Source organism: Leclercia sp. UBA5076 (genome assembly GCF_002416465.1).
Lineage (GTDB): Bacteria > Pseudomonadota > Gammaproteobacteria > Enterobacterales > Enterobacteriaceae > Enterobacter.
In genome coordinates this window covers 55579-113249 of the sequence record NZ_DIAO01000015.1, presented here as the reverse complement: position 1 = coordinate 113249, position 57671 = coordinate 55579, and the positions used below count along the sequence as shown (strand labels likewise).

Genomic DNA, 57671 nt, shown 5'->3' with positions numbered 1-57671 from the left:
TAAGCCATCACCAGCCCGGAGACCACGCCCATGCCGAAGTTAACGGCGAAGATTTTTAACCAGAAATGATAGAGCGAGCGCCAGACATCATTTTTCGTTCTCAGCCACATCCCCTCCAGTACCACCAGATAGCTGGCAAGGCCGATGGTTAACGCCGGGAAGATAATATGAAATGAGACAGTGAAGGCAAACTGAAGCCTGGCGAGATAAAACGCATCGAGTTCGAACATCGTACTCTTCCCCTGTCAGCGAAAAGCCCCGTATAAAACGGGGCATCGTGGTACGGCTGTTGTTGCGGGCGGGGTTACGGTTTATTTTTACCGGCACCCAGCTCAGCGCCAGTGAGCGGATCGGCTGTTGGATCCGACTCGGTGCGGCTCGCCATCGCTTTGAGTAGTGCGGCCTGCTCTTTCGTGAGCGTAACCTCAGCGCTGCCATCGCCGCCATCAACGGCGGGTTGCGGATCGGCAACGTACTCAAAGTTTTCATCGCTGTTCCAGCTGCCGCGAAGATCATCACCTGCAGACATATTGTAGTAGGTGGTTGCGTATTGTTCGATTGGCGGTAGTTTCCCTGGTGGGAAATTATTGCGAATCGACTGCAACGCCTTCTCAAACGAGAGCTGGTGTGCGGCTTCACGGGTCATCAGGAACGCAAGGGCATCTTTTACCCCGACATCGTCAGTGACGTTGATCAGGCGTTCATAGATGATTTTGGCGCGTGCTTCCGCCGCGATGTTGGAGCGCAAATCGGCGGTGGCTTCCCCGATAGTATCGATATACGCCGCAGTCCATGGCACGCCTGCGGAGTTGGTCAGCGGTGGCCCACCGCCATACAGCAGGGAGGTGATATGGCTGTCGTTACCGTTTTGCGTCAGTGAGCGGTAGAGTTCCGCTTCACTTTCGGTGCCTTCCGCCAGTTCGCCTTTGGCGCCTTTGTTCAGCATGCCGACCAGCGTACCGATGATCTCAAGGTGGCTGAGCTCTTCGGTCGCGATATCCATCAGCATCTCTCTGCGGCCTGGATCGTCATCGCCCAGCCCCTGGGTGAAGTAACGGCAGGCGGCCGCCAGCTCGCCCTGTGGGCCGCCAAACTGTTCAAGCAGCAGGTTTGCCAGGCCGGGGTTCGGCTCGGCAACGCGGACGGTATACTGCAATTGTTTTACGTGTCGAAACATACGCTCACTCCCTGGTTATTTTTTCGCTTCGACACCGTCAGCATCTGAGCGCAGCAGGAACTGCTCAGTCGTGTCAGGAATATGCTGGATCAGCCAGTCGGCCATGCGCTGCTCTTCGGCGAGGATCGATTCGATCGCTGGAATCGATGCCACGTCTCCGGCTTTTCGCGCCGCGGCCAGCAGGGAGGTATAGCAGGCAATTTCGAACTGCTCGAAAACGTAGCCGCTAATAGAGCCTTTTACGATTTCATCCGAGGTCATAATGCCGCCGACAGACTGGCCGAACGCCATCATTTTGCTCATGGAGTCTTTCAACATTGAGCGGGAAATATCGTTACGGTCGAGGATCTCTTCCAGTACATTTATTTGCTGTTTGGTTTCAGTAAGATGTTGCTCAATACGGGCGCGGACATCAGGATAATTATCGATACGGCTCGCCATTGATTCGAGCATAGATTCCGCTTGCTTTTCCATGGCGTGAGCATCGCGTAGCCAGTCATGGTAGTGTTCTACGTGATTCATATTTTCGTCCTCGGGTTCGGTTAATTCAGGCTTACTTTTCTGCTTTCTGATTAATATTACCGACTGCCAAATCGGTCAGTTTAAGATCGGTGGATTTCTCTTCTTCCAGCGTCTCGGCTAATAATTTGACCGCCTGGGTGTATCCTAATTGCTCCGCCAGGGTAGCGAGCGTGCCGTAGCTGGCAATTTCATAGTGTTCGACTTTTTGCGCCGCAGCGATTAATGCTGCATCACGCACTTCATTTTTTTCTGTGCTTTCAAGGACTTCATTGGCTTCTTCAATTAACCCTTCCATCGCCACGCATTTCATTCTTTTCAATTTAATATTTGGCGTTTTCTCGATGAGCTGATCGATACGCTCAATCTGACCATGGGTTTCTTCCAGGTGCGCTTTAAACGCAGCGCTCAGATCGGGGCTGGCGGCTTCGCGGGATAATTTAGCCAGCGCACGAGTAAGCTGTTTTTCTGCACTATAGGTATCGGATAACAAATGAATAAATACATCCTCTATACTTTTCATATTCATACTTTTTCTCCAGTGCTATAAAAATCTGCGAGCCCGCGGACCCGCAGAGGTTACCCATTAAAGTGAAGAACAGGCTTTAATAATGAGATGAATTAAGAGTTGTCAGACTTACGTCCGCCACCATGGCTATGCTGACCGCCCTTTTTACCTGCTTCGGAAGCGCGCTGCGGATCGTTTTTGAAATTACCACCGCTCTGCTGACCGCCTTTTTTCCCTGCTTCAGAGGCCTTTTCACGATCCTGTGCGAAATTACCTGAACCACCACGTTGCTCTGCCATATTATGTTTCCTCATTTACATCGTTTATGTCAGTAAGATACGTTTTTATTCGTATCCGTTGTCGTTCAGGATTAAATTTAGCCCCTATTTCAGAAGAGTCAAATGCGGTTTTGAAAATAAATTATCTTATGTTTTAAGATTTAACTGAATATATCGCTCCGCTTGTTTCGCAAATAAGTTTCGCCAAGGTAATGTAAACAAACGACCTTCCGGTTGTTCTGCTTTATCGCTTGTTTTGTGTTTCGCTGAAACGTTCGAGTCCAGGCGTGGCGGGGCTCTTTACGTAAGTTTACGTTCAGGGTGGCCCGCTTATAGCCCATATAAAAATATTGTACGTGGGATTAATCTTAATTGGTTTTTATATTATTTATGGACGTTGTTTTCGGCTGTTAAATAATATAACAAATTGTTTACGTATATTATGTATGGATTACAGTTACTCACGGAAATTACTACTTCAAAAAGGGTAAGCGAAGGACAAATAAAAGAACCTGATAAAGTATGATGGTAGATCGGGTACCCCAGGCAATACTCAACCGGAGCGGTGACGCGGTGTCACCCCGGAGGCGAAGGTGAACCCTATGCTTGATTTCATCTCTGGTGTCCTGATTCATACCCCCGTCTGGGTCTATCTGGTTCTGCTGTTCCTGATAAGCAGAGGCATCCGGGCGCGTAAGCCCGCCACCGTTGCGCTGGAAAAGCTCGCTATCGTTCCGGCCCTGTTTCTGATCTGGGATATCTACGACCTGCTGGTCTTTCGCACACTCACCTTCGGCACCGGCTCCCTGTGGCTGGCAGGTCTACTCAGCGGCGCGGCGATGGGCTATATCCTGAGCAAAGGGGTGACGGTGAGCCGGGCTGCCGCCCCGCGCAGCATTTACCGTTCGGCGGACTACTCGGCACTGCCCATTATGATGCTGGCCTTCGCGGTGAAATATGTGCTGGGAGCGATCAGCGCCATTGCGCCCGAGACGCTGCAGCGCCCCGGCGCAAGCGCCTTCGCCATCATTACCGGCGGGCTGTTCGCCGGGGTCTTTGTCGGCAAATTTGTACGCTACGTGCGGGTCTATTTGTCGGCACAGGTGCAGCAGTCGGGGTGAGAGGGCTCATCGTTCTGGATTAACCGGATAGCCACATTCCGCTGCAAACTCACCCAGACCGCCCGGCGGCGCGATGCAACATCAGGCGTGCCGCCGTTATGTCGGAACGCACTGAGAGGAAAATGGCAAACGCAACGGCAGGTAGACTGAGACGGCATGATAAACCAGCAGCCCACAGGAGCCCGGATGTTCACCCATATGCGTATTGCCAGACCTGTCATAAACCTCGACAACGCTTTCCTGATGTACAGCCAGGGATTAGGACTGAAAAAGATTGCGGACTTTAGCGATCATCAGGGCTTCAGCGGGATCATGTTAGGGCGGGAAGATTTACCCTGGCATATCGAATTTACCGTGTGCCACCACCATCCCGTTCAGCCTCTGCAAACGAACGAGGATCTGATCGTTCTCTATTATCCCGATAAAGCCGAATGGGAAGCGACCTGCGGGCGAATGCGCAGCGCGGGCTTTACGCAGGTAAATGCGTTTAACCCCTACTGGGAGGTCAATGGGCACACATTCGTGGATGACAACGGGTACCGGGTGGTGATTCAGAACCAGGCGTGGGGCTGAACTGACAGAGAGCCGCGTGGCAAAATGGCACTATCAAAACGGGCTGGCATGGCGGATATGGACAGGCTCCCCGTTGACCGGATGCACGAACCGCAGCTCGCTGGCGTGCAGCATCAGGCGCGGCGTGCGTTCGGTGCCGGGTATCTGCACTCCGCCATACAGGTCGCAGCCTAAAATCGGGTGGCCCAGCTGCTGGCAGTGAATGCGCAGCTGGTGGGTGCGCCCCGTCTCCGGCGTCAGTTCCACCCGCGTGACCGGCACATCACCCTGATAATGCCCGCGCTCCACCACCCGATAGCGGGAACGGGCGGGCTTGCCGTTGATAGCGCAAATCGACATCCGCGGGAACAGCGCCGGATCTTTGGCTATGGGGGCGTCTATCACCCCTTCATCATCGGCCAGATGCCCGCAGAGCAGGGCGGTGTAAGTCTTGGTTACGCTGCGCTGGCTGAACTGCTGGCAGAGAGCGGCATTGATCGCCTTGTTGCGGGCAATCACCATCAGCCCGGAGGTGCCAAAATCGAGGCGATGCACCAGCGTGCAGCCGGGAAAGGTCTGCACCAGCCGGTAGTGCACCGAATCGAGGTTTTGCGGATTTTTCCCCGACAGGCTGAGCAGCCCGCTGGGTTTATTGATCAGCACCAGATGGTCGTCCTGCCAGAGCGTCTCTATCGCCGCATGGCAGGGCGGGGCAATAAAATTATCGATAATCACTGACATCAGTCTGACCGCAGAAAGAGGAGGGAGACGGATGATAACCCATTATGTATGCGATTTAAGCTGTGACGTGTTATCGAGTCGTCTTATCGCCGGCACCAGGCTGGCGGCTACCGTGGCGAGAACCACGGCACAGGCCGCCACCAGCAGCACGTTGCTGGTGCCGTACTGGTTGGCCAGCGGCCCGGCGATAAGCTCGCCGCAGGGGATCGCCACAAACGATCCCACCGCATCGTAGGCATAGACGCGTGCCAGCTTATCCTGCGGAATATGCGTTTGCAGGGACTGGGCCCAGGCCACCCCAAAGAGGCCAAAGGTCACCCCGGCAATAAAGAACGCGGCAATCAGCCAGGGCGTGGAGGGGAGCAGGCTCAGCATAAAGATGGGCAGGGCGCAGCATGACACCAGCATCACGCCGATAAAGAGATCCCGGCGCGGTCGCCAGCGCAGGGCAAGGGAGGAGCCCACAATGAGGCCAATACTCTGGCATGCCAAAATAATCCCCCACTGCGCCCGGCCAAAAGAGGTATCTGCAATCACCGGCCCGAGCACCATCATTACCCCGCTAAAAGCGGCGTTAATAATGGTGAACTGCACGACGATCGACCACACCCAGGCCCGGCTGGCGAACTCCTGCCACCCCGCTTTTAAATCCTGCAGCATGTTGCTTTGAGAAGGCCCGGCTTCAAGGGCGGTCACGCGAATCATCAGGTAGAGGGGGGCGGCGGCGGCGAACCCCAGGGCATCAATGGCAAGCCCCCAGCCCGGTCCGACGGCGCCTGTCAGAACGCCGCCCAGCGACGCGCCGATAACCGTCCCGCTGTACACCCCGAGCTGAATGAAGGCGTTGGCTTCGCGCAGGCTTTTACCGGGGACCGTCTGGGGAACGAGGGCAGAAGAGGCGGGAAGGGTGATGCCCGCGGCGGCACCGTTTACCGCGCCAAGCAGGGTCAGGCTGAGCACCGTGGCGGACCCGTCCAGCACCGACCACGCCACGACAGCCTGTGAGATGGCGGCCACCACCGACGAGGAGACGAGCACCCGGCTGCGGGAGTAGCGGTCCGCTAATACTCCGCCCAGCAGCAGAAACAGCACGTTAAAAATCGAGCGGGAGGCCACGACGATACCTAAATCAGAGGCCGAGCCGCCAATATCCAGCACCGCAAATGCCAGCGCAATGGGGGCGATACCGTTGCCCAGAACGGTGAGAAAACGTGCGGCAAAAAGATGGCGAAAGGGGGAAAAATGATAAGCACGAACGCGTTTATTATCGGTTTTCATGGTGTTAATGGCTACGGGATGAGGGGAAGTACTATAAATGACCTGAAAAGCAAAAACACCTGCCTGCGCCTCCCCTCACCGAAGCTGGCTTAACTTCGCGTTTCTGCAGGCGCCTTCTCCTCTGACTTCTGCGTGCTGCTGGCGTAGATGAACCAGAGTGCAATCCCGAGGCAGAGGACAGCGCCCAGGCGCGTCATCGAGAAGGGAATGGCGTCGTTCCCCAGCCAGCCAAAATTGTCGATCAGCATGCTCATGGTCAGCTGACCAAAAATCACCGCCACCGTGGCCACCGCCGTACCGATACGCTGCACGGCCAGCACCATGATGACGATGTACGGCACGCCAAACATCGCCCCCAGCAGCTGCCATTTGGGCACATCCAGCAGGCTGACGGCATGGCGCGGTTCAAAGAAGAAGATCAGCAGGGCGGTGATCAGCGCCCCGACGGAAAAGGTCAGGAACGCGCTTTTGAATACGCCCACCTTGCTGCCCAGCTGGCCGTTGATGGCGGCCTGAATGCTCAGCGTCGCACCGCCAATCACCGCCAGAATAATCATAATTAATGTCATCGTCTTACCCCTGTGCAACCAGAACCAGCGCGGCAATGATAAAAATCAGCGCGATGATGCGTTTAGTGTCAATTTTGCGGTGCGGCGTGCCCAGCAGGCCGTAGTGATCGATGATCAGGCTTTTAAAGACCTGGCCGGCAAGGATGCCAATCATCGTCATGGCGATACCGATGGCGGGCGTCACCACGGTGAGAATAATGACGTAGACCGGGCCGAGAACGCCGCCCAGTAGCTGCCATGAAGGCTGTGAAAAAAACGACGGGCTGTTGCGTGGGCTGAAAAAGAGCATCAGCAAAAAGGTCAGGGCGGCACCGACGCCGAACACGCTGAACGTGGCCCATAAATCACCTACCTCACCGCCGAGCGGCCCCAGTAGCCCTGCCTCGACGGACAACCCCATCCCCCCGGCAATAACCAGTAAAATCAATATCAGCTGCATAGTTACTCTTCTCCGTTTTCAAGGCGGGGAAGCGTACCCCTGAACATCCGTGAGAAAAATGCCATAATGAAAGAAACACCTGTGCAGGAAATGCATTAATGCGCGACCCCGCCACGATCAGCCTCCGCTGGCTGCAAACCTTTAAAGAGGTCTATGAATCCCAGAATTTTTCGGTGGTAGCACGCCGGGAGGGGATCTCCGCTTCGCAGGTTTCGCGGGTCATCCATCAGCTTGAGGATGCGCTCGGCCAGCAGCTTTTTTACCGCAACACGCGGGCAATTATTCCCACGGAAAGTGGGCACCTTTTTATCCGCTATGCCCGCCTGATGCTCGGCAATCTTGAGGAGGCGCGCCGGGAGCTGGACGCGCGCAAGCAGGAGCCCTCCGGTCTGCTGCGCATCAACGCCCCGGTCTTTTTCGGTCAGCGGCATATCGCGCCGGGGCTTCCCGGCCTGACGGAACGCTACCCCCGGCTCAGCATCGAGCTGACGCTGACGGATGACTATATCGATCCCCATCGGGATGCTGCCGACCTGATCTTTCGCATCGGTATGCTGACCGACTCCTCTTTTCACACCCGGGTTTTCGGGCCGCAGTTTTATCACCTCGCCGCCTCTCCGGCTTATCTGCGTAAATATGGTGCGCCCGAGGTGCCCGACGACATAACCCGGCATAAATGCCTTGTCTACCGCGGTTCGTCCGGCCCCAACCGCTGGCTGCTGCGTGCGCCTGGCGGGGCGTGGGTCCACTATCCCGTGTCGCCGCTGTTATCGTCCAATAACGCGGAAACCCTGCTGACCTCGGCGCTGGGCGGGATGGGGATGGTGCTCTTCCCGGACTGGCTTATCGGCGACCGGTTGCGCAGCGGGGAGCTGGTAAAACTGCTGCCGGACCATGAGGCCGCTATCAACACGGAACCGCAGAACATTTCGGCGATCTACCCCAATGCGCGTCATCCACCGCTGAACGTCAGGGCGGTGATTGACTACTACGTGGCGTTTTTCGGCACGCCCCTTTACTGGCAATCCGCAATGAAGGAGTAAAGAGGCGCGGGCGTTTCTAATGATTTCCTATTATTGCTCTAAGTCAGCCTGCTAATAAGAATGTAACTACGCTACTTATCTTGCAGGGTGACTCACATGTTTGTGTCATGGTGGTTAATTGTTCCTGTCATCGCCGGGGTCGCCATCCTCTTTATGATGGTTTCCCGGCTGACCAATGAGGTTGATAAACTTGAAACGGCGCTGGAGGAGAGCCGGGGGCAGCTGAAGTCTGCCAGTCAGCACGCTGAGGCGTGCAAGCTGACGAATCTGCGCATGACGGAAAATTTGCTTCAGGTGAAAGGCTACACGCAGCAGTTGGCCGGCAGCAGCGGGCCTGAACAGGAAAGGCTGCTGTATGAGATGCACTGCGCCCTTAATCTGGCGACAAACAATGTTATTCATCACCCTGATTTTATCGAACACCCTTCAGCATCAGGCGCAACCCGACCGCAGCAGCCTGGCGAAACCTTGCCGTTAATGTTTCGTTGAGAGTATGGCCTGGTGGGTTTGCACCGGTGCGACCTGTTTGCCGGGCGGCGCTTCGCTTGCCCGGCCTACAAGGGCGTGCCGGTTTGGTAGGCCGGGTAAGGCGCCGCCGCTACCCGGCGCTCTTGCTACCGCTCCCTTAGTGCCTCTTTCGCCCGGTTAAACGGCTTGATCATATAATCCATCACCGATTTCTCGCCGGTTTTGATATCCACCGTGGCAATCATCCCCGGCACAATCGAGAAGTGCCTGCCCGCTTTGTTCACCAGGTAATCCTGGCTGGTGCGGATAAACACCCGGTAGTAAAACACTTCCGGTTTGGCTTCATCCTGAATGGTGTCCGGGGAGATGGTCTCCACCACGCCATCCAGCCCGCCGTAGATGGCGTAATCGTAGGCGGTGATCTTCACCAGCGCCTTCTGGCCGGGGTGGATAAAGGCGATATCCCGCGGCGACAGGCGGGTTTCAATCAGCAGGTGATCGTCCACCGGCACAATCTCCATCACCTCGCCGTTCGGGGGAATAACGCCGCCGATGGTGGTCACCTTGATGTTCTTCACAATGCCGCGCACCGGCGAGGTCATCGTCAGGCGGGTCACCGAGTCTTCACGTCCTTTCAGGACCGCCGAGAGCATATCCACTTCGGCGTTCGATTTAGAGAGCGCCTCCCGGGCCTGAACATAGTACTGCGAGCGCAGGTCGGTGAGCTTCAGCTCAAGATCGCTCTTCTGGCGTTGCAGGCGCAGCGCCTCGACGTGGCTGGCGGCGCCGGTTTTTACCAGCCGCTGGGTGATCGCAAGCTCTTTATTCACCAGATCCAACGCCTGGCGCAGCTCGCGCCGGGAGTCTTCCAGCTGCTCGCGGCGGGAGTTGTAGAGCCGGGTTTCGGCGGCGATCAGGTCGGTCCATTTCGCCAGCTCCGGCGGAAAGATGAGGGGCAGATCGTTCACCTCCGCACGCAGACGGGCGCTGGAGGCCAGCGACGCGCGGTAGCGGGCGGCGCTTTCGCCGACGTTGGATTCAGAGCGGGTCGGGTCGAGACGCGCCAGCACCTGGCCGGCCTGCACCTGATCCCCTTCGTGAACCTTTAGTTCGGCGAGGATCCCGCCGTCGAGAGACTGCAACACCTGCTCCCGGGAGCTGGGGATCACCTTCCCGGTGCCGGTGGAAACCTCATCGAGAATGCTGAACCACGCCCACACCCCGGCAGCGACAAACAGCAGCAGGCTGAATAACACAATGCTTCTCGCCCCGGTATAGCCGCTCTCGGAGCCGAGGGCGTTATCCAGGTCATCCATCGCCGCAACGTCACGCTGATTGATTTTCATTTTTCCACTCCCGGCCATTTGCCTGCTGCGGTTGCTGCATCCGGCTGTTGCTCAGCGCCTGCGCTTTCGGTGCGTCCATCACCAGCATGCCCTCTTTCAGCACCACCACGCGCTCCACCAGCTCCAGCATCGGTACGCGGTGGGTGGCGACAATCAGCGTGCGGTGACCGAGCCACTGGCCCAGACGCTGGATAAATTCACGCTCGGTGTGCTCATCCAGCGAGGCGGTGGGTTCATCCAGCAGCACGACGTTGGGATCGCGCAGGAACATCCGCGCCAGCAAAATCGACTGGCGCTGGCCGCCGGAGAGCCCGACGCCGTTCTCCATAATCGGGTGATCCAGCCCCTTCGCCAGCTTCTGCACAAAGCTGGCCGCGCCGCACATCTCCAGCACGGCAAATATCTCCTCGTCGGTGGCCCGCGGCATCCCGAGGGTGATGTTCTCCCGCAGGGTGCCGTAAAACAGCCGCGCGTTCTGGCTCATCAGGCCGACGTTGCGGCGCACATCCGCCATGTCGAGATGGGGCAGGCTGAGGTTGTCGAGCCGCAGCTCGCCGCCCACCAGATCCATGCTGCCCACCATCGCCTGCAGCAGGGTCGATTTGCCCGCGCCGTTACGTCCCAGCACCGCCACATGTTCGCCGGGTTTGATCTCCAGCCGGTTGATGCGCAGCGCCGGGTTCTGCGCGTCGCCGCCGTAGGCGAACTGCGCCTGCTCGAAGAGGTAGTGTCCACGCAGCACGTCCTGGCGGATCGGCGTCTCTTCACGCTGGTTCTCGGTGGGCAGCTGCATAATGTTGTCCAGCCCCTCTTTGGCGGCTTTCACCTGCTGCCAGCGGGCCAGCACGCCGCACAGGGTCGCCATCGGGGCGATCATCCGCGAGGCCAGCATTGAGGCAGCCACCACCGCACCGGTGGTCATTTCGCCTTCGATCACCATCGGGGCACCCACCACAATCACCGCGGTGTAGACCAGGCTCTGAATGGTCATCCCCCAGCTGATCAGGCCCTGAGTCAGCTCCCGGGTCTTAAGGCCCGACTCGGCAGTGATCTGAATGTAGCTGTTCCACTGTTGCAGGAAGCGGTTCTCCGCCTGCATCAGCTTGATGTCCTCCAGCCCCTGCACGCTCTCCACCAGCACGGCGTTGCGCAGGGTCGCCTCGTGGGCCGACTGCTTCGCCAGCGCCGCCAGCTTTTTCTGTAGCAGCAGGCCCGGCAGCACCATCACCACTGCCGCAACCGGGGCGATCCAGGCGAGTGACGGGGCGATGATCGCCAGCACCACCACAAACAGGAAGAAGAAGGGCAGGTCGACGATGGTAGAGATGGTGGAGGAGGTGACCATCTCGCGGATCTGCTCCAGCTCACGCAGCTGGGAGATAAAGCTGCCGGTGGAGCGGGGCACCGCGCTGTTGCGCAGGCGCAGGGCGTGGCCAAACACCCGGTCCGAGACGCGCATGTCGGCGCGTTTGCCCAGCAGATCCATAATGTGAGACCGGGCGAGACGCAGGATAAAGCCGAACAGGGTGGCAATCAGCACCCCGATGGTCAGCACATAGAGGGTGGGGTAGGACTGGGCGGGGATCACCCGGTCATAGACCTGCATTGAAAAGAGAATGCCCGCCAGCGACAGCAGGTTGATGAACAGCGCCGCCAGCATGACGTAGGTATAGGGGCGCAGGTCGCGCATCACCAGCCGGTAGAGCCAGTCGGGGCGGTATCTGGAGATATAGGCATCCACCCGGCTGTCTTTCAGCGCCGCCAGCGGGCGCAGGGCCACCACCTGGCGAATGGCCGGGAGCATCTTCGCCAGCGAGATGCGGTTGGCCTGCGCCTTGCCGTCAAAGAAGCAGACATCCAGCAGATCCTCGCCGTCGAAGTGCTCAATCACCCCAATCTTGCCGTCATTAAGCTCCACCACCACCGGCAGGCGCCAGCTGTTGATGGACTCCTGGCCGTTGGTGAGCAGCTGAAAGGAGAGGCCCGCCTCGCGGGCAAGCCCGGTCAGCGCCGGGATTTTGCTTTTGCCCTGCAGCCAGGGCGCGCCCGCCACCAGCGCGCCGGGGGAGCAGGCCACCCGGTAGCGGGTGGCGACGTAGCCAAACGCCTGCGCCCAGTGCTCCAGCGCCTCTTGCGTCAGTGTCTCCTCATAAAGGATATCGTCTCGGATCATGGCTGGATCTCCACTGACTGAATGGTGTGGTTTTCAAGGCCGAAGGCATTGCGCATTCGCCCGGTGTTATAGAGGCAGTTGATCTGCAGCTGGCGAAGCTGTCCGGCGGTTTGCCACTGGGTAAAGCGGGCCTGGTAGACCTCCTGCTCGGCGTTCAGCACGTCCAGCAGGGGGCGGGAGCCCAGATCGAGATACTGCTGCTGATAGAGTTCGCGGGTACGCTGGCTGAGCGTCTCCTGGCGGGACTGGATCTGCAGGGTGCTCATCAGGCTCATCACCTGACTTTTGGACTCCAGCAGCTTTTGCCGCACGTCCAGCCGGGTGCGCTGAATATTGGACTGCGCCGCTTCCACCGCGTGGCTGGCTGCGTTGCGCCGGGCGCTTAGCCCGCCGCCCTGGTAGAGGGGCATCTCGACGTTCACCGAGACGTTGTACTGGGTCTTGTCCAGCGTATCGTGGCCGGGGTAGCGGTTGTTCATGTAGTGACGCACCTGCGGCTCCAGCGAGACGGTAGGGGTCATCTGCGCATTGGCATAATCAAGGTTCGCCTGCGCCACGTTAGCCTGCGCCCAGGAAGCCAGCACCGCGGGCACCAGCCGGTCATCCGGCTCGTTGATGTCGCAGCTGCGGGCCAGTTTTTCCGGGAAGGCGTTGCTGACCGCGTTCAGATTGCTCCAGCCGAGGTTGCTCATCAGCGTGGCGCGGGCGCTGTCGAGGTTGGCCTGATACTGCATCAGCTGCGAACGCGCCCCTTCGATACGGGCGTCGGTCTGCACCACGTCCGAGAGCGAGGTGGCCCCTTCGTCGTTACGCTGGCGCGTCAGCTTGCCGATGGCGCCGAGCGCCTCAAGCTGCTCTTCGGCGGTCTCGACCATCTGCTGCCACATCTGCACCTGCACCAGGGCGATGGCGGTATCCCGGGCGATAGTGTCGATGCTCAACAGCACGTTGGCCTGCTGTTGCACCACGCCCGCGTCTTCAGCGCGCACCTGGCTTGCCACCTTGCCAAAGTCATAGAGCATCTGGGAGAGGGAGACCACCACCGAGGGGGTAAAGCCGGTATCGCTGGAGTTATTGCTGTAGCCGTTGTCTATCCCGGCGCTGATTTGCGGATAGTATTTCGATTTAGCGACATCGACCTGCTGGATCTGTTCGTAAAGTTTGCCCACCGCTTCGCGAATGGTGGGATGCCAGTTGACGGCGCGGGTCACCGCATCGCCAAGGGTTAAGGTACCGAGGGCGGCCTGACGGGTGGGCAGGGCGACCCGTCCATCCAGAGCGGGCAGCGCCTGATTTTCATTTAATTGTCCAAAACTGATTACCGCAGGCGAATCGGCGGCAAGGACCTGTGCAGACAACAGGCAGCACCCAAGCCACCAGCAAGGTACTTTGTTCATGGCATTATCCCTAAAAAAACTGAACAACTTTATAATGTTAAGCCCGGGCGACGAGCGCCCGGGTCTTGTTATTAGCGCTAACCGGTGATGATGTGATTCTGGTTAACCAGCTCCTCATAAGTTGTCTGAACGTTATCCAGTGTTACCAGTGTAGTATTCGTGTAAATATTTGCCGCTCCGTCCCGGTCGACGGAGATCACGGTATTGCCATTACTATTTGTGACGTGCAAATAGTTACCGAGCGTCGCGCTACTTCCGTTCCAGCCCACCAGCAGATCGCTGATATCGATCTTGTCTCCCTGCGCCAGTGAGAAGTTGGTCCAGTGGTCGTTACCGCCGTTGCCTGCCGTCCCGTTCCCCGCCGTGTTGTTCAGCACTTCGTAAATCAGCGTGTCGCCATAGGCGCTACCGGTAAAGGTATCGTTATGCTCCGTGCTGACGAACTTCGGTGCCATGTTGATGGTGAGGGTGGCGGTGTCGGTCGTGCCGTTATCGCCGGTCAGTTTGTAGGTAAAGGTCTCCTTCGTGGTCATTGAGGCCAGCGAGACGCCGCTGTTCAGGGTGTAGGTGTAGTGACCATCCACTCCGATGTTCAGCACGCCGTAATGCCCCTGAATGTTGGCGGTGGCGTTGGCCGTGGTGTACGGATCGAGGGTAGTGGTGGTGACGTTATAGCCGGTGATGCTCAGACGGCTGTCTACCGAGTGCAGCTGATCCAGCACGCCGCCGGAATCCGTCCCGTCGAAGATATTGCCGGTGACGGTGTGGCCCGCGGTGGTGAGCTCATTGTTCAGGTAGACGGTGGTACCGGTGACATAAGGCGTGATGGAGATCTGGCCTACTCCCAGCGGCCCCATGGAGCCGGTATAGCTCAGGGTGTAGGTCCCGGCGTCCAGATCCAGACCGGTGACGTTAATGGTCGCCACGCCACCCAGCAGCAGGCCGCCATTGAATGAACCGCTTCTGGTAACCCCTCCCCCGGTAATGGTCCAGTTTACGTTCAGCCCGCCCAGCGACAGCAGGGAGGCGACGTTAAAGTGGAGCACAACGTCATGCAGGGCGGTGTTGGCGTCCACCACAAACGTGCCGCTGCCCCGGCCGGTGGTGGATGCCAGCAGAGCGGCATTCCACGTCGCGTTACCCACCGTGTCATCGCGGTAGGCGGCAACCTGCGGGGTAGTATCCACCACCAGCTCGCGGCTGACGTCGTTCACCGCATCCAGCGCCACCGGTGTCGGGGTGATGTTCAGGGAGGCGGTGTCCTTATCGCCATTCGGTGCCGTCACGGTGTAAATGAAGCTGTCCGGGGTGCTGATTTGGTCGGCGCCCACCCCGGCGCGCAGGGTATAGGTATATTTGCCCTGGGCGTCGATCAGCAGCGTGCCGTACTCTCCCTCGATGCGGGTGGTGCCGGTGGCGTTCACGTTAACGCCGTTCACCTGGGTGACAAGCGTGCCCGCAGGCGCGATGTCACTTTGCAGCACGTCGCCGGTGGTGCTGGCGGTGGTGCTGGTGACGGCATAAACGTGGTCCTCAAGCACGTTCAGACGGTAGCCGGTCAGGGCGGTGACCCCCGAGACGGTGTTCATCAGGAAGATGTAATCCCCTGCCGGCAGGGTCAGGGTCAGCGGTGCCGAGGTGCCACCCAGCAGCGGCGCGCGCAGCCAGCCTGCCTCGGTGCGTACCCGCTCGTAGCTCTGGGTTGCCGGGTTGAACTTGTAGATATAGAGGTCAAACACCGAAGCCAGGGCCACCCCGCCGACGCTACTCTGGATGGTCATGGTGCGGGTGGTACCCTCCGCCACGCTGTACTTCATGGTCTCGCTACGATCGTCCAGCAGGTTGAGGTTCAGCACGTTGCCGAGGTTAACCCCCACCACGGTAAAGCCGCCCTGGCTTGACGGGCCGTAGTCGATGGACTGTACCTGCGTGCCGAAGGTCAGGGAGGCGGTGTCGTCCACCGCCGTCACGCTGTTGCGCACCGTGTTCTCACCCAGGGTAATCACCAGGCGGGCGTCGTCCGTGGCCCCTTTGCCGGCGATGTTATAGATGAAGGTGTCGGTCCGGCCCAGCACCGAGGCGCTGGTGTTGGTCAGGGTGTAGGTGTAGCTCCCGTCGGTGTGCAGGGTCAGGGTGCCGTACAGCCCGTTGATGGTGGTGCCCGCCGCCCCTGCCGCCACGTTGACGGTGACGCCGTTGGCGTTGGTCACGCTGGTCACCACCGTGCCGTTTGGCGCGCTGTCGCTGCCGCTCACCGGATCGATATCGGTGATGACGTTACCGTTTTGCACCAGCGTGCCGGACAGGGTACCAGCCGTGGTCTGGGTGACGTCCACGTCCAGGCTGGTGTATGACCCGGTTGCCAGCAGGTTGGTGTTGTAGCTCAGCACACGATACTGCCCGCCCGGCAGACCGGCCAGGTTCAGGGTCACGCCGCTGGCACCCAGGGTCAGCAGGTTGGCGAACTGCGGCAGGCCAGTATCCACTTCGGTGGTCCAGGAGCTGCCGTTCCAGCGCTGCACAATGATCTCCAGGGTGTTAAGCAGGGAGAGCACGATACCCGTGGCGCTGGCGTTGATCTCCATATCTGCGCTACCGCCGGTCGGTACGGTGAAGGTCACCTGGGCGGAATTCTCCCCCAGCAGCGACAGCACGTTGCCGACGCCGCCCACCAGCTGCACGCCGTAGTCGCTGTACTGGGCGGTGCTGGTGGTGGCGTTGGTGGTCAGGGCCAGCCCTACCACGTTGTCACTCGCGGACAGCGGCAGGTTTGGCGCAATCACCGTACCGGTGGCGGAGGTGTTGCCCGCCGCATCGGTGGCGGAAAGGGTGATTCGCTCCCCTTCGGACTGTCTGTCGAGGAAGGTGTAGCTCCAGTTGCCCTGGGCGTTAGCGGTGGTGGTCACCACGCTGTTATCGCTCAGCAGCAGGGTGATGGTGCTCCCCGCTTCGGCGGTCCCGCTCAGAACGCTGCCGTCGGCGTTAAAGGTTCCCTGCGGCGTGCCCGGGGCGACGGTATCCACGACAATCGAGCTCAGCGGCGTCACCGGGCTGGTGCCAACCGCATTGCCTGCGGTGGCGGTAAAGGCGTGAGGGCCATTACCCAGCGGCACGGTTGGGGTGTATGTCCAGACCCCGGCGCTGTTGGTGGTCACCGTGGCTAACAACACATTGTTGTCATACAGGGTGATGGTGGAGAGCGGCTGCGCGGTCCCGGTCAGCGTTGGGGTGGTATCGTCGGTGCGCTGCCCGTTGAGCAGATTGCCAATGATGCTGCCCACGTTGTCGTTGACGCTGGTGATGACTGGCGGATTCGGGATCACCGAGTACGGCACCCGCAGATCCACCGTCTGCCCCACGTTACCGGCCCGGTCGGTGGCGAAGAGGTGCAGCAGTTCGGCGTTCACCTGCGGCGTGGAGAGCGCGATGCTGAAGCGCCCGGACGCGTCGGCTACGCCGGTGCCCAACACGGTCACGTTGTCGGTGCCGAGAATGGTGACGGTGCTGCCCGCCTCGGCGGTGCCGTTAATCCGGCCCCCGCTCTCCAGTACAGTCAAGCCGCCCGGTGCCCCTGGGGCGATAGTGTCGACGGTGATGGCGGTGACCGGCGATGCTGCGCTGAGGTTGCCCGCCGCATCGGTGGCGGTGGCAGTAAAGTTATGTACTCCGTTGGTGAGGGCGGTGGTGGTCTGCGCCAGCGTCCACTGGCCCTGGGCGTTGGCCGTCACCTCGCCTACCAGCGTGGTGCCGTCGTAGATGCGCACTATTGCGCCCGCTTCGGCGGTGCCGTTGAGGGTTGGACGGGTGTCATTGGTCGGATTGCCGTTGATCACCGGGCCCTGGATCGAGCCGACGTCATCCACTACCGAGGTAATGACAGGCGCAGCCGGGGCGGTGGCATCGACATTCACGGTAAAGCCCGCGGTCGGCAGGCTGACGTTGCCCACCGCGTCGGTGGCGGTCACCGTCAGGGTGTGCAGGCCATCCGCCAGCGGGGTAGTTGGAGTAAAGCTCCAGGCGCTGTTGGCATCGGCCACCACGCTGCCGAGCAGCAGGGTGCCGTCGTAGATGCTCACCGTCGCGCCCGCTTCCGCGGTGCCGCTGAGGGTCGGTCTCGCATCGTTGGTCAGCTGGCCGCTGGTGAGGGTTGTCACCGCACCGACATCATCCACCACTGAGACCAGCACCGGCACCGCTGGCGGCTGGGTATCTACCGTCAGGCTGAAGGTATTGGACGGATCGCTGACGTTGCCCGCCGCATCCGTCGCCAACGCTGTAAAGTTGTGCGTGGCGTTGGTGAGCGGGGTGGTCAGGGCAATCGACCAGTTGCCGCTGGCATCCGCGGTGGCGGTGCCCAGCAGGATATCGCCTTCAAACACCTGCACCCGGGCGTTCGCTTCGCTGGTCCCGGTGAGCACCGGCAGGGTGTCATCGGTGCGCTGCCCGCTGGGGAGTGCCCCGGTTATGCTGCCGACATCATCCTGGGCCAGGGCGATCACCGGTGCGAGCGGTTTGACGGTATCGACAATCACCGTGAACCCCGCCGAGGCTTCGCTGAGGTTGCCTGCCGCGTCGGTGGCGCTGGCGGTGAAGGTGTGGCTGCCGTTACCGAGCGCCGTGGCCGGGGTAAAGCTCCACTCCCCGGCGGCGCTGGCCTGTACGGTGCCAAGGGCCACGCCGTTGTCATAGATCGTCACCGTGGCGCTGGCGGCCGCCTGGCCGGACAGGGTTGGGGTCGGATCGTCGGTCACCTGGCCCGAAACGGTGAGCGGCGTCTGGATGCTGCCCACGTTATCGGCGGCGGCCAGGATGGTCGGTGCCGCCGGGGCGGTGGTGTCTACCGTCAGGGTAAAGGCTGCGCTTGCAGGACCGGTGTTCCCCGCCGGATCGGTGGCGGTGAAGGTGACGCTACGCAGCCCCTCGGCGAGGGCGGTGTCAGGGGTAAAGGTCCAGTTGCCCGCGGCGTTAACCACCGCGGTGCCGACCGCTTCTCCATCCACAAGGATAGTGACAATCGAGCCCGCTTCGCCGGTGCCGTTAAAGGTTGGGCGGGTATCGTTGGTGATGCCGCCGTTGTTCACCGTGCCGGTAAGGGTCCCGACGTCATCCACCACGTTTGCCAGCACCGGTGCCAGCGGCGCGACGGTATCGACATTCAGGGAGAAGGCTGGAGAGGTGCCCGAGACGTTGCCTGCGGCATCGGTGGCGCTGACGCGCAGCTCGTGCGGCCCCTGGGCCAGGTCGGTGTCCGGGGTAAAGCGCCAGTTGCCGCTGCCGTCCACCAGCGCGGTGCCGATCTGCTGGCCGTTATCCAGAATGCGCACGGTGCTGCCCGCCACGCCGGTCCCGGTCAGTTCCGGACGCGCGTCATTGGTGATCTGGCCGCTGACCAGTACGCCGGTGTTGCCCGCCACGTCGTCATTAACGCTGACCAGGACTGGCGTCGCCGGTGGCGTGATGTCCACGGTCAGGGTATAGGCCCCGGACGCTACGCTGACGTTGCCCGCCAGGTCGGTGGCGATGGCGGTAAAGCTGTGTTGGCCCTCCGGCAGCACCACCGTCGGAGTGAAGCTCCAGATCCCGCTGGCATTGGCGACCACGGTGCCGAGCAGGCGAGTGCCTTCATAGAGGGAGACGCTGCTGCCCGCTTCCGCGGTGCCCGTCAGGGTCGGGGTGTTGTCGTTGGTGCTGCCGCCGCTGACCACGTTGCCGGTCACCGGCCCGACGTCATCATTCGCCCCGGTAATAACCGGTGGTGTCACCACCGTATCTACCACCAGTGAGAACGGTGCCGACGGCTGGCTCTGGTTGCCCGCCGGATCGGTGGCGGTGAGGAGCAGGGTATAGGTGCCATCCGCCAGCGGCTCGGCGGGGGTGAAGCTCCAGGCTCCGGTTGCGCTCACCGGTACGGTGCCGAGCACGGTATCACCGGCATAAATGGTGATCACATCCCCCGGTGTCGCCGTGCCGTTCAGGGTTGGCTGGTTGTCGTTGGTCGGGGTACCGCTAACCACTGAACCGGTGACGGTGCCGACGTTATCCACCAGCGTGCCCAGAGCAGGTGCCGCAGGCGGGGTGAGATCGATGTTCACCGTCGCCTCTGGCGACTGGCCGCTGGTCTGGCCGTCGACGGTGGCGGTGACGCTGAAGCTATGGCTGCCTTCACTCAAGGCGGTGGCAACCGGCAACGACCAGGCCCCGGTGGTGGCGTCAGCGGTGACGGTGCCCAGCGGCGTGGTACTGCCGTCGAGATAAACGGTCACCACGCTGCCCGGGATCGCCGTGCCGGTAAGGGTTGGCGTAGCGTCGTTGGAGCTGAGGCCCTTGACGTTGATGCTGCCGCCGGTGCCGTTGTCATCCACGATGGCGTCGATAACCGGCACGTCCGGCAGCGCTGGCGTGGCTGGAACGTCATACGATCCCGGCAGGCTGGTGTTGCCCGCCACGTCGCTGGCGGTCAGGCTCAGGGTGACCGCGTCGCTTTGCGGCGGGGTCAGGGCGACGGAGAACTGACCCTGGGCGTTGGTGACCCCGGTGCCCAGCACCACGTTGCCCGGGCCGGTCACCGTAATGATGGAACCCGCTTCGGCGGTACCGGTCAGCGGCGTACCGCCGGAGACAATCCCGGTCACCACCGGCGCACCCGGCGCCTGGGTATCAACGATCAGGTTAACCGGCGTGCTTTCGCTGGTGTTGCCCGCCGCGTCCCGCGCCACCACGGTAAAGGTGTGCGGGGCATCGGAGAGCGGGGTGCCGTCAGGGATCGGCAGCGTCCACTGGCCCTGGGCGTCGGTCTGCACCTCGCCCAGCGGTTGTCCGTCAACAGAGACGGTGATGGTGCTGAGCGGCTCCCCGGTCCCGCTCAGGGTCGGGGTGCTGCTGTTGGCGTAGAGCTGGCCGCCCGCCAGGGTGCTGTCGGAGATCGCCAGCAGCTGCGGGATGGCAGGAGGGAGGGTGTCAATGGTGAAGGCGAAGTCGCTCCCCGCCGCGCTGACGTTCCCGGCAACATCCACCGCCGCCACGGTCAGGGTGGTGGGGCCATCTCGCAGTTCCGACGTGGTGATGCTCCAGATGCCGTCAGTGACCTGGCCGCGTCCCACCTCAATGCCGTTGCTGTAGAGAATCACCGTGGTGCCGTTCTCTCCGGTACCGGTGACGGTTGGGGTATTGTCGTTGCTGCTGCCCCCCGCCGTAATGTTGCCGGTGACCGGACCGACGTTGTCGTCCACGATGCCGATAGTTGGGATCGCTGGCACGACGCTGTCAACGGTGACGGTCATGCTGCCCGATACCGGCGATGCGTTGCCCGCCGGGTCGGTGGCGGTCAGGGTGAAGCTGTGGCTGCCCTCCGTCAGCGGCAGGTCCGGACGCCACGTCCAGTTGCCGTTGATGTCGACCACCACTTCGCCCACCGGATTGTTTCCGTTGAGGGTCTCGTCATAGATGGTGATGATGTCGTCCGGCGTGCCTGTGCCGCTCAGCACCGGACGGGTATCGTTGGTGGCGCCGTTGTTGGCTACCGGGCCGGTGATATCGCTGACGTTATCCGTCACCACCGGCAGCGCTGGCGTCTCTGGCGCTTCGGTATCGATGGTGATGCTTACCGGCTGGGATGGCGCACTCTCGTTGCCCGCGCCGTCGCTGTTGGTCACGGTCAGGCTCAGATCGTAGGTGCCGTTAGGCAGATCCGCAGGCGGCGTCCAGGTCCAGGTCCCGTCCGGCTGCACGGTGGTTTCACCGATAGGGGTGGTACCATTATAGATGGTGACGAGATCCCCCTCATTCCCGGTCCCGCTCAGGGTTGGGGTGGTATCACGGGTGCTGCCCCCACCGGTAAGCGGGGTCTCGCCGCTGCCGTCCGGGTTGACGGTGATAGCCGGAATCTCCGGCGTGGCAGGCGGCACGTTATCCACCACCAGGTTAAAGGTGCCGGAGGTGGCGATGTTGCCCGCCGCATCGCTCACCGTGGCGGTCAGGGCGTGGGTGCCGTTCCCCAGCGGCGTAGTGAGCTGTACGCTCCATGCCCCCGTCGCGCTGGTGGTGGCGGTGCCCAGCAGGGTGGTGCCGTCATAGAGGTTAATCTGCGCGTTCGCCGGACCCGTTCCGCGGATCAGCGGCAGATTCTCATCGGTCGGCTGGTCGCTGAGCACGTCGCCGGTGACGCTGCCGGTGTTGTCCACGGCCAGGGTGATGACCGGGGCGGCTGGCGGTACGGTATCGATAGTGATGTTAAAGGCGGCGGACGGTTCACCGGTGTTCCCGGCGGCATCGGTCGCCACCACGGTGATGACGCGCAGTCCTTCGCCCAGCGCCTCCGGCGGCGTGAAGGTCCATTCGCCCCCCGCGCCCACCTGGACAGTGCCCACTTCCTCGCCGTCCACCCGAATGCTGAGGGTGGTGCCCGCCTCCCCGGTCCCGCTCAGGGTTGGCTGGTTGTCGTTGGTGGCGCCGTTATTGCTGATGGCAACCGGGCTGCCGGAGAGATCGTTGATCGCCTGGGTAATGACCGGGGCGTCCGGGGCGGTGGCATCCACTACGATGCTCCAGCTGTTGGACGGCGCGCTGTTGTTGCCCGCGGCGTCCGCCGACTGCGCGGTCAGAACGTGACCGCCATCAGGCAGCGGTGCCGTCAGCTGGATCTCCCAGGTTCCCTCTGCGCTGACCTGGGTGGTGCCAACCAGATCCGTGCCGCTGTAGAGCAGGATAGTGGCGTTGGCAACGCCGGTGCCGCGCACCAGTGGCGTGTTGTCATTGGTGGTCTGCCCGTCGTTGATGGTGCCGGTATACGCACTCACGTTGTCCACCACGTCGGTGATCGCCGGAACGGCAGGCGGCGTGGTGTCCGGAGCGACGATCTGGCCTTCCGCGCCGGTGTTCCCGGCCCGGTCGGTTGCCGTTACCGTCAGCAGTTCCCCATTCTGTTTTGGCGTGGTGAGGGTAAGGGAGAAGTTGCCGGTCTCGTCAACGACCCCGGTGCCAATCACCGTGTCTCCATCGCGCACGGTGATGGTGCTGCCCGCTTCGCCCTGGCCGGTGAGGGTATTGCCGTTGTTGAGCACGGTGAAGCTGCCCGGCGCGCCCGGGGCGATAGTGTCAACGGTGATCGACGTAACCGGTGACCTCGCGCTGAGGTTGCCCGCAGTGTCGGTGGCGGTGGCGGTGAAGTTATGCACCCCGTCGATGAGAGCGGTGGTGGTCTGCGCCAGGGTCCACTGGCCCTCGGCGTTAGCGATCGTCTCGCCCACCAGGGTGTCGCCGTCGTAAATACGCACGATGGCCCCCGCTTCGGCGGTGCCGTTGAGGGTCGGACGGGTATCGTTGGTCGGGTTGCCGTTGAGAACAGGCCCCTGTACCGAACCGATGTCATCCACAACCGAGACGATGGCAGGCGCTGGCGGCGCGATGGTATCCACGTTGATCACAAATCCGCTGGTCGGCGGGCTGACGTTGCCCGCCGCGTCGGTGGCGGTCACCGTCAGGGTGTGCAGACCGTCGCCCAGTGGGCTCTGCGGGGTAAAGATCCAGGCGTTGTCGGCCCCGACGAGCGCCGTGCCCAGCAGGGTGGCGCCGTCGTAAATGTTCACCGTGGTGCCCGCCTCTGCCGTGCCGCGCAGCGTCGGGTTCGCATCGTTGGTCAGCTGGGCGTTGTCGAGGATGCCTCCGGCGCCGACATCATCAGTGACCGAAACCAGTACCGGCGCCGCTGGCGGCTGGGTATCGACGGTCAGGGTGAAGGCGGCGGATGGATCGCTGGCGTTGCCCGCGGCATCAATGGCTACCGCCCTGAAGCTGTGCTGAGCATCGCTGAGCGGCTCGGTGAGCGTGGCCGTCCAGTTTCCTTGCGCATCCGCCACGCCAACGCCCACCAGGGTTTCGCCTTCAAAGATCTGTATCCGGGCATTCGGCTCGCTGGTGCCGGTGAGCACCGGCAGGGTGTCGTTGGTGCTGCTTCCGCTGGCGAGCGCGCCGGTGCCCGGGGCGACGTCATCCTGGGCCAGGGCGATCACCGGGGCTACCGGTTTAAGGGTATCGACAATCAGGGTGAAGCCCGGCGAGAGCTCGCTGACGTTGCCCGCCGCGTCGGTGGCGCGGGTGGTAAAGGTATGGCTGCCGTTGTTGAGCGCCTGGTCTGGGGTGTATGTCCAGTCACCCGCTTCGTTGGCCTGCACGGTATCGATCAGGGCGCCGTTGTCATAAATATCCACCGTGGCATTGGCTTCAGCCCTGCCGCTCAGGGTCGGGGTGGTGTCGTCGGTGGTCTGGCCGGAGGTGGTGATCGGGTTCTGGATCGTCCCGACGTTATCGCTGATGGCGGTGAGGGTCGGCGCCGTTGGCGCCTGGGTATCCACCGTCAGAACAAACGGCTCGCTGGCATCCCCGGTATTTCCGGCGACGTCAGTGGCGGTAAAGCGAATGCTGCGGGTGCCCTCTTCCAGGGGCTGATCGGGCGTGAAAGTCCAGCTGCCCGCGGCGTTAACCACCGCGGTGCCGATCTCCCGATCGTCAACAAGGATACGGATCGTGGCACCCACTTCGCCGCTGCCGGTAAAGGTTGGACGGGTGTCGTTGGTGGTATCGCCGCTTGCCAGCGTGCTGGTGGCCGCGCCGACATCATCCACTACGGTGATCACCACTGGCGCCAGCGGGGCGGCGGTATCCACGTTCAGCGTGAAGGCTGGTGAGGTGCCCGAGAGGTTGCCTGCGGCATCGGTGGCGCTGACGCGCAGATCGTGCGAGCCCGGTGTCAGATCGGTCCCAGGGATAAAGCTCCAGTTGCCGCTTTCGCTGACTAAGGCGGTGCCGATCTCCACGCCGTTATCGAGAATATGCACGGTGCTGCCCGCCACGCCGGTCCCGGTCAGTTCCGGGCGGGTGTCGTTGGTGACCTGGCCGTTGGTCAGCGGCCCGGTGCTGCCCTCCACATCATCGTTGACGCTGACAATGACCGGGGTGGCCGGTGGGGTCATGTCCACGAACAGCGTGTAAGCACCGGATTCCGGGCTGACGTTACCCGCGCTGTCGGTAGCCACTGCGGTAAAGCTGTGCTGACCTTCCGCCAGCACGCGGGTGGGGGTGAAGCTCCAGGCGCCCGTGGCGCTGGCGGTGACGGTACCCAGCAGCGTAATGCCATCGTAGATCGCCACGCTGCTGCCCGCCTCCGCGGTGCCCGAGAGGGTAGGGGTGTTGTCGTTGGTGCTGCCGCCGTTAGCCACGTTGCCGCTGGCCGGATCGACGTTGTCGTTAGCGCCGGTGATAAGCACTTCGCCCGCGCTGGTATCCACCACCAGCGTGAACGGTGCCGAGCGCGGACTTTCGTTGCCCGCCGGATCGGTGGCGGTCAGGGTCAGGCTGTAGGTGTCATCATCCAGCGGCTGGGCGAGGGTAATGCTCCAGGCCCCGGTGTTGCCCACCGTTGCCGTACCGAGCACGGTGTCGCCTGCATAGAGGGTAATGACGTCGCCCGGCGTCGCTGTGCCGTTAAAGGTCGGCAGATCATCGTTAGTCGGTCTGCCGCTGACGATGGCGCCCGAAACCGGGCCCACGTCGTCCACCACGCTACCGAACGCCGGGGCGGATGGCGGGGTGATATCGATATTGACCGTCGCCTCCGGCGACAGGCCGCTGGTCTGGCCGTCAACGGTGGCGGTGACGCTGAAGCTATGGCTGCCCTCATCCAGGGCAGTTTCAATCGGGAACGACCAGGCGCCGGTGGTGGCGTCGGCGGTGACGGTGCCCAGCGGCGTGGTGCTGCCGTCGAGATAGAGTGTCACCTCGCTGCCCGGGATGGCGGTGCCGGTGAGGGTCGGGGTGGTGTCGTTGGAGCTGCCGCCTTTAACGTTGCCGCCGGTACCGTTGTCATCAACAATCTCGTTGATGACCGGCACCTCCGGCAGCGCTGGCGTAGCCGGAACGTCATACGATCCCGGCAGGCTGGTGTTGCCCGCCACGTCGCTGGCGGTCAGGTTCAGGGTGACCGCGTCGCTTTGCGGCGGGGTCAGGGCGACGGAGAACTGCCCCTGGGCGTTGGTGACCCCGGTGCCCAGCACCACGTTGCCCGGGCCGGTCACCGTAATAATGGAACCCGCTTCGGCAGTGCCAGTCAGCGGCGTACCGCCGGAGACAATTCCGGTCACCACCGGCACGCCCGGTGCCTGGGTATCAACGATCAGGTTAACCGGCGTGCTTTCGCTGGTGTTACCCGCCGCGTCGCGCGCCACCACGGTGATGGTATGGCTGGCATCGCTCAGCGTGGTGCCCTCGGGCAGCGGCAACGTCCATTGGCCATCGGCATTGGTCTGCACTTCGCCTACGGCGTTGCCGTCGATAACGACGGTGATGGTGCTGAGTGGTTCACCGCTGCCGCTCAGGGTCGGAGTGGCGTTGTTCACATAAAGCTGGCCACCGGCCAGGGTGCTTTCAGAGATCGCAAGCAGCTGTGGGTTACCTGGCGGTTGGGTGTCGATGGTGAAGGCAAAATCGTTGCCCGCGCCGCTGACGTTCCCGGCAGCATCCACCGCCGCCACGGTCAGGGTAGTCGGGCCATCTCGCAGTTCCGGAGTGGTGATGCTCCAGCTGCCGTCAGTGACCAGGCTGCGTCCGACCTCCACGCCGTTGCTGTAAAGGATCACGGTGGTGCCGTTTTCGCCGGTACCGGTGACGGTCGGGGTATTGTCGTTGCTGCTGCCGCCCGCCGGGAGGTTGTCATCCACGCTGCTGATAACCGGGATCGCCGGTACCTCGCTGTCGACAGTCACGGTGATGGTGTTTGAGATCGCCGAGACGTTACCCGCCTCGTCGGTGGCGGTCACGGTAAAGCTGTGCTGCCCCTGGGCCAGCTCGTCATCAGGTCGCCAGCTCCAGTTGCCGTTGATGTCGACCACCGCTTCGCCCACCTTGACGTTGCCCGTGGCGGTCTGGTCGTAGATGCTGATGGTGTCATCTGGCGTGCCCGTGCCGCTCAGTACCGGACGGGTATCGTTAGTGGCGCCGTTGTTGCCAACCGGGCCGGTAATTTCACTGACGTTATCGGTAATTACCGGGGCGGCAGGCTGATCCGGCGCGTCGGTATCGATGGTAATGCTCACCGGCTGCGACGGGGCGCTCTCGTTGCCCGCGCCATCTTTGTTGGTCACGGTCAGGCTGAGATCGTAGGTGCCGTTAGGCAGTCCTTCTGGCGGGGTCCAGCTCCAGCTCCCGTCTGGCTGGACGGTGGTTTCGCCGATTTTGGTAGTGCCGTCGTAGATGGTGACGATGTCGCCTTCCGTACCGGTACCGCTCAGGGTTGGGGTGGTGTCGCGGGTGCTGCCGCCGGAGGTGAGGATCGCTTCCTCGCCGCCGTCAGGATTGACGGTGATCTCCGGTAGCGCCGGAGTGTCTGGCGCGAGGGTATCCACCACCAGGTTAAAGCTCTCCGAGGTGGCGGTGTTGCCCAGCGCATCGCTGACGGTGGCGGTAATGGTGTGAGTGCCATTCCCCAGCGGGACGGTCACTTGCAGGCTCCATTCGCCCTGCGCATTGGTGGTGGTGGTGCCCAGCAGAGTGGTGCCTTCATAGAGGGCGATCTGCGCGTTCGCCGGGCCGGTGCCGTAGAACACCGGACGGGTTTCGTCGGTGGGCACGTTGTTGCCCACATCACCCTGCACGCTGCCGGTGTTATCTGCCACCCGGGTAATGACCGGGGCGGCGGGGGCGGTGGTATCAACGGTCAGCGTAAAGGCGTCGGAGGCGGCGCTGTTATTCCCGGCGGTATCTTTCGCCACCACCGTGATGGCGTGCTCCCCATCCTCAAGCGCCGTCGCCGGGGTGAAGTTCCACTCGCCGCCGCTGCCCACCTGCGCGGTGCCCACCTCCACGCCATCCACCAGAATAGTGATGGTCGACCCGGCTTCACCGGTGCCGTAGAGGGTAGGGCGGTTGTCGTTGGTGGCGCTGTTGTTATTAATCACGCCAGCGGAGTCAGGCAGATCGTTGATCACCTGGACGATGGCAGGCGTACCCGGCGCGGTGGCATCGAGAATAATGCTCCAGGTGTTGGACGGGCCGCTGCGGTTGCCTTCACTGTCCACCGCTTCCGCCCGCAGGACGTAGCCGCCGTCCGCACCCAGCTCTGTTTGCGCTGACCAGTTGCCGTCCGCATTCACTACGGCAGAACCGACCACAACGTCGCCGCTTAAGATGTAAATGGTGCTCCCTGGTTCCCCGGTGCCGGTGATAACCGGACGGGTGTCGTTGGTGATCTGACCCTCGAGAACCAGGCCAGTGACATCATCCACGTCATCAACCACGCTGTTGATAATCGGCGCCTCGGGCGGGGTAACGTCCGGGGCGGCAACGGTGCCCTGCGGCCCGGTATTGCCCGCGGCATCGGTGGCGGTAACCGCCAGTGCCTCACCGTTGAGCCTTGGGGTGCTGAGAAGAATATTGAAGTTGCCGTCAGCGTCCGCCACCCCTCTGCCGATCACGTCGTCGCCATCGCGGATGGTGACGGTGCTGCCCGCCTCCGCCTTACCGGTAACGGTGGCGCCATTCAGGGAGATTTGCAGATCGGTTGGCGCGTCAGGCGGGGTGACATCCCCCACCACCGCAGTGGCGGGCTGGCTCTGGTTCCCGGCGGCATCGGAGGCCACCACGTTGAGGGTATCGCCTTCGTTTTGCGCCTCGTCGAGGGGGATCGTGAAGTCGCCGTTGGCATCGGCAGTGCCGCGGCCAATTTCGTCCCCGGCACCGTTGGTGATGATGATGTTACTGCCCGGCTCGGCGGTACCGACGACCTCGGTGCCGCCCGGGATCAGGCTAATGGTTGGCTGGTCCGGTGGCGTACGGTCGATGGTAAAAGCAAACGGCTCGGAGGGGGCGCTGGTGTTGCCCGTGAGATCCGTTTCCGTCAGGGTGAGGGAGTGTGGCCCGTCGGCAAGGGGCGTCTCCGGAGTAAAGCTCCAGGTGCCGTCTGCGCCGACAACGGTCTCGCCTACGAGCTGGCCGTTATCATAAATCCGGATGGTGCTGCCCGCCTCACCGCTGCCGTTCAGGGAAGGGCGGTTGGCGTCAGTGGTCTGCCCGGCGGCAATGACTCCCTGTATCGTGCCGGTGGTGTCATTCACCGTCACGCCGGATGGCGCATTCGGCGCGACGGTATCCACGGTAAAGCTGAAGGCCGGGGAGGCCGGTCCGGTGTTACCCGCGCCGTCGGTGGCCCGGGTGGTGATCTGATGCGCCCCTTCGCCCAGCGCGCTGGCCGGGGTAAAGGTCCAGCTACCCTCGCTGTTGACCTGCGTGGTGCCGATGGCGTTGCCGTTGTCGTAAATCGTGATAGTGGCACCGGGTTCGCCGCTGCCGCTAAAGGTAGGGCGGGCGTCATCGGTGGTCTGGCCGCTGGTGAGCGACCCGGTTACGTTGCCCACGTCATCGACCACGCTGGCGACAACTGGCGCTGCGGGTGGGGTGGTATCTGCGGCGGTCACCGGGGTGCCCGGGCCGACGTTGCCTGCGCCGTCGGTTGGCGTGACGGTCAGGGTTTCCCCGTTGGTATAAGGCTTGCCGAGATCGACGGTGAATTCGCCGTTGCCGTTGGCCTGGCCCCGACCGATGACGTTGCCGTTGGCATCGGTAACGGTGAGGGTGCTGTTGGGTTCGGCGCTCCCGCTAAGCTGGGTGCCATCTGCTGAGAATCGGAGGTTGGCGGGTGCGCCCGGCGGGGTGGTGTCGTTCGGGCTGCCCGGGAGGTTGGGGCTCCCGCCGTTGTCGCTGCCACCGCCGTTATCAATGCCGCCGTCACCGTCGCCATTACTTCCGCCACCACCACCACCACCACCGCCGCCACCGCCACCAGCGGCCAGCGCAATGCCCCCTGCGACCGCCACTCCGCCCAGCGCCCACGGCCAGATCGCCGCTTCGCCCGCGGACGCGGTTGTGGTTCCTGCCAGCAGGGCATCAATGGAGGCTATCGACTGATATTGCTCTGCTGCCATCGGGTCTGCAATCCACCACAGCGCACCGTTGTCCTCTTCCAGTACCAGCTGGCTGATACCGTTATCGCCGCTGACGAAGAAGTTTTTGACGGTAATGGTTTCGCCGTCGGTCAGCTTAACGATCAGGTCATTCCCGCTGCGGTTGTACTCGAGAATGTCAGCCCGTTCAGCGTTGATTTTTACAATGGAGGAATCATTCAGCGTCACCTGAGACCCGTCTGTTACTGATTCGACGTGCGTCAGTTTGGAGATGACAGTGATTTTACTCATGTGTATTACTCCCGGCAGAGTGCAGAGAAACGGCGTCTATTTTTCGCCATTTCTTTTCAGCAGATTAAGCGCCACCCAAAGGGATATTGTTTATTTAAAACAATGACCCTGGGTAATTATGTGAAAGTGATTAAAAGCTGCCGATATAGAGATGGTGGCAGCGACATTTAGCCTTTGATACTCAAGAAATAATGCGATTGGGAATATGTTTTCAGCGGTAAAATCCTTGTCTTTAATAATGGTAAGAATTTGTGATTGACTGAATTTGATATAGCCAGAAAGTACCAGAAGTGCAAATTAAGCGTGAGTTAATAAATGGTTAGTCATATTTAAAATATTGCGCTGTGCAGTGTGAAAATGGCGGTGGCAGGCGTGGCGCGGCTTGCAGGTGTCTGCTGAGCGAGGCGTGTGTAGAGATTTTTGTTTTTAATTTAATGAGATAGCGGCATTTGGTGAGGGGGAGGTATTTTATGAGGGTATTTTAGTGTGGCTGTATAAATATTTAAATGGGAGTGAAGTTGATATTGAATATGATATATTTGAGAAGGATTTTAATATTGCCGAATCTGGGTTGAATTAATAAAGAGTTGTGCTATTTAGATGGGCGTATAAGTTAAGGCAACCAGGTTATTTGGTAGAAATGTTATTACGGTGGGAGAGATCACATTATTTTCTTCTTGTGGGGAATGAAGAGAAGTATATGTGGCGAAGTAGGGGTTCCGTTCACCTCACGTTTTCTGGTTCTGTTACGCCTGAACCGGTGAACGTGCCAGGGTGGCTCAATCGCCACCACCCTGGCGACCCGGGCTCCCGGCAATTTTGTCTTCGGCTTATTCCCTTCGGCTATCGGGGCGGGCGTGATCCTTGCGCCTCGCCCCGGCCTGCGGTCAACGCCTCAGCGATTTTCAGCCGGACACGGTAGTCGCGGTAAGCTATTTATTTTATTTGACTTTTTCATTGCTGTTTTTCGTTTTTGGGTTTTTGGTTTTGTAGGCCGGGTCAGGCGTAGCCGCCACCCGGCGGGGTTGAGTTAACCGGTGATAATATGATTCTGGTTCACAAGCTCCTCGTAGGTGGTCTGCACGTTATCCAGCGTCACCAGCGTGGCCGGGGCAAAGCTGGTGCCTGCACCATCCCGGTCGAGCGTGATTGTCGTGCTGCCATCGCCGTTGCTGGTGAGATGGAGATAATCCCCCAGCGTGTTGCCATCGCCATTCCAGCCCACCAGCAGCTGGCTGATGTCGATTTTGTCGCCCTGTGCCAGCGAGAAGTTACCGACGTGCTCCCCGCCGTTATCGCTGAGCACGTTATAAATCAGCGTCTCGCCCGTGGTACTGGCACTCAGGGTGCTCACCAATGGCTCCTCGCTCTGGGCAAACGCCGCGGTTGCCACTGATGCCGTCGGTGGGTTCGGGGCCAGCGGGTCGACGTTAATCGTCCAGGTCTCGGAGATCAGGCTGTGATTGCCGCGGCGGTCAACCGCATCGGCGGTCAGGGAGTGGAGCCCATCGGTCAGACTGGCGGAGACCTGGAACGACCAGTTACCTGCCGAATCCACCTCCGTAAAGCCGATCTGCATCTGCTCGCTGTAGACATAAATTTTGGTGCCGACCTCACCGGTGCCGGAGATGAGCGGCGTGCGGTCATCTGATAAGGTCCCGCTCACGATGGTGCCGATGGCGTCCGGAACGTTATCCACCACGTTGGTGATGATCGGTGTGGCCGGCGGGGTCGTGTCGTCGGCTTCTACCGTACCGGGCGCGCTGGTGTTGCCCGCTTTATCGGTAGCGGTAAGCGTCATGATCTCCCCGTTCAGTTTGGCGGTAGGCAGGGTGAAGGAGAAGCTACCCGATTCGCCGACAATCAGCTCGCCGAGTTTAGTGGTGCCTTCCATGACGACCACGGTGCTACCCACTTCCGCCGTGCCGGTGAGCGCCAGACCATTATCGGAGACATCCAGCCCTGCAGGCGGTGCCGGTGGCGTGGAGTCCAGGGCGGTGGCCTGCGCCGGCTGGCTCTGGTTCTGGGCGGTATCGAAGGCGTAGACCGTCAGCACCTCGCCGTTGAGCTGGTTCGGGGCGATATTGACGGTGAATTTACCGTCGGCACCCACGGTGCCGGTACCTATCTCCTGGCCCGTGGCGTCGCGTACCGAGATGCGGGCATCCACTTCCGCTTCACCGCTCACGCTGTCGCCCGTCGCGGCGACGGAGAGGGCTGTCGGTGCCGCTGGCGGGGCGATGTCCGGCACAGGCAGCGAAGAGGCTGGACCTTCGTTACCCGCCCGGTCAGTAGCCACGGCGCTCAGGGTTTCGCCATTGACCTGCGGAGTGGTCAGGGTCAGCGAAAATGCCCCATTGACGTCCGCGGTGGCCGTACCCAGGCTATCACCCAGGTCGTTGGTCACCGTAACCGTCGAGTTGGGCTCGGCGCTACCGGTGACGATGGTGCCAGTGGCATTGATGGCGAGGCCACTCGGCGCGGCGGGCGGCGTGCGGTCGACGGTAAATTCAAACGGCGCGGAAGAGGGGCTCAGATTGCCCGCAATATCCGTCTCCGTCAGGGTAAAGGTCTGTAGCCCTTCCGTCAGCGGCTCGGCAAGCTGGTAGCTCCAGGAGCCGTTGTCCGGAACGATGATCTCCGCCACCAGCAGATCGTTGTGGTAGAGGGTAATGGTGCTGCCGGGATCGCCCGTACCGCTCAGCACCGGCTGGTTGTCATCGGTAAAACCCCCGGAGGTGATGAACCCCTGGATGTTGCCTACCTCATCCATCACCTGCAGAACCGGCGCATTCGGGGCGACGGTATCGATGGTGAGGTTGAACGCGGGAGAGTCCGGGCTGGTATTGCCTGCCGGGTCGGTGGCGCTGGCGGTGATCTGATGCAAGCCGTTAGCGAGATCGGCGGTGGGGGTAAACGTCCAGCTACCGTCACTGTTCACTACCGTGCTGCCGATGTTCTTCCCGTTATCATACACCGTGATGGTCGAACCGGCCTCGCCGCTGCCGCTAAAGACCGGGCGCGGATCGTCGGTGGTCTGATCGCTGTTCAGCGCCCCGGTCAGGCTGCCGGCGTTGTCGTCAGCGATAATAATCATGGGCGCATCTGGCGGGGTGGTATCCGCGGCGGTAAGGCTGGTGGGCGGACTAACGTTGCCGGAGCTGTCGGCGGCTGTGGCCGTCAGCGTCTCGCCGTTGGTGTAGGGCACCCCCAGCTCGACGGTAAATTCACCATTGCCGTTGGCTTTGGCTTTGCCCACCACGTTACCGCTGGCATCGGTGATGGTTACCATGCTGTTGGCTTCGGCGCTGCCGAGCAGCTGGGTGTTACCGTTGGCGAAATGCAGGTTAGTGGGCGCGCCGGGCGGCGTGGTATCCTGCGCTACCGGACCCGGATCGATGCGATCGTCACCGCCCCCACCGCCGCCGCCCCCACCGCCTGCTGCCAGCGCAATGCCCCCCGCTGCGGCCACGCCACCCAGCACCCACGGCCAGATAGGAGTATCGCCCGATGAGCTACTGACGTTACCGGCAATCAACGCGTCGGTTGACGGGATCGACTGGTAACGCTCAACCGCCAGCGGATCTTCAATCCACCACAGCGCGCCGTTTTCATTCAGTACCAGCTGATGATCGTTGATGTAGTAGTTCTTCAGCGTCACGGTTTCGCCGTTGGTCATCCTGACCAGCAAATCGTTATTGCTGCGGGAATAACTGGCAATATCGCCCCTGCCTGCATCGAGCTTAACAACGGAATCCTCGCCCAGAATGATCTGGTTACCTTCTGCGACTGTTTGTTGATGCGTCAGTCTGGAGATAACAGTGAATTTACTCATTTGTATGACTCCCAACAGAGTGTAATGAATGCTGTGTGTAAAAATCGTTTTTCTTTCAGCAGAGTTTAAGCGTCCCGAAGGAGACACTATTTGTCAGAAATAATGTTCTGCTGTAATAGTTTTTCTGCGACTTTTTTGTTTTTTGCGCAGGCGTGATGATTGCCATCCCTGTTATTTATATTGCTGGCTTTTTATAAGTGCATTAAAGGATATAGTCATAAAGAACCAAAAGCGCAAATGACGAAGCGGTGAAATAAAGCATAGGCGCTTACTTAACCGCGTTGAAACCTAATAAACCAGTGGGCAATCGCCAGAATTATTGATTAAAATGTTGTATTTTATCTATTTTTATTCTGATGTGTCGGGTTTTGTTAGTGCGGATGATGAAGCGGAGATTGCGAGAGATCACAAGTTTCATCGCTGGATTAGCTTTTATATTTATTAAATTCGAGGGCGCGATAACACGCTATTTATTATATTTTCGCCACCGGCTAATAGAAGCGTTGCTGAATTTTTGAATAATACAAAGGTATGATTTTTTCTCGTCTGGATAACGCCTTCTACAAAACGCTCTACGACGTTTGTACTATTTTTTGCGCGTTTATTATTTTCTGAAAGGCAGTATAGAACAGGCGGGATTTTTTACCGGAGCAATTATTAATAAATATTATTGTATCAGGTCGAAATTTTACTGACGCCGCATCGCCTGGATCTCAATGGCAATGGCGATGCGATCGTCCACCACCAGCGCAAAGCGATCCATCTTGTACGCTGAACGGGAGATGGCGGTGGTGGCATGCAGCGCGATCGCCTCGTCCGGCAGACGATCGAGCGTGGCTTCGAGGATCACCGGACGACTGAGATCCCGGACGGTGAGAGTGCCGAACGCGCGGTAATGATCGTCCTTAACTTTCACCACCCGGGTGCTGGTAAAGGTGATCGTCGGGTAGCGGGCGGCGTCAAAAAACATATCGCTTTTCAACTGCCAGGTGAGCAGATTGTTGGAGGCCTGAAGTGTGGCGACCGGCACCGACACCCGGATGCGATCGTCATATTCATTGTCCGGGTTCAGCGTGACCGTCCCCGTCACCCCCTGGAGATGCGCCCAGGAGGGTATGCCGCCGAAGGCGCGCCACGACAGCCTGATGGCGGTCTTCTGCGTGTCGATGACATAGACGACGGGGGCGGCGTAAAGCGACGGGCAAGCGATCATGAAGACCAGCAGAAGAATGCGGCGCAGCATAGGGGGCTCTCCCATTCACAGGTTGCAAGTTAACGCATCAGCGCGCAGGCTTGTTTGGTGTAAGAGGGGTGTTGCCCTGCGTGAGAATAAGCGTAGAAACAGGGAAGCGCGTGAGCAAGGGGTTTCAGAAGAGTGTTAAATATGCGTTTGTAGCGGGTTCACAGTTTGAGAAAGTTTCAGGTGAGCGTCGCGATAACGCCGGGGCCATTTGGGTCTACCTCGCCATATAAGTGAATGTCTGCGTTGACGTTATCCTCTGGCACCTGCGTAACCCATCGCACCTGGCACCAACGCCTGTGTTATGATAAAGAACTCCTTAACTCAACTTCTTATGATGTAGCGTCTATGACTCTTTCCAGCGAAAAACAGACAGAAATCTCCTCTGAAACCATTGGGCGGACATTGCGTCGTCGCCCGCTGGCGCGCAAAAAATTGTCCGAGATGGTGGAAGAAGAGCTGGAGCAGATGATCCGTCGCCGTGAGTTTGCCGAAGGTGAACAGCTGCCCTCTGAACGTGAGCTGATGGCCTTTTTTAATGTCGGGCGACCTTCAGTGCGCGAGGCGCTGGCGGCACTCAAACGCAAAGGGCTGGTGCAGATCCAGAACGGCGAGCGCGCCCGTATTTCGCGCCCCTCTGCGGACACCATCATTAGCGAACTCTCCGGTATGGCAAAAGATTTCCTCGCCCATCCGGGTGGGATCGCTCATTTTGAGCAGCTGCGCCTGTTCTTTGAGTCCAGCCTGGTGCGCCATGCTGCACAGCATGCCAGCGATGAGCAGATTGCCCTGCTGGAAAAAGCCCTGACGTTGAACAGCCAGTCGCTGGATGACAATGCGCTGTTTATTCGCTCCGACGTGGAATTTCACCGCGTGCTGGCGGAGATCCCCAACAACCCGATCTTTTTGGCGATCCACGTGGCGCTGATCGACTGGCTGATTGCCGCGCGCCCCACGGTACCGGAGCAGGCGCTGCACGAGCATAATAACACCAGCTATCAACAACATATCGCCATCTTTAACGCTATCCGCAGCCACGATCCCGATGCGGCTGAAGAGGCATTACAGGCCCACCTCACCAGCGTTTTCGCCACCTGGCACGCCTTCGAGCAGGGCAAAAAACGCCGCAAATAATCGCCTCGATGATTTAGTGAACTCGATCGCGTTCTGCGCATTTCGATCGCGCTGTTTTTAATGTGTCTGGTATAACAGGTATAAAGGTCTACCATTATCGCGTCATCACATTACATTCGAGGTATCTATGTCCGTCACGCTTAAAGGGGTTATGCCCGCACTGCTTACACCGTTCGATCGCAACCAGCAGCTGGATACGCAAAGCTTGCGCCAGCTGGTACGGTTCAACATTGCCCAGGGCATCGATGGCCTCTATGTTGGGGGATCTACCGGCGAAGCCTTCGTGCAGAACAGCGCCGAACGTCAGGAAGTGCTTGAGATCGTTGCTGAAGAAGCAAAAGGCAAAGTCACCCTGATCGCCCATGTCGGCACCGTCAGCACCCACGAGAGCCAGCAGTTGGCCCAGGCGGCCAGCCGTTATGGCTATGACGCCGTCTCTGCGGTCACGCCCTTCTACTATCCGTTCAGCTTTGAAGAGCATTTCGATCACTATCGGGAAATTATTGATTCAGCAGATGGGTTGCCGATGGTGGTCTACAACATCCCGGCCCTGAGCGGGGTCAAACTCTCTCTGGATCAGATCAATACGCTGGTGACCTTACCCGGCGTGGGCGCGCTGAAGCAGACCTCCGGCGATCTCTATCAGATGGAGCAGATCCGCCGGGCACACCCGGATCTGGTGCTGTACAACGGTTACGATGAGATTTTCGCCTCCGGCCTGCTGGCGGGTGCGGATGGTGGCATCGGCAGCACCTATAACATCATGGGCTGGCGCTATCAGGGGATCGTCAGGGCGCTAAAGGAGGGGGATATCGCCACCGCCAAAGCGTTGCAGGTCAAGTGTAATGAAGTGATCGACCTGCTGGTCAACGTGGGCGTATTCCGCGGCCTGAAAACGGTGCTGCACTATATGGACGTGATTGATGTTCCGCTGTGCCGCAAGCCGTTTGCCCCTGTCGATGAACAGTATCTCCCCGCGCTACGGGCATTAGCGCAGCGGCTCCAGCAAGAAAAAGAGCAACGTTAAGACAACGCCGGATGCCGGGCATACCCGGCATTACTAAAGCTGTATCCTGCAAAACAGCGTATGGGTTTACCCATTGCGGAGACTGACATGAATACAATGACTCAAAATGTCCCGTGGTATCGTTGCCTCAACCGTCAGCAGTGGCGCGCGTTTTCTGCCGCCTGGGTCGGTTATGTTCTTGATGGTTTTGATTTTGTCCTCATCGCTCTTGTTTTAACCGATATAAAAACCGAATTCGGCCTGACCACCCTTCATGCCGCGAGCCTGATCTCCGCCGCCTTTATCTCCCGCTGGTTTGGCGGTCTGGTGCTGGGCGCAATGGGGGATCGCTACGGTCGCCGTCTGGCGATGGTGAGCAGCATTATCCTCTTTTCCGTCGGGACGCTGGCGTGCGGCCTGGCCCAGGGCTATACCACCATGTTCATCGCCCGTCTGGTGATCGGCATGGGGATGGCGGGGGAGTATGGCTCCAGCGCCACCTATGTGATTGAAAGCTGGCCCAAACACCTGCGTAACAAAGCCAGTGGTTTCCTGATCTCGGGCTTCTCCGTCGGCGCGGTGGTGGCGGCTCAGGTCTATAGCCTGGTGGTGCCGGAGTGGGGCTGGCGGGCGCTCTTCTTCATCGGCATTTTGCCGATCGTTTTTGCCCTCTGGCTGAGAAAAAATATTCCGGAAGCCGAAGACTGGAAAGAGAAGCAGCAGAGTAATGCGCCCGTGAAAACCATGGTCGATATTCTCTATCGCGGTGAACATCGGGTTATCAATATTATGATGACCCTGGTGGCCGCCGTCTCGCTGTGGTTCTGCTTCGCAGGCCAGCTGGAGAGCGCGGCGATTGTGGCCTTGCTCGGCCTGCTGTGCGCGGGGATCTTCATTAGCTTTATGGTGCAAAGCAACGGCAAGCGCTGGCCGACCGGCGTCACCCTGATGGTGGTGGTGCTGTTTGCCTTCTTATACTCCTGGCCGATTCAGGCGCTGTTGCCTACCTGGCTGAAAACCGATCTGGCTTACGATCCCGCCACCGTTGCTCAGGTGCTGTTTTTCAGCGGCTTTGGTGCGGCGGCAGGCTGCTGCGCCGGGGGCTTCCTTGGCGACTGGTTGGGCACGCGCAAAGCCTATGTCTGTAGCCTGCTCGCCTCGCAGCTGCTGATCATTCCGGTATTTACCCTTGGCGGCAGCAGCGTCTGGGTGCTGGGCCTGCTGCTCTTCTTCCAGCAGATGCTTGGACAGGGCATCTCAGGGATCCTGCCTAAACTGATCGGAGGCTATTTTGATACCGAACAGCGCGCGGCCGGGCTCGGGTTTACCTACAACGTCGGCGCGCTCGGCGGTGCACTGGCCCCGGTTCTGGGGGCGTTTATCGCTCAACGTCTCGATCTGGGCACCGCGCTCTGCTCGCTCTCGTTTGGTCTGACGTTCGTCGTCATTTTGCTGATTGGTTTTGATATGCCGTCCCGCGTTCAGCGCTGGCTGCATCCTGAAGCCCTGCGTACCCACGATGCCATCGACGGCAAACCGTTCAGCGGCGCCATTGTGGCCGGCAAAAGGGCGAGCCAGCTTGCCAAACACTAAGGCTGAATTTTTAACGGAGGAGTTATGTCGTTCCTTGATGAACTGGATGCAAACATAAAAGCCCGGGGCGGGCTGATCGTCTCGTGTCAGCCGGTACCACAAAGCCCGCTGGATAAGCCGTTGATCGTCGCGGCGATGGCGCTGGCGGCGGAGCAGGCGGGTGCCGTGGCGCTGCGTATCGAAGGTATTGAAAACCTGCGGGCGGTGCGTGCCGTGGTAAGCGTGCCGGTTATTGGCATTATTAAACGCGATCTGCCCGATACCCCGGTGCGTATTACGCCCTGGCTGGAGGATGTGGATGCGCTGGCTGAGGCAGGCGCCAGCATTATTGCGTTTGACGGCACACAGCGCACGCGGCCTGTGCCGGTTGAGGCCCTGCTGGCGCGCATCCGGCACCATCAGCTGATCGCGATGGCAGACTGCGCCTCGCAGGAGGAGGGGCTGTATTGCCATCAATTGGGGGTTGAACTGATTGGCACCACGCTGTCGGGATATACCTCAGACGTTACGCCCGTCGAGCCGGACCTGGCGCTGGTTTCAACCCTGAGTCAGGCCGGGTGCCGGGTGGTGGCCGAAGGGCGCTACAACTCACCGGAGCTGGCCGCGCAGGCTATGAAGCACGGGGCATGGGCCGTGACGGTAGGCTCTGCCATCACCCGCCTGGAGCATATCTGTCAGTGGTATCGGGACGCCTTACAGGACGCGACAAAATGATCACGCTGGCTATTGATATTGGCGGGACCAAACTCGCCGCGGCGCTGGTCGACCGCGAGCTGAGGATTATTGAACGCAGGGAGATCCCCACCCCTGCCAGCAAAACGCCGGATGCGCTGGAAGCGGCGCTGTGCGAGCTGGTGATGCCGCTATACCGTCGGGCGCAGCAGTTCGCTATCGCCTCGACAGGGATTATCCAGCAAGGGGTACTCACCTCCATTAACCCGGCAAATCTGGGCGGGCTGGCGCATTTTCCGCTGGTGAAATCGGTCTCGGCTATGACCGGGCTCCCCGGCGTGGCGCTAAACGATGCCCAGGCCGCGGCGCTGGCGGAGTATCAACACATGCCAGATGCCGTGCGCGATATGGTCTTTATCACCGTTTCGACCGGCGTAGGGGGCGGGATGATCCATAACGGCAACCTGGTGACCGGCTCCGGTGGGTTGGCCGGACACTGCGGCCACACTCTGGCCGACCCGAACGGACCGCGCTGCGGTTGCGGGCGGATCGGCTGTGTGGAAGCGATCGCCTCAGGCCGGGGTATCGCCGCGGCGGCAGAAGGGGAGCTTTGCGGGCTGGATGCGAAAGCCATCTTTGCCCGCGCCGCAGAGGGGCATGCCCAGGCGGGGATATTGATTGCGCGTTCCGCCCGGACGCTGGCGCGGCTCATTGCGGATATAAAAGCGCTGACCGACTGTCAACGGGTGGTCATTGGCGGCAGCATTGGCCTGGCCGACGGCTATCTCACGCAGGTACAGCATCACCTTGCGCAGGAGCCCGCTGTTTATCAGACCGAACTCTGCTCAGCCCGCCATCGCGGCGACGCGGGGCTGCTGGGTGCTGCATTATGGGCAAAAGGAGCGTGGCAATGATTGTGGGTGATATCAACCGTCTGCAGGCTGCCGGTCTGTCGACGGTGTTCTGTCAGGCGATCGACCAGGCCCTGAGCGCGGGGCTAGCGCAGCTGGCGCCGGGTAGCTATCCGCTGCAGGGCGAGAAGATGTTCGTCAACGTGATGCAGTTTGAGACCCAGCGCGCTGAGCAAAAACGTGCCGAGCTGCACCGCAACTATATCGATATCCAGATCCTGCTGGAGGGAGAAGAGCACATTTATTACGGACTGGCGGGAAGCGCCCGGGCCTGCGATGCGTGGCACGAGGAGGAGGATTATCAGCTCTGTGACCGCATCGGGAATGAACAGTGCCTGACGTTGAAGCCGGGGATGTTTGCCATTTTTATGCCGGGCGAACCCCATAAGCCGGGCTGTTTTACCGCGAAGCCCGGTATGCTTAAAAAAGCGGTGATTAAACTGCATCATCGCGCGCTGACTGACCTTCATAACAGGCTTTAACTCTTCCTACACTCATCTGACGCCCGCAGACAGCGGTTTGCGGTGCGGACAGAGGATATTCAGCAACATGCGTCATTCTCATGGCCCGTCAGGCGTGCTCCGCAATCTTCAAGCCGGGCCATTTTCATCTCCCGAGTACAAGTCTTATCGTCGCGAGGCTATTTTTCCCGCCACAGCTACGCTTTACCATCACATTATTGCGACACACACGATAAACGACGGAGAGATTATGAAAGCCATTGCCATTACCCGTTCTGCCCCTGACAACATCGCGTTCCTGCAGGATATCGAATTGCCGCAGCCGCAAGCGACAGGACACGATCTGCTGATTGAAGTGAAAGCCATCTCCGTAAACCCGGTGGATACCAAGGTCCGCGCCGGTTTTACCGGCGATACGCCGCGTGTTCTCGGCTGGGATGCCGTGGGCGTTGTGGCGGCGGTGGGCGAGGCGGTAACGCTTTTCGCGCCCGGGGATGAAGTCTGGTATGCCGGTGCGCTGGGACGGCCTGGCAGCAACAGCGAGTTTCAGCTGGTGGACGAGCGCATTGTCGCCCTGAAACCTAAAACCCTGGATAACGCCTCCGCTGCCGCATTGCCGTTAACCGCTATCACCGCATGGGAGATGTTGTTCGATCGCCTGGGCATTCAGGAGCAGGGTAATGAAGGCGACACGCTGCTGATCGTCGGCGCGGCGGGCGGGGTGGGGTCGATTCTGGTGCAGCTGGCGCGCAAGCTGACGAAAATGACCGTGGTAGGTACGGCCTCACGCCCGGAAAGCCAGCAGTGGGTGCGGGAAGCGGGGGCGCATCACGTTATCGATCACAGCAAACCGCTGTCGGAAGAATTAGCCGCCGCGGGTATCAAAGAGGTGACCCACGTCGCCAGCCTGACCCATACCGCAGCGCACTATGATGAGATTATTAAGGCGCTAGCGCCGCAGGGCAAACTGGCGCTGATCGACGATCCCGATACGCTGGACGCCCGTCCGCTGAAAGCGAAAAGTATCTCCCTACACTGGGAGTTTATGTTCACCCGCTCTATGTTTGAGACCGCCGATATGATTGCCCAGCACCAGATGCTGACCCGCGTGGCAAATCTGATTGACGAGCAGGTGCTTACCACGACGCTGGGTGAGCATTACGGGGCGATTACGGCGGCGAATGTGCAGAAGGCCCATGCGCAGCTCGAGACCGGGCGTGCGGTCGGGAAGATTGTACTGGAGGGGTTCTGAGATGGCCACCTCTGACATCATCTCGCTTATAGCGGTTCTGAAGGCGAAGCCCGGCAAACGTGACGCGCTGAAGACGGCCTTACAGGCGCTGCTGCTGCCGACCCGTCAGGAGCCGGGCAACGTTGAGTATCAGCTGTTTCAGCTGCGCGATACGCCGGACATGTTTTACGTCCGGGAAGCCTGGCGAGGCCAGAAGGCACTAGAGGCTCACATTGCGCTGCCCCATTTCCAGGCCTTTATCCTGCAGATGGATGAGTTGCTGGCGGAGCCGCTGCGGCTGGATTACCTGACGGCGGTAGAGGCTTAAGGATTCTGTTGAGGGACGCAGGGAAGGTTAGAGTACTGGAATAGAGGGACGGTAGAAACAAAAAAGCCCGCATTGCGGGCTTTCAGGACTTTGTATCAGGCTCTGGTGACCGTTAACAAAGAATTTTGGTGGAGCTGGCGGGAGTTGAACCCGTGTCCGAAAATTTTTAAGCCACTAATAAATATTAATTAATTCACCATAAGAATCCGCGCGGCTCCTTTACGGCTCCTTTCGTGTCCCGCCGCTGACAAGTAGTGGTCTTCGCTCAGTGTTTCCGTCGTACTCTTTCAAGTAAGATCCGTAATGCCTGAAGAGCATCTCCGGCCCCTTGTGGCCCATCTGTCCGGCGAGCCAGAAAAGGTTGGCGCCCTGACTGATGTGGCGCGTCGCAAATGTATGCCGGGTCTGGTAAGGGTTGCGGTATCTAATCCCCGCCTTACGTAAAGTTGGGACCCAGGCTTTTTTGCGGATCGCGTCTGCGCTGGCCCACGGCTTATTCGTTTTCGGATCCTCGAAAATAGTCGCATCTTTCATGAAGGTGAAGGTTTTCTGATTCGCCAGCACTGCCATCGCCACATCGTTAAGTTCTACTTTACGTGTACCTGCCTTTGTTTTCGTTCCCTTAATAATGCCTACTACACTCGCGTTCTGAACGTGCGCGGTCTTCCCGATGAAGTCGATATCGCGCCAGCGAAGCGCGCATAATTCCGAACTGCGCAAACCCGTCTGGATAGCGAACATAAAAAGATTTTCCCACTGCTTATTACCGGCAGAGGAGAGGAGGGCATCTACTTCTGCTGGTGAAAGCGGATCGACAATATAGTCACTGTCAGCAGTCGATTTGTCGCTTTGATAGCGGGATGCTGTTACCAGAGATACCGGGTTAAGTTGAAGCACACCATCTGTTACAGCCTCGTCCAGCGCTGAGCGCAGGAAAGATAGTTGGTTGCGAATTGTCTTTAGCGTGGTGGTGCGGCTCTGGATCCATGCTTTCATCGCCGCCGGCGTCAGCTCGCTTGCAGGCAGTGAATGAAGGGCTACCAGAGCGCTTCGACATTTTTTATAACCGCCAATGGTAGACGGCGAAAGTTTTCGCGTTTCACAGATGTTGATGTATTCGTCCAGGTACATTTTTATTGTCTTTCCAGCAGCCGCATTGCCAAATAACTTTAACCGTGCGGATCGCGGGAAATATTCTGCATAAACGAATGTTCCACGCTCGATTTGATTATGAATTTCGCCGAGGGTCCGCTCGGCGTATTTCAAGTTTTTGGGGCTCACTTCTAAATTGGAAAGGGGCTCTCTACATTTCACCGCTTTATAAGTGAACGTAATATTGATGGTTTCACCCTGGCTGTGCTTCCTGATGGTCACGCCGCGCGGGAGTTTAGGCGACTCTGTCTTGCCCATTTAGCTACCTCACTTAGATCAATCCATCTCTCCTTAACGCCTTCCACCTTCAGAACCTGAACACCTTCACGCCAAACGCCGCGCTGTAAGCGCTTATTAATGGCATCAATGCTCTCACCAGTTTCATTGCAATAGGCTGAGATAGGGACACAATCGAGGTTCAGCATAATTTTCTCCACTAGCCCGGCTGCACCCGGGCGTTTATCTTAAACAATATTATCGTTGGTGATCGGGATAAGCCGTTGCCATATTGCCGAAACATACTTCGCCTGGTGCCGCGCATCCGCCAGGGCGTTATGCATATCACCCTCGAAAGGAATCTCGTAGCGCGGGTTAAAACCGACAGCGCGGCCCAGCTCTACGATTGTTCGTACATCGCGGTCATTCCAGAATTCCCATGGGCAGAAAAGGCCATGACGTTCGAAAGAGGCCCGGGTGATCACGTTGTCGAAAGTTGCCCCGTTCCCCCAAACCTGTAGGTTTTTCGAAATACAGTTTTTATCTATCAGGCGCCTTAGACCCCCGAGCGCGTTGGTGATATTCACGCGTTTATCGCTGGTGATTTCTGCCCGCGCTTCGGCGCTCTGCTTCATCCACCAAAGAATGGTATTGGGGTCAGCTGCTGCATCCCGAACCATGGATGATTCCAGATCCACAACGGCGTAATACTCGGGACCCAACTCACCGGTAGAAGGCTCGAACAGTACGGCCCCGATCGCGATTATGGGTGCGGTAGGCTTATTGCCCATCGTTTCAAGGTCAATCATTAAGTGGTTCATATTTTTGTCTCCTGCTGCGGCGCCGCAGCAATCATTGCAGCCCAGCACAACTTAGCCCGGTGCGCCGCCTGCTCGCAGCCGCTCATAGCCTCATATGCCTCCGGGTCGCGAAACTCTTCGCGCAGCTCTGCTTCGAAACCAGCGATAACCATGTCTTCTGTCGGCTCAGACGGCACCAGTACATAACCATCAGGCACTACCGGTTCAACCGGGGCCGTCAGTCTTTCCAGCGCAATTTCTGCCAGGCATTTATCCATTTGCGCCAGCTGGCTCTCTGGAAATCCGGCAACCATTGCAAGGCGCATTTTGGCGCGAGTAATCAGCTGCTCTTTGGTGAATTTAGTCATGGATTAGTCCGCCCAGTAAGTGAGTTCTTCCGCCAGGCGGTCATCTGCCTCGGCCTGATTCGGGATATCAGCATCGGTTTCAATGCTGGCTCCTGCAAAATCACGAGCGCAGGCTTTCCGGTGCTTGCGGTTACCCATGCCCCATTCTGGGTTTTTCAGCTCTTTGTTCCATGCGCGCAGCATGAGTTTCATTGGTGACTTAGCCATCTCAATCCTCCCCGTTGATGCGGATTCCAGCTACCCGCAAAGCATGTTCAACATCGTGACGAGAAAGCCATGGGCCGTTATCTTTTGGGATCATGACGCCGCGTTCTGCTTCGTTAATCGGATGGCCCGGGCGAACTAAATAACCAGTGGGGAGCGTAACTTTTCCACCCTGCGCACGCACTTCAGCCAGGAAGGCGTCGGTTGCCGGGGTTTCTCTCTTGGCTTTACGCAGCACTTTGACGGAATGCCACGACTCAGCAATATCTGCATTACCATGGCGCTCTTTGGCGTGCTCCCGGTTAAGTTTGATGACCTTCTTTGCGGCAGCCTTCAGCGCTGCATTCTCCACCGCGAGCCGGTCACGCTCGCTCAGTGATTCGCATAGTGCGGCTCGGGTTACATCCAGCCGCGTAGCCAGTTCGGTGACCAGCTTCGCTGACTCCGGTGGTAGTGACCGGGCTGCTCGGTGGGCTTCTGCCACTAACTGTCTTGTGGTCAGGCGCATTTGCGGATCCCCATCAGCTCGTTGAACCGGGCCATGAATAGACCGTAGGCCTGCACCGGGCGAAGCGGGATGACGGTAAACAGGTCGGTCGTTGGGATGCCGTCGAGCACTGGCCACACGGAACCGTCGTCGATATCCAGATCCCGGCGTTCAGTACCGAGCATTATCAGGTCGGCATACTTCACCGTGTCGTGCTGGTGGGCCGGTAATCCGAACTTAGCGCGGATCTCGCTATCGACATACGCCTCGATACGCTGGTAATCCGGGAGCAGACGTTTCAGCGGTGCCGGGATGTCCTGGCAATACGCCTCAGCAGCATCATGCAGCAGCGCTTCAAGCGCGAACTCTGCTGGAACCAGCTGGCTGACCAGCACCGAGTGCTGCGCGACGCTGTAGAACTCCGGCAGGTGGCCGGCAAAGCGGCAGATGTGGGAAAGAGCCGTGGCGATATCCTCGATCACGATATCTTCGTGATGAATATCGAGGTAGTTAATATGCTTCCCGGACAGTGTCTGAATATATGACATTACGTGTTCTCCATTAATACGCGCTGCACCGCGCCTGATTTTTGGTTGAGCGAATCCCTCGCCTGCTGGCGATCGTTAATTTAATTTCGCTTCACTAAATGCCCCTACGCGGGGCATTTAAGGCAACGTAATTAAGCGCTGAACGAACCGATATAGGTTTCCACCTGGCTGCCTTTGAACTTCTCGACCAGCAGATCACGGAACTCGGTGGCCATATCTTCCTGCAGGGCTTCCAGCTGGACAATGCGCAGCACCAGAGTAGGGCGATCGCCGCCGATGATGCTCAGTCGCAGTTTGAATGGACGCTCCGCCAGGCCTTCGAACGGCACGCAGCGAAACTCGAACGCCACCGGCATGATGTCCTGCGTGCGAGCTTCAACGCTTTCCATCAGAGAACGCTTACCGCTGAAGTCCTGATCCTCATAGTCTGCTTTCTGGATGGACTCGATAGTAATTTTGCGGATCGCTGCTGCTGATTTTTTGGCGTCAATAGCCTGTCCATCTGCATCAAAGCCGATAAGGTTTTCTGCCCAGTCTTCCAGCCACTCGGCCAGTTCTTTCTGGGAGTGACGAGCGCCATTGACGGACAGCAGGGAGGCAAACGGGGCGGTCTTTTTCAGCGCCAGCTGCGCGGTGTTGTCTGCATGCCCTGGGCTTTCGATTGTGCCGAGGTTGAAGACCGCTGCGGCGCGCATATCGTCGGCGTTGATAAAGCAACGGCTACCTTCATCAGCGTACCCAGTTGAATAGCGCGTAAAGTCTTCAATGCTGGCGGTTACCATCTTGCCGCGGAAGCGGTAGCGCTCCATGCAAAGCGATTCCAGGCTCTCAATGCGGACACCCTGCGGAACGACAGCGGCAGGGCAGTCCACACCTTCAAGTTTCTCTTCCATGTAGCGGGAGAGTGTCAGATCGCTAATTTTTTCGATCGCGGTACCGTCTAAAGAGTGGGACATGATTCTTCCTTAAGAAAAAGTGAAAGGGTTATTGCTGGGCGCGCAGTTTCGCGTCAGCGTCGCCGGCAAGGGTGAACAACTGGCCCTGATCTTCCTGCAGGATGGTCAGCTTGCCGCCGCGGTTCACATACATTGGGGTTTCGGTGGTGTCCTCTTCGGAAGACTTTCCACGCGGGGTAGGGCGCACATAGGAGAGCTTGTGCTTGATGTTGACGCGCTTCTCTTCGACAGAATTGCTCATGCGGTCAATTTCAAACGTCAGGGTTACTTTTCCTTTCTGGCCGTTGTTCAGCACGCCAAAAGCTACTTCACTAAGTGCGACGGCGATCTTGTTCTCGAACACCCCGCCGTCCAGTTCGCCCAGGAAATCGGGCACTTTGGTTAAACGTTCATTACTCATCGGCTTACCCTCTGAAGGCGGCTGCCACCGCCAGTTAGTTTCTCCACACAACACAGGAGAGCACCTGCGGTTAGGAAGCCGCCCGGGTGGATTGGGTTATGAGCCCGTCACCCGGTGATGCTCTCGTGTGTTGTGTAAAAAAGGGGCGGTACCAGCCAGCAAGGGATAACAACTGGTACCGCCAAACAACTACCACGCTTGCTTTTATGATTACGGTTGTGGGCCAGGCGCTGATCTTCTGGTTGCCGTCGTGCGGCTGCAATTCACCACAACTGGAAGCGCACTCCGCTGTTTTCACACCTGTCACCCATAACTGGTTTGAAGGCGTGCGCTTCCATGTTGTGTGCCTGTCTTTTCGCCACTTCATGCTCGATGCTATCCTTACAGGAGTTCAAACCCAGCAAGGAAAACAGATGCTTAAATCAACTCTTATAGCCACATGCCTTCACCAAAACTCGCTAATTCCCGACGTACCGACTGGTGAGGCGGCAGTAAAAAGAATTTTTACTGAGTACTACCCGGGGCGTGACTTCAAAAAATGGAACACTCACTTGCCGGATCACATCGTTGAGCGTTTTTTACAAGCATCGCGCAACGCGACCACGATTCGCGTTGATTCCTTCATTAGGGATCTGTGGAATCAGTGAGAGGCACAGAACCGAACGTTGCAAATTCCGGATGCAAAATGGTTTTCCCGGAAGCGTTGGCTTCACGCTCCAGTGCTTCTGGAACCATCAGTGCCCGGGTGAGTACCTCCATAAACTGGATGTAGTCAGCAGCAACAGCACCATCTGTTTTCAGTGCCGCCAGGGCCGCACCGTTAACACGAATCTCAACCACTCTTCCTGACTTGCTCATCGCAACCCCCTCTGAATTCTTCTGGCGAATCATCCCCATCTTCATAAGCCTAGGGCGGCTACTGCGTGGGCGTCCTGCCTGTTCGCTTTCTATAACTAAATCTAAAATAACTTAGATTGAAGGTCAAGCAGAAAACCTAAGCTAATTTAGATTTTCTGGGGGGAATGGTAATTATTTGCGGCGCATCATGCGGCGGTGTTCAACAACAACCCCAACGACATGAATTTTTTCTTTTGCAGAATTGCGGATGGCGTAGTCTTCATTCAGTGGCACGAGTTCAAAAATTTCTTCGCCAGTTTCGCTGATTCCACGTGCACGGTATTTTTTAAATGTAGCTTCGTCACCGCCGTTCTTTGCGACAACATAATCGCCAGGGCCTGGGTGTAGCTCAGGATCCACAATGATTACATCACCTTCAACAAATTCGGGCTCCATTGACTTTCCTTTGACCTTGAGGGCAAAGGTTGAATGAGAGTGAAAGTCTGACGTCAAAATATACTCCACCGTTCCATCGATATTTCTGGCGTCGCACTCAGGTGACCAAGCTCCAGCCTGGACATAACTGATGATTGGAACTTGCTGCGCTGCTACTGGTGCAGGCCCAATGTTAGCCTCATCCTCCCGGCCATATAAAAGGAATCCTTCAGTTACACTGAGATATTGAGCAAGTTTTGTCAGCGATTTACCGCCCGGCACGTTCAGATCTCTTTCCCAGTAGCCAATCGTTACATCAGAAACTCCAAGAGCTTTACCCAATTGGCCTTGGGTGAGCTTTCTCTGTTTCCTTAATTCCTTTAACCGCGTGCCAAGTGTCCCCACGATTCAAACCCTTAGAAATGAAAACCTAAGTAATCTTAGTTTTTATTGACCTAAAAAAGATTAGATAATAATATCTAAATATTCTTAGGAGGATAAGATGACCACAACTGAACTTGAGCAGTACTTCGGCTCGCCAAACAAGGCGGCTGAATTTTTTGGGGTATCGCCAGAAGCCTTTTATCAATGGCGCACTCGCCCGGGCCAATTAATTCCTAAAGGCCGTGCAGCAGAGGCGGCTGCACGCACTAAAGGAAAACTCAAATTTGACTCTTCGCTTTACCAGAAGCGTAACGAGAAAGCGGCATAGCAGAAACCACAGATTCAAGGAGTTAACCGTGGGCAATCAACACTGGCAAGTCGAAAAACAGCCCGCATGGCTGGTGGTGGCAATTAAAAAGACCATCTCAAGCCTGCCGGGCGGTTACGCCGAGGCCGCTGAATGGCTGGGCGTGACAGAGGATGCGCTCTTTAACCGCCTGCGCACCGGCGGCGATCAGATTTTCCCAATGGGCTGGGCGATGGTTCTTCAGCAGGCCAGCGGCACCAAGCACATCGCTGATGCGGTATCACGCCAGTCGAACAGCGTCAACGTTCCGCTGGTGGATATTGAGGACGTGGATAACGCCGATATCAATCAGCGCCTGATGGAGTCTATTGAGTGGATCGGTAAGCACTCGACATACGTTCGCAAAGCTACTGCTGATGGCGTGATTGACCAGGCCGAACGCGAGCAAATCGAAGAGAACAGCTATCAGGTCATGCAGAAATGGCAGGAGCATTTAACGCTGTTATATCGCGTTTTTTGTGCGGCAGAAAAGAATGACGCCCGCGAGTGTGCAGCTCCGGGCGTCGTGGCGTGTCGAATCAGTGGAGAAACTAACGCATGAACAGTTTAACGGTAAATAACCGTCTGCCGCAACTCCGTGGCTTCCCGGTCAATGGGACCCCGTCGTTTCGGTATGAGCGCATGGTATCAGGCCGGTGGGTTGCATGTAACCACAGCCGGGCAAAGGCAATCGTGGGGGTATGGCGCCGTAAAGGAGAATCTTTATGCGTGAAATCGACAGGAGATTCAGGGACCACCGCGGCGTCCCGGTTCGTGTTATCCGGTGGGAGCCAGAGACCCGACGCGTCATATACCTGCGAGATGGGTACGAGCATGAATGCTTCAGCCCTCTCGATCAGTTCCAGCGCAAATTTACAGAGTTAAAGGGCGACCATGAGCACTAAATTAAGCAGCTACGTTTGGGACGGCTGCGCAGCTTCCGGAATGAAATTGTCCAGCGTGGCGATCATGGCGCGCCTGGCTGATTTCAGTAGCGATGAGGGAGTGTGCTGGCCTTCCATCGATACTATTGCGCGGCAGCTCGGCGCCGGGCCAAGCACTGTGCGAACGGCGATCGCTAAACTTGAGAAAGACGGCTGGCTTAAGCGCACTCAGCGCCGCCAGGGTAACCGTAACGCATCCAACATCTACCAGCTGAACGTGTCGAAGCTTCGCGCGGCGGCGCTTGCTCACCTGCCAGATTCTGACACATCAAATTCTGACGCATCTAAATCTGACCCATCAAAATTTGAGGCATCAAAATCCGGCAAAAAAGGCGGTTTTGACCCGTCAGAATCTGGCGGGGATCCGTCAGTAAAATCAACTACTGATCCATCAGATAAAAAACCTTCTTGTCCGGTTGCGCCGCAACCCGACCCTGCCGTGGTGATCACTGACCAGGCGAAACAGGTTTTATCTCACCTGAACCAGACAACCGGATCCCGGTACCAGGTCTGCAAGTCGTCTCTGGAAAACATTCGCGGGCGCCTGACCGAAGGATTTACACCTGATGAGCTGACGCTGGTGGTTGATTACAGCGTCGAAAAGTGGGGCGACGACCTGAAAATGGCTGAGTATCTGCGCCCGACAACCCTGTTCTTACCCTCCAAGTTCCCTGGCTACCTGCAATCGGCGAATAAGTGGGACTCCGCCGGGCGCCCGGCACGCGAAACATGGGGCCAGCGTAAAGCGGATCCGATGAAGTTCGGTCCTGTTGATAAAAAAATTCCTGAGGGATTCAGGGGGGCAACATCATGAGCATCGAATCTGAAGTTTTGCAGTTCGCGCTGGATAACCCTGGCTGCAGCACCCGTCAGGTTGCCAATGTTCTGACCAATAACTCGTTTCGCACGATCAGCCGCTGCCTGTTCCGTTTTCACAACGAGGGGAAGCTCAAGCGCGAGATTCATAACGACACGACGATTGTGTATTACCCCTGCGAAGACTTCGTCAAAACAGAAGCCGCAGCAGCAGCTGCTTCCTACGCAGACACAGTGAAGACCCTGACTGATTTAGAAAAATACGCCGTAGAGCTGGAGGAGAAAGGGCTTTTCCTGCGCGCTGCGACGGTATGGCTTCAGGCTTTCGACCTGACAGCTGTGAATAAGGATCGGGAGCGTTACGTCAAACGACGTGCGTCATGCCTCAAACAGGCCAAGAAACGCTGCGTAACAGACGCGTGCTTGCTGGCAGGCCATTACATCGGAGAAGACCAATGACCAATAAATACTGCCGGGACCTGGCCGAACTGCGCAGCCAGCCGCTGCACGAACTGAAGGAAGTCGGCGACCAGTGGCGCACGCCGGATAATATTTTCTGGGGCATCAACTCCATGTTTGGCCCATTTGTTCTGGATCTGTTTACCGACGGCGAGAACAGCAAATGCGAAGCGTATTACACCGCTGAGGACAACGCGCTGGTGCAGGACTGGTCCGCCCGGGTGTCAGAACTGAACGGCGCCGCCTTCGCGAACCCGCCATACAGCCGCGCCAGCATGCATGAAGATGAGTACATCACCGGAATGCGTTACATCATGCAGCACGCCAGCTCGATGCGTGACAAGGGCGGTCGCTTTGTCTTCCTGATCAAGGCTGCAACCAGCGAGGTGTGGTGGCCTGAAGATGCCGATCACGTTGCGTTTATCCGCGGCCGCATTGGTTTCGATCTGCCGATGTGGTTTGTGCCAAAAGACGAAAAGCAGGTGCCGTCCGGAGCGTTCTTCGCAGGTGCAGTCGCCGTATTCGACAAGACCTGGCGCGGCCAGGCGATGAGCTATATCAGCCGTAAGGATCTGGAAGCGCGCGGGGATGCTTTCATGGCGCAGATCCGCCGCGAAGCTGAGCGCCTGATTAAGAAGGTTGAACCACAGCAACAACCGCAAAATATTCCGGAAATTATTCCAGAAGCCGTAGCGCCAGTGGAAGAGGCTCCGCCAGCAGCTGCTGAGCCAGAACTGCCGCTGAGCAAGAAAGATATTCTGGAGCAAAGCGGTTTTAACTTCTGGGCGTGTGCATGTGCGGCTTTCGGCGACAAAGAGGCATACACATTCTCCGAATCGCGCTTTGCACACACCTGGGCGTCTGATTCCGTCACAGCACCGGAATTTATCGTTGTGCCGACGGAAACGATCGCCAAAGCGGTAGAGCTGATTAAAGAGAATATCGATCAGCAGCAGCTCATTGCGTGGCTGGATCAGCAGAGCTTTGAGCATGACAACATCCGCGAGGATATGAAGTCCCGCCTGCTAACCCTGGCGCCAGAGGTGATCACCGAATACGGGATAGAGGCCGCTGAGGTAACGGCAGTTCTCGAGTCCATCCCCCAGCATCACTGGCGCAACATTCGTTCTCTGAGGGCCCGGTTCCGGCTTCTGATGGATGAACGTAAAGCCGGCAAGCAAGAGGAGCAGGCCGCATGAAGTTGGTCCTTCCATTCCCGCCGAGCGTTAATGCCTACTGGCGATCCCCAAACAGCGGACCGTTGAAAGGCCGCACTCTCGTTAGCGCTAAGGGCCGGGCGTATCAGAGCGAGGCATGCGCGGCGATAGTTGAGCAGCTGCGCAGATTACCCAAGCCCAGCAGCGCGCCAGCGGCGGTGGAGATCTTTCTTTTCCCTCCGGACGCCCGCCGTCGCGACATCGACAACTACAACAAAGCGCTGTTCGACGCGCTGACCCACGCGGGCATCTGGGAGGACGACAGCCAGATTAAGCGAATGCTGGTGGAATGGGGACCGGTGCTGAAAGGTGGCAGGGTCGATATCACGATCACACCCTACAGGCAGGAGGTGGATAAATGTCCAGCTGTGGGTTGAAAGAAAGTCGATCTGGCAGTAATGTCAAAAAGTGCAAGCGAAGCGGGCGTGCAGGCCCCTCGCAATACAATCAGTGGAGAACAAAATGAGTCAATTGCTCGTGATTGATGGCGTTTCCGTACGCCAGTTTTTTGAATTTAATTATTGCCTCAACGATCTGCAGAAGGCAGCCGTCAGCGCCCATGGTGAAACCCGTTCACCTCGCTCTATGGAGGTCTATGAATTTATGCGCAGACCCGAGACGCAGGCTCTTGTCGATTTGCTTGAAAAAGAAACTACGGGAAATTCCCGTAGCGCTCCAGTTATAACAATCCAGGGGCGCAATGGCGGTACTTACGTCTGTAAAGAGCTGGTTTATGCTTACGCCATGTGGATCAGCCCATCATTTCACCTTAAGGTAATTCGTACTTTTGACAGGGTGGTAAGCCAACCTGAACCAGCTTCAAGCGTCGCCGCTGATAAAATGCAGGCTGGCGTTATCCTGCTCGATTTTATGCAGCGATCTCTTAACCTTTCCAATTCCTCTGTGCTTGGAGCGTGCCAGAAGCTGCAGGATGCAGTTGGTCTGCCGAACCTTGCCCCGCAGTACGCCATTGATGCCCCTGCTGGTGCTCCTGATGGCTCCAGCCGGCCTACGCAATCCCTGAGTGCGTTGCTCAAAGCTAACGGCATCCGTATGTCGGCAACCCTGGCTTACCAGCAACTGGCGAAGCTGGGGATCGTTGAGCAGAAAGAACGCCGCAGCCGGTCAGGTGCTAATGGCATCAAACGCTTCTGGGCGATGACAGCGAAAGGCTGTATGTACGGCAAAAACATCACCAGCCCGGCAAACCCACGCGAAACGCAGCCGCATTTCTTCGAGTCAAAATTTCCGGAGCTGTTGCGCCTGCTCGAAACCGTGCATTGAGGTATCTGTGAGAGCGTTACTAACCCCTGTCGTCATAAAAGAGTTCGGGATCGTGGCGTTCCGGCCTGGTCCTGAGCTTATGCCGCATTTCCATCGCGGTCGCATTCTTCTGGAGAACGAGCCGGAGCGCCTGGCGGGGCTACCAATCGGGGAGATCCCGGCGGCGCGACAGCCGCTGGCGGAGGACCCGGCAATGGTGCCCGTGTTTGAGCATGCCGATGTGATTAGGCGGGCCGGTGGCCTGTCATGTCTCGAAGGCTGGCTGTTGCGGGAATCCGGCTGCCAGTACCGGCACGGCGACTACCACCACCACGAAATGGTCACCATGCGACATGCGCCCGGCGTGCTGCGGCTGTGCTGGGCCTGCGATGTCCGGGTGCGGGAGCAATTTACTAACGAACTGGCGGGCATTGCGCGGGAGAACCTGGTAGCCTGGCTACTGTCGGTTGTTCGCGTGGGGCTGGGTTTCGATGATTTGCACGCGGTGACCCTGCCAGAACTGTGCTGGTGGCTGACGCTTAACAACCTGGCGCATGTCATACCTGAGACGGTGGCGCGCAAGGTCCTGCGTATCCCGGCCGAGAAAATGCAGTCGGTGATGCGTGAGGCTGACATTGTGCCGTCGGTACCGCCCACCAGCATCGTAGAGGAGGCCGTTAAAAAGGTGCTGGCGCTGCAGGTGGATCCGGAGACGCCGGAATCCTTCATGTTGAGGCCAAAGCGCCGACGCTGGCAAAACGAGAAATACACCCGCTGGGTAAAGGCGCAGCAGTGCGCATGTTGCCAGAACCCGGCAGACGACCCCCACCACCTGATCGGCCACGGCATGGGTGGCATGGGCACCAAAGCGCATGATTTGTTCGTGATTCCGCTGTGCAGGGCGCATCACGACGAATTGCACGCTGACGCTGTGGCATTTGAAGCGAAGTACGGCACGCAGCCGGAGCTGCTGTTGAAAACATTAGACCGGGCGCTGGCCATCGGCGCACTGGCGTAGACGGAGTGGAGAACGCTATGAATCTGGACGGAGTTTTAAAGTTTTTTGCACCGAAAGGGATGCACATCTCTGATAGCGTGCGCGCAACCGCGGGCGATCAGTTAACGGTAACCGACATCATGGCGGCGCTGGGCATGACCCAAGCCGACGCCGGGATCGGTTTGGCTATGTACCTGGGGAAGGCAGGTATCAGCCCACAGGATAAAGAAGCCGCTATCAACTGGCTGACGGAGTACGCCAAGCAGCACGCACCAATGGCCGTGCGTAAAGCAGCTGGTAAAAAGTTTCCTCTCTGCATGCGGATCCTCGCCAGATTCGCATTCAAGGATTACGCCTCATCAGCTGCTGACAGTACCGATTGCCAGAAATGCCGGGGCAAGGGCTTTATTACCAGAACCAGCGTGATCACCAAAAGCCATTACACGATGCGCCTGCCTCAATTTGCCAAGGATCTGGGCCAGTCTCCATCTGATTTTGAAGTCTTCCGCGAGGTAAAGGACGTGGAACACCAGCTGTGCGGCAAGTGCAACGGAACCGGCCAGATCAGTAAGCGCTGCCAGTGTGGCGGATCTGGTCAAACCCTCGACCGAAAGCAAACTGAGTTGCAGGGCGCGCCAGTCTATAAGGAGTGCAAACGGTGTGAGGGGCGAGGGTACAGCAGGCCGAAATCATCGGTGGCGTATCGCGGCGTTCTGGCCGAGCTGGACAGTCTTCCTGATCGCACCTGGCGATACAGCTGGAAGCCATTCTATGAAAGCCTGGTGACGAAATGCTTTCAGGAAGAGAGCAACGCAGATGCGGAACTCAAAAAAGTAACAAAAGGGCAAGGTTTGCTCTAAATCTCATATTTTGGCGTCACGTTACTTGCAATATTGCCGTTTTTGTGTAAATTTGACGTTAACGATGGGCATTGTATGTTCACAGTTAAGAAACCCGCCACTGAGCGGGTTTTTTCGTGTTGTAGCTTTTTGTGAGCTGATTGAATTCTTGAAGAATATAGATGCTTTATCCATTTAGCTCGCTAATCCTTTCATAATTTTTAATTTGTAATAAATGTAGTATCTTGTCCCTAATTATTAATTGATTTAAACATAGGGGGCATCGCATGAGAGTCACGGCGTTATGCATGGAATGTCATAAGGAATTTGGACATCCAAGTGTTGAAATTTTTAATTTGCCGTATTATGAAAACCGAATTGCTATTGTGGAATGTTCACATGGGCATAAAAGCGCGCTGGTGCTACAGAGCCAAAAATTTGAGGTTCTTATGGAATCAGGAGCTAGTGCCCTTTTAAATGGGTTTACTTTGGAGGCATGTGCCACCTTTTACGCGGCGCTTGAGCGAACCTATGAATTTGCAATTCGCGTTTTTATGCGTGCTAAACAGATAGATGATGAATCATTTGCAGGCATGTTCAAAGAGATGGCTAGAATGTCTGAAAGGCAGGTTGGCGCATTTATGGCCCTTTACCTGCTAGCAACAGGAAATGTTTATAGAATAGATACTAAACTCTCTACATTTAGAAATGGTATAATACATAAAGGGATAATACCTAACCCAGAGGAAGCTGGTGATTTTTGCGCGGTCGTTTACACAAAAATTATAGATATTATTAATGTGTTAAAAGATGATTTTCCCGAGCATGTAACAGAGGTTGTTGCAGCTGATATGTTTGAGAGGCAGTCTTCATTAGATATTAATATGCCTAAAGCCACAACGACTGGAACGATTTTTTTCAACTTGTCATTTTCAGGCGATGAAAAAAATTTCCACGAAGCTATGGAAAATTTCAAAGATGCAGCGCAACGGCTACAAATGTTGTGAGAACAATTTATATCTATAAATGATGATTCTTAGAAAATATTCCTAAGCACTCACTTGCAATATAAAAGGCCAGCATAAAATCTGGCCTTTTATATTGCAGATTTCTGATACTTCCATTTCAAGACTTTAAAAATTACACGTAATAATTTGAATCATTCCCACACAACACCCGCGAACCTGCGAGGTGAGAGATATGAAAATGCATAATGACCCCCACTCCTGGACGGAGTTAATCGATCTACTCCACAGCTGGTGGCGTGGTGAAACACCCATTGGCGCTGTGCTGCTGTCAGTTGTAATGGCAGTGCTAAGAATTGCTTACGGCGGAGGTGGCTGGAAAAAGATGCTGCTGGAAGGGCTGATGTGCGGTGCCATGACATTGACCGCTGTATCCGCTCTGGATTACGTAAACCTTCCTCAATCTCTCTCCATCGCTATCGGCGGGGCGCTGGGCTTTGTCGGCGTCGAGCAAGTCCGTTCTGTAGCAAACCGAGTTATCAACGTCCGCTTTGGTGGTGACACCAAGTAAGGAACCCTATGAATCAGGCACAATTTCAGAAGGCGGCTGGGCTAAGCGCCGGGTTAGCTACGCGCTGGTATCCAGACATCGACGCGGCAATGAAAGAGTTCGGCATCACCGCCGTTAACGATCAGGCCATGTTCATCGCGCAGCTGGGCCACGAGTCGGCAGGCTTTACCTCGCTGGTGGAGAACTTCAACTACTCGGTAGACGGCCTG

52 protein-coding genes (2 of these 52 only partly in view) are annotated in these 57671 nt (G+C 58.5%); 26 read left to right on the top strand and 26 right to left on the bottom strand.

The genetic code is table 11. From position 1 onward, the window contains the following. The 5 genes from B3X29_RS15490 to B3X29_RS15470 all read right to left on the bottom strand — a co-directional run. Positions 1–230, bottom strand: the beginning of a protein-coding gene (locus B3X29_RS15490; protein WP_103822604.1) for a cytochrome ubiquinol oxidase subunit I. 1174 nt of this gene lie to the left of the window's left edge; the window shows 230 of its 1404 coding nt (coding positions 1–230); its start codon is at positions 228–230; the stop codon falls past the left edge of the window. A gap of 74 nt (positions 231–304) precedes the next feature. Next, positions 305–1177, bottom strand: a complete 873-nt coding sequence (locus B3X29_RS15485) for a manganese catalase family protein (RefSeq protein WP_103180818.1) — start codon at positions 1175–1177, stop codon at positions 305–307. Positions 1178–1192: 15 nt separating this feature from the next. Next, complete coding sequence (locus B3X29_RS15480; protein WP_103822602.1) at positions 1193–1699, bottom strand: ferritin-like domain-containing protein; 507 nt, start codon at positions 1697–1699, stop codon at positions 1193–1195. Between the two features lie 31 nt (positions 1700–1730). Next, on the bottom strand, positions 1731–2225 hold the full coding sequence (locus B3X29_RS15475; RefSeq protein ID WP_103180816.1) for a ferritin-like domain-containing protein: 495 nt from the start codon (positions 2223–2225) through the stop codon (positions 1731–1733). A 92-nt stretch (positions 2226–2317) separates the two neighbouring features. Continuing rightward, positions 2318–2503, bottom strand: a complete 186-nt coding sequence (locus B3X29_RS15470) for a general stress protein (RefSeq protein ID WP_103180815.1) — start codon at positions 2501–2503, stop codon at positions 2318–2320. Positions 2504–3084: 581 nt separating this feature from the next. Here B3X29_RS15470 and B3X29_RS15465 point away from each other — a divergent pair. Further along, positions 3085–3603 carry a hypothetical protein gene (locus tag B3X29_RS15465; protein ID WP_156655125.1) on the top strand — a complete coding sequence of 173 codons (519 nt, stop codon included), beginning with the start codon at positions 3085–3087 and terminating at the stop codon, positions 3601–3603. Positions 3604–3789: 186 nt separating this feature from the next. Further along, entirely contained in the window at positions 3790–4176 is a 387-nt protein-coding gene (locus B3X29_RS15460) for a hypothetical protein (RefSeq protein ID WP_103180813.1), read from the top strand. Positions 4177–4209: 33 nt separating this feature from the next. Here B3X29_RS15460 and B3X29_RS15455 read toward each other — a convergent pair whose 3' ends face one another. The 4 genes from B3X29_RS15455 to B3X29_RS15440 all read right to left on the bottom strand — a co-directional run bounded on the left by B3X29_RS15455 (position 4210) and on the right by B3X29_RS15440 (position 7182). Next, complete coding sequence (locus tag B3X29_RS15455) at positions 4210–4896, bottom strand: RluA family pseudouridine synthase (RefSeq protein WP_159340332.1); 687 nt, start codon at positions 4894–4896, stop codon at positions 4210–4212. A 42-nt stretch (positions 4897–4938) separates the two neighbouring features. Beyond that, positions 4939–6174 (bottom strand): MFS transporter, encoded by a 1236-nt coding sequence (locus B3X29_RS15450; protein ID WP_156655124.1) that lies wholly within the window; start codon positions 6172–6174, stop codon positions 4939–4941. Positions 6175–6263: 89 nt separating this feature from the next. Continuing rightward, positions 6264–6743, bottom strand: coding sequence for a DMT family transporter (locus B3X29_RS15445; protein ID WP_159340331.1), 480 nt, complete (start codon positions 6741–6743; stop codon positions 6264–6266). A 4-nt stretch (positions 6744–6747) separates the two neighbouring features. Continuing rightward, positions 6748–7182 (bottom strand): DMT family transporter, encoded by a 435-nt coding sequence (locus B3X29_RS15440; protein ID WP_103180810.1) that lies wholly within the window; start codon positions 7180–7182, stop codon positions 6748–6750. A gap of 98 nt (positions 7183–7280) precedes the next feature. Between B3X29_RS15440 and B3X29_RS15435 the strand changes: the two genes are divergently transcribed. Both B3X29_RS15435 and B3X29_RS15430 read left to right on the top strand, forming a co-directional pair. Then, positions 7281–8225, top strand: a complete 945-nt coding sequence (locus B3X29_RS15435) for a LysR family transcriptional regulator (RefSeq protein WP_159340330.1) — start codon at positions 7281–7283, stop codon at positions 8223–8225. A gap of 96 nt (positions 8226–8321) precedes the next feature. After that, the gene (locus B3X29_RS15430; protein ID WP_159340329.1) at positions 8322–8714 is read left to right on the top strand and encodes a hypothetical protein; all 393 of its coding nucleotides are present in this window, start codon (positions 8322–8324) and stop codon (positions 8712–8714) included. A 125-nt stretch (positions 8715–8839) separates the two neighbouring features. Here the strand turns inward: B3X29_RS15430 and B3X29_RS15425 are convergent, their stop codons facing one another. From B3X29_RS15425 to B3X29_RS15400, 6 genes are all read right to left on the bottom strand, one after another. Next, complete coding sequence (locus tag B3X29_RS15425) at positions 8840–10009, bottom strand: HlyD family efflux transporter periplasmic adaptor subunit (protein WP_103181127.1); 1170 nt, start codon at positions 10007–10009, stop codon at positions 8840–8842. A 10-nt stretch (positions 10010–10019) separates the two neighbouring features. Continuing rightward, on the bottom strand, positions 10020–12212 hold the full coding sequence (locus B3X29_RS15420; protein ID WP_159340328.1) for a type I secretion system permease/ATPase: 2193 nt from the start codon (positions 12210–12212) through the stop codon (positions 10020–10022). Continuing rightward, on the bottom strand, positions 12209–13609 hold the full coding sequence (locus B3X29_RS15415) for a TolC family outer membrane protein (protein ID WP_159340327.1): 1401 nt from the start codon (positions 13607–13609) through the stop codon (positions 12209–12211). Before B3X29_RS15415 ends, B3X29_RS15420 begins: the two co-directional genes overlap by 4 nt. A gap of 77 nt (positions 13610–13686) precedes the next feature. Then, positions 13687–29847 (bottom strand): BapA/Bap/LapF family large adhesin, encoded by a 16161-nt coding sequence (locus tag B3X29_RS15410; RefSeq protein WP_290557483.1) that lies wholly within the window; start codon positions 29845–29847, stop codon positions 13687–13689. A 1030-nt stretch (positions 29848–30877) separates the two neighbouring features. After that, positions 30878–33682: an Ig-like domain-containing protein gene (locus tag B3X29_RS15405; RefSeq protein ID WP_159340325.1), complete on the bottom strand. Its 2805-nt coding sequence runs from the start codon at positions 33680–33682 to the stop codon at positions 30878–30880. Positions 33683–34370: 688 nt separating this feature from the next. Beyond that, positions 34371–34925, bottom strand: a complete 555-nt coding sequence (locus tag B3X29_RS15400; RefSeq protein WP_103180804.1) for a YceI family protein — start codon at positions 34923–34925, stop codon at positions 34371–34373. Between the two features lie 345 nt (positions 34926–35270). On the opposite strand from B3X29_RS15400, the gene nanR reads away from it, so the two are divergent. The 8 genes from nanR to B3X29_RS15360 all read left to right on the top strand — a co-directional run bounded on the left by nanR (position 35271) and on the right by B3X29_RS15360 (position 42258). After that, a complete protein-coding gene (gene nanR, locus B3X29_RS15395) occupies positions 35271–36056 on the top strand; it encodes a transcriptional regulator NanR (protein WP_103180803.1) in 786 nt (261 codons plus the stop codon). 127 nt (positions 36057–36183) lie between these two features. Further along, positions 36184–37083 (top strand): N-acetylneuraminate lyase, encoded by a 900-nt coding sequence (nanA, locus tag B3X29_RS15390; protein ID WP_103180802.1) that lies wholly within the window; start codon positions 36184–36186, stop codon positions 37081–37083. Positions 37084–37170: 87 nt separating this feature from the next. Continuing rightward, on the top strand, positions 37171–38655 hold the full coding sequence (locus B3X29_RS15385) for an MFS transporter (RefSeq protein ID WP_156655119.1): 1485 nt from the start codon (positions 37171–37173) through the stop codon (positions 38653–38655). Positions 38656–38679: 24 nt separating this feature from the next. Then, on the top strand, positions 38680–39369 hold the full coding sequence (locus B3X29_RS15380; protein WP_156655118.1) for an N-acetylmannosamine-6-phosphate 2-epimerase: 690 nt from the start codon (positions 38680–38682) through the stop codon (positions 39367–39369). Then, positions 39366–40241, top strand: coding sequence for an N-acetylmannosamine kinase (nanK, locus tag B3X29_RS15375; RefSeq protein ID WP_159340322.1), 876 nt, complete (start codon positions 39366–39368; stop codon positions 40239–40241). Before B3X29_RS15380 ends, nanK begins: the two co-directional genes overlap by 4 nt. After that, a complete protein-coding gene (gene nanQ / locus B3X29_RS15370; RefSeq protein WP_103180798.1) occupies positions 40238–40720 on the top strand; it encodes an N-acetylneuraminate anomerase in 483 nt (160 codons plus the stop codon). Before nanK ends, nanQ begins: the two co-directional genes overlap by 4 nt. 229 nt (positions 40721–40949) lie before the next feature. After that, positions 40950–41951 (top strand): zinc-binding alcohol dehydrogenase family protein, encoded by a 1002-nt coding sequence (locus B3X29_RS15365; RefSeq protein ID WP_159340321.1) that lies wholly within the window; start codon positions 40950–40952, stop codon positions 41949–41951. Positions 41952–41967: 16 nt separating this feature from the next. Further along, a complete protein-coding gene (locus tag B3X29_RS15360) occupies positions 41968–42258 on the top strand; it encodes a putative quinol monooxygenase (protein WP_201304751.1) in 291 nt (96 codons plus the stop codon). Between the two features lie 219 nt (positions 42259–42477). Here B3X29_RS15360 and B3X29_RS15355 read toward each other — a convergent pair whose 3' ends face one another. The 9 genes from B3X29_RS15355 to B3X29_RS15315 form a co-directional block, all read right to left on the bottom strand. After that, entirely contained in the window at positions 42478–43668 is a 1191-nt protein-coding gene (locus B3X29_RS15355) for a site-specific integrase (RefSeq protein ID WP_290557476.1), read from the bottom strand. Beyond that, positions 43629–43835 (bottom strand): excisionase, encoded by a 207-nt coding sequence (locus B3X29_RS15350; protein WP_103822585.1) that lies wholly within the window; start codon positions 43833–43835, stop codon positions 43629–43631. The genes B3X29_RS15355 and B3X29_RS15350 overlap by 40 nt, the downstream gene beginning before the upstream one ends. A gap of 39 nt (positions 43836–43874) precedes the next feature. Further along, positions 43875–44447 carry a 3'-5' exonuclease gene (locus tag B3X29_RS15345; protein WP_290557473.1) on the bottom strand — a complete coding sequence of 191 codons (573 nt, stop codon included), beginning with the start codon at positions 44445–44447 and terminating at the stop codon, positions 43875–43877. Next, entirely contained in the window at positions 44444–44794 is a 351-nt protein-coding gene (locus B3X29_RS15340; protein WP_165718242.1) for a hypothetical protein, read from the bottom strand. Before B3X29_RS15340 ends, B3X29_RS15345 begins: the two co-directional genes overlap by 4 nt. Positions 44795–44797: 3 nt before the next feature. Beyond that, positions 44798–45001 (bottom strand): hypothetical protein, encoded by a 204-nt coding sequence (locus B3X29_RS15335; protein ID WP_151585527.1) that lies wholly within the window; start codon positions 44999–45001, stop codon positions 44798–44800. A gap of 1 nt (position 45002) precedes the next feature. Next, positions 45003–45506, bottom strand: a complete 504-nt coding sequence (locus tag B3X29_RS15330; RefSeq protein ID WP_165718241.1) for a hypothetical protein — start codon at positions 45504–45506, stop codon at positions 45003–45005. Further along, positions 45497–46033, bottom strand: a complete 537-nt coding sequence (locus B3X29_RS15325) for an HD family hydrolase (RefSeq protein WP_165718240.1) — start codon at positions 46031–46033, stop codon at positions 45497–45499. The genes B3X29_RS15330 and B3X29_RS15325 overlap by 10 nt, the downstream gene beginning before the upstream one ends. A gap of 131 nt (positions 46034–46164) precedes the next feature. After that, positions 46165–46989, bottom strand: coding sequence for a YfdQ family protein (locus B3X29_RS15320; protein WP_290557468.1), 825 nt, complete (start codon positions 46987–46989; stop codon positions 46165–46167). A 28-nt stretch (positions 46990–47017) separates the two neighbouring features. Then, complete coding sequence (locus B3X29_RS15315) at positions 47018–47389, bottom strand: hypothetical protein (protein ID WP_165718238.1); 372 nt, start codon at positions 47387–47389, stop codon at positions 47018–47020. Between the two features lie 98 nt (positions 47390–47487). Here B3X29_RS15315 and B3X29_RS22550 point away from each other — a divergent pair, with 98 nt between their 5' ends. After that, positions 47488–48036 carry a hypothetical protein gene (locus B3X29_RS22550; protein ID WP_312208560.1) on the top strand — a complete coding sequence of 183 codons (549 nt, stop codon included), beginning with the start codon at positions 47488–47490 and terminating at the stop codon, positions 48034–48036. Here the strand turns inward: B3X29_RS22550 and B3X29_RS15305 are convergent. Together B3X29_RS15305 and B3X29_RS15300 are read right to left on the bottom strand one after the other, a co-directional pair. Continuing rightward, complete coding sequence (locus B3X29_RS15305; RefSeq protein WP_290557464.1) at positions 48014–48247, bottom strand: hypothetical protein; 234 nt, start codon at positions 48245–48247, stop codon at positions 48014–48016. The genes B3X29_RS22550 and B3X29_RS15305 overlap by 23 nt on opposite strands. Before the next feature lie 171 nt (positions 48248–48418). Then, a complete protein-coding gene (locus B3X29_RS15300) occupies positions 48419–49066 on the bottom strand; it encodes a LexA family protein (RefSeq protein WP_290557462.1) in 648 nt (215 codons plus the stop codon). A gap of 97 nt (positions 49067–49163) precedes the next feature. Between B3X29_RS15300 and B3X29_RS15295 the strand changes: the two genes are divergently transcribed. The 13 genes from B3X29_RS15295 to B3X29_RS15235 all read left to right on the top strand — a co-directional run. Next, positions 49164–49373 (top strand): Cro/CI family transcriptional regulator, encoded by a 210-nt coding sequence (locus B3X29_RS15295; protein ID WP_285131435.1) that lies wholly within the window; start codon positions 49164–49166, stop codon positions 49371–49373. Positions 49374–49401: 28 nt separating this feature from the next. Continuing rightward, positions 49402–49953: a YmfL family putative regulatory protein gene (locus B3X29_RS15290; RefSeq protein ID WP_290557457.1), complete on the top strand. Its 552-nt coding sequence runs from the start codon at positions 49402–49404 to the stop codon at positions 49951–49953. Positions 49954–50116: 163 nt separating this feature from the next. Continuing rightward, the gene (locus tag B3X29_RS15285; protein ID WP_126125757.1) at positions 50117–50296 is read left to right on the top strand and encodes a DUF4222 domain-containing protein; all 180 of its coding nucleotides are present in this window, start codon (positions 50117–50119) and stop codon (positions 50294–50296) included. Beyond that, positions 50286–51149: a conserved phage C-terminal domain-containing protein gene (locus B3X29_RS15280; RefSeq protein ID WP_290557454.1), complete on the top strand. Its 864-nt coding sequence runs from the start codon at positions 50286–50288 to the stop codon at positions 51147–51149. The genes B3X29_RS15285 and B3X29_RS15280 overlap by 11 nt, the downstream gene beginning before the upstream one ends. Beyond that, positions 51146–51610 (top strand): PerC family transcriptional regulator, encoded by a 465-nt coding sequence (locus tag B3X29_RS15275; protein WP_290557452.1) that lies wholly within the window; start codon positions 51146–51148, stop codon positions 51608–51610. Before B3X29_RS15280 ends, B3X29_RS15275 begins: the two co-directional genes overlap by 4 nt. Beyond that, positions 51607–52809, top strand: a complete 1203-nt coding sequence (locus B3X29_RS15270; RefSeq protein WP_290557450.1) for a phage N-6-adenine-methyltransferase — start codon at positions 51607–51609, stop codon at positions 52807–52809. Before B3X29_RS15275 ends, B3X29_RS15270 begins: the two co-directional genes overlap by 4 nt. Continuing rightward, positions 52806–53204: a RusA family crossover junction endodeoxyribonuclease gene (locus B3X29_RS15265; RefSeq protein WP_290557448.1), complete on the top strand. Its 399-nt coding sequence runs from the start codon at positions 52806–52808 to the stop codon at positions 53202–53204. Before B3X29_RS15270 ends, B3X29_RS15265 begins: the two co-directional genes overlap by 4 nt. Before the next feature lie 85 nt (positions 53205–53289). Continuing rightward, a complete protein-coding gene (locus B3X29_RS15260) occupies positions 53290–54111 on the top strand; it encodes a KilA-N domain-containing protein (protein ID WP_290557446.1) in 822 nt (273 codons plus the stop codon). Between the two features lie 7 nt (positions 54112–54118). Further along, positions 54119–55108 carry a DUF968 domain-containing protein gene (locus B3X29_RS15255; protein ID WP_290557444.1) on the top strand — a complete coding sequence of 330 codons (990 nt, stop codon included), beginning with the start codon at positions 54119–54121 and terminating at the stop codon, positions 55106–55108. Between the two features lie 17 nt (positions 55109–55125). Continuing rightward, positions 55126–55947 (top strand): antitermination protein, encoded by an 822-nt coding sequence (locus tag B3X29_RS15250; protein WP_290557442.1) that lies wholly within the window; start codon positions 55126–55128, stop codon positions 55945–55947. 287 nt (positions 55948–56234) lie between these two features. Beyond that, positions 56235–56933 carry a hypothetical protein gene (locus B3X29_RS15245; RefSeq protein WP_290557440.1) on the top strand — a complete coding sequence of 233 codons (699 nt, stop codon included), beginning with the start codon at positions 56235–56237 and terminating at the stop codon, positions 56931–56933. Between the two features lie 193 nt (positions 56934–57126). Beyond that, entirely contained in the window at positions 57127–57462 is a 336-nt protein-coding gene (locus tag B3X29_RS15240; protein ID WP_032651393.1) for a phage holin, lambda family, read from the top strand. Positions 57463–57470: 8 nt separating this feature from the next. Next, positions 57471–57671, top strand: partial view of a glycoside hydrolase family 19 protein gene (locus B3X29_RS15235; protein WP_290557438.1) — the start only. 414 nt of this gene lie beyond the right edge of the window; only the first 201 of its 615 coding nucleotides appear in the window; its start codon is at positions 57471–57473; its stop codon lies off the right edge, out of view.

What these genes read in the sequence shown, in the direction of transcription:
- B3X29_RS15485 (WP_103180818.1), bottom strand. Translation starts at nt 1,177, where the DNA reads ATGTTTCGACACGTAAAACAATTGCAGTATACCGTCCGCGTTGCCGAG.
- B3X29_RS15480 (WP_103822602.1), bottom strand. Translation starts at nt 1,699, where the DNA reads ATGAATCACGTAGAACACTACCATGACTGGCTACGCGATGCTCACGCC.
- B3X29_RS15475 (WP_103180816.1), bottom strand. Translation starts at nt 2,225, where the DNA reads ATGAATATGAAAAGTATAGAGGATGTATTTATTCATTTGTTATCCGAT.
- B3X29_RS15470 (WP_103180815.1), bottom strand. Translation starts at nt 2,503, where the DNA reads ATGGCAGAGCAACGTGGTGGTTCAGGTAATTTCGCACAGGATCGTGAA.
- B3X29_RS15465 (WP_156655125.1), top strand. Translation starts at nt 3,085, where the DNA reads ATGCTTGATTTCATCTCTGGTGTCCTGATTCATACCCCCGTCTGGGTC.
- B3X29_RS15460 (WP_103180813.1), top strand. Translation starts at nt 3,790, where the DNA reads ATGTTCACCCATATGCGTATTGCCAGACCTGTCATAAACCTCGACAAC.
- B3X29_RS15455 (WP_159340332.1), bottom strand. Translation starts at nt 4,896, where the DNA reads ATGTCAGTGATTATCGATAATTTTATTGCCCCGCCCTGCCATGCGGCG.
- B3X29_RS15450 (WP_156655124.1), bottom strand. Translation starts at nt 6,174, where the DNA reads ATGAAAACCGATAATAAACGCGTTCGTGCTTATCATTTTTCCCCCTTT.
- B3X29_RS15445 (WP_159340331.1), bottom strand. Translation starts at nt 6,743, where the DNA reads ATGACATTAATTATGATTATTCTGGCGGTGATTGGCGGTGCGACGCTG.
- B3X29_RS15440 (WP_103180810.1), bottom strand. Translation starts at nt 7,182, where the DNA reads ATGCAGCTGATATTGATTTTACTGGTTATTGCCGGGGGGATGGGGTTG.
- B3X29_RS15435 (WP_159340330.1), top strand. Translation starts at nt 7,281, where the DNA reads ATGCGCGACCCCGCCACGATCAGCCTCCGCTGGCTGCAAACCTTTAAA.
- B3X29_RS15430 (WP_159340329.1), top strand. Translation starts at nt 8,322, where the DNA reads ATGTTTGTGTCATGGTGGTTAATTGTTCCTGTCATCGCCGGGGTCGCC.
- B3X29_RS15425 (WP_103181127.1), bottom strand. Translation starts at nt 10,009, where the DNA reads ATGGATGACCTGGATAACGCCCTCGGCTCCGAGAGCGGCTATACCGGG.
- B3X29_RS15420 (WP_159340328.1), bottom strand. Translation starts at nt 12,212, where the DNA reads ATGATCCGAGACGATATCCTTTATGAGGAGACACTGACGCAAGAGGCG.
- B3X29_RS15415 (WP_159340327.1), bottom strand. Translation starts at nt 13,609, where the DNA reads ATGAACAAAGTACCTTGCTGGTGGCTTGGGTGCTGCCTGTTGTCTGCA.
- B3X29_RS15410 (WP_290557483.1), bottom strand. Translation starts at nt 29,847, where the DNA reads ATGAGTAAAATCACTGTCATCTCCAAACTGACGCACGTCGAATCAGTA.
- B3X29_RS15405 (WP_159340325.1), bottom strand. Translation starts at nt 33,682, where the DNA reads ATGAGTAAATTCACTGTTATCTCCAGACTGACGCATCAACAAACAGTC.
- B3X29_RS15400 (WP_103180804.1), bottom strand. Translation starts at nt 34,925, where the DNA reads ATGCTGCGCCGCATTCTTCTGCTGGTCTTCATGATCGCTTGCCCGTCG.
- nanR (WP_103180803.1), top strand. Translation starts at nt 35,271, where the DNA reads ATGACTCTTTCCAGCGAAAAACAGACAGAAATCTCCTCTGAAACCATT.
- nanA (WP_103180802.1), top strand. Translation starts at nt 36,184, where the DNA reads ATGTCCGTCACGCTTAAAGGGGTTATGCCCGCACTGCTTACACCGTTC.
- B3X29_RS15385 (WP_156655119.1), top strand. Translation starts at nt 37,171, where the DNA reads ATGAATACAATGACTCAAAATGTCCCGTGGTATCGTTGCCTCAACCGT.
- B3X29_RS15380 (WP_156655118.1), top strand. Translation starts at nt 38,680, where the DNA reads ATGTCGTTCCTTGATGAACTGGATGCAAACATAAAAGCCCGGGGCGGG.
- nanK (WP_159340322.1), top strand. Translation starts at nt 39,366, where the DNA reads ATGATCACGCTGGCTATTGATATTGGCGGGACCAAACTCGCCGCGGCG.
- nanQ (WP_103180798.1), top strand. Translation starts at nt 40,238, where the DNA reads ATGATTGTGGGTGATATCAACCGTCTGCAGGCTGCCGGTCTGTCGACG.
- B3X29_RS15365 (WP_159340321.1), top strand. Translation starts at nt 40,950, where the DNA reads ATGAAAGCCATTGCCATTACCCGTTCTGCCCCTGACAACATCGCGTTC.
- B3X29_RS15355 (WP_290557476.1), bottom strand. Translation starts at nt 43,668, where the DNA reads ATGGGCAAGACAGAGTCGCCTAAACTCCCGCGCGGCGTGACCATCAGG.
- B3X29_RS15350 (WP_103822585.1), bottom strand. Translation starts at nt 43,835, where the DNA reads ATGCTGAACCTCGATTGTGTCCCTATCTCAGCCTATTGCAATGAAACT.
- B3X29_RS15345 (WP_290557473.1), bottom strand. Translation starts at nt 44,447, where the DNA reads ATGAACCACTTAATGATTGACCTTGAAACGATGGGCAATAAGCCTACC.
- B3X29_RS15340 (WP_165718242.1), bottom strand. Translation starts at nt 44,794, where the DNA reads ATGACTAAATTCACCAAAGAGCAGCTGATTACTCGCGCCAAAATGCGC.
- B3X29_RS15335 (WP_151585527.1), bottom strand. Translation starts at nt 45,001, where the DNA reads ATGGCTAAGTCACCAATGAAACTCATGCTGCGCGCATGGAACAAAGAG.
- B3X29_RS15330 (WP_165718241.1), bottom strand. Translation starts at nt 45,506, where the DNA reads ATGCGCCTGACCACAAGACAGTTAGTGGCAGAAGCCCACCGAGCAGCC.
- B3X29_RS15325 (WP_165718240.1), bottom strand. Translation starts at nt 46,033, where the DNA reads ATGTCATATATTCAGACACTGTCCGGGAAGCATATTAACTACCTCGAT.
- B3X29_RS15320 (WP_290557468.1), bottom strand. Translation starts at nt 46,989, where the DNA reads ATGTCCCACTCTTTAGACGGTACCGCGATCGAAAAAATTAGCGATCTG.
- B3X29_RS15315 (WP_165718238.1), bottom strand. Translation starts at nt 47,389, where the DNA reads ATGAGTAATGAACGTTTAACCAAAGTGCCCGATTTCCTGGGCGAACTG.
- B3X29_RS22550 (WP_312208560.1), top strand. Translation starts at nt 47,488, where the DNA reads ATGAGCCCGTCACCCGGTGATGCTCTCGTGTGTTGTGTAAAAAAGGGG.
- B3X29_RS15305 (WP_290557464.1), bottom strand. Translation starts at nt 48,247, where the DNA reads ATGAGCAAGTCAGGAAGAGTGGTTGAGATTCGTGTTAACGGTGCGGCC.
- B3X29_RS15295 (WP_285131435.1), top strand. Translation starts at nt 49,164, where the DNA reads ATGACCACAACTGAACTTGAGCAGTACTTCGGCTCGCCAAACAAGGCG.
- B3X29_RS15285 (WP_126125757.1), top strand. Translation starts at nt 50,117, where the DNA reads ATGCGTGAAATCGACAGGAGATTCAGGGACCACCGCGGCGTCCCGGTT.
- B3X29_RS15280 (WP_290557454.1), top strand. Translation starts at nt 50,286, where the DNA reads ATGAGCACTAAATTAAGCAGCTACGTTTGGGACGGCTGCGCAGCTTCC.
- B3X29_RS15275 (WP_290557452.1), top strand. Translation starts at nt 51,146, where the DNA reads ATGAGCATCGAATCTGAAGTTTTGCAGTTCGCGCTGGATAACCCTGGC.
- B3X29_RS15270 (WP_290557450.1), top strand. Translation starts at nt 51,607, where the DNA reads ATGACCAATAAATACTGCCGGGACCTGGCCGAACTGCGCAGCCAGCCG.
- B3X29_RS15265 (WP_290557448.1), top strand. Translation starts at nt 52,806, where the DNA reads ATGAAGTTGGTCCTTCCATTCCCGCCGAGCGTTAATGCCTACTGGCGA.
- B3X29_RS15260 (WP_290557446.1), top strand. Translation starts at nt 53,290, where the DNA reads ATGAGTCAATTGCTCGTGATTGATGGCGTTTCCGTACGCCAGTTTTTT.
- B3X29_RS15250 (WP_290557442.1), top strand. Translation starts at nt 55,126, where the DNA reads ATGAATCTGGACGGAGTTTTAAAGTTTTTTGCACCGAAAGGGATGCAC.
- B3X29_RS15245 (WP_290557440.1), top strand. Translation starts at nt 56,235, where the DNA reads ATGGAATGTCATAAGGAATTTGGACATCCAAGTGTTGAAATTTTTAAT.
- B3X29_RS15240 (WP_032651393.1), top strand. Translation starts at nt 57,127, where the DNA reads ATGAAAATGCATAATGACCCCCACTCCTGGACGGAGTTAATCGATCTA.